Annotated in this window: 51 protein-coding genes and 5 pseudogenes (2 of these 56 cut by a window edge); 25 read left to right on the top strand and 31 right to left on the bottom strand. The window is 66.9% G+C overall.

Annotation, left to right across the window (positions count from 1 at the left end; translation table 11 throughout):
- The 6 genes in view from ACX12F_RS12860 to ACX12F_RS12835 are tightly spaced (at most 48 nt apart) and all read right to left on the bottom strand, a layout consistent with a single transcriptional unit that may run on beyond the window.
- Positions 1-300, bottom strand: partial view of a zinc-binding metallopeptidase family protein gene (locus ACX12F_RS12860; protein ID WP_459369911.1) — the start only. Its footprint begins 741 nt before the window's first position; the window shows 300 of its 1,041 coding nt (coding positions 1-300); its start codon is at positions 298-300; its stop codon lies off the left edge, out of view.
- Between the two features lie 4 nt (positions 301-304).
- Positions 305-1,189, bottom strand: coding sequence for a transglutaminase family protein (locus ACX12F_RS12855; protein WP_459369910.1), 885 nt, complete (start codon positions 1,187-1,189; stop codon positions 305-307).
- Positions 1,186-3,798, bottom strand: coding sequence for a circularly permuted type 2 ATP-grasp protein (locus tag ACX12F_RS12850; RefSeq protein ID WP_459369909.1), 2,613 nt, complete (start codon positions 3,796-3,798; stop codon positions 1,186-1,188). Before ACX12F_RS12850 ends, ACX12F_RS12855 begins: the two co-directional genes overlap by 4 nt.
- Positions 3,798-7,076, bottom strand: a complete 3,279-nt coding sequence (locus ACX12F_RS12845; RefSeq protein WP_459369908.1) for a transglutaminase family protein — start codon at positions 7,074-7,076, stop codon at positions 3,798-3,800. The genes ACX12F_RS12850 and ACX12F_RS12845 overlap by 1 nt, the downstream gene beginning before the upstream one ends.
- Before the next feature lie 48 nt (positions 7,077-7,124).
- Positions 7,125-8,036: a DUF389 domain-containing protein gene (locus ACX12F_RS12840; RefSeq protein ID WP_459369907.1), complete on the bottom strand. Its 912-nt coding sequence runs from the start codon at positions 8,034-8,036 to the stop codon at positions 7,125-7,127.
- 9 nt (positions 8,037-8,045) lie between these two features.
- Entirely contained in the window at positions 8,046-8,522 is a 477-nt protein-coding gene (locus ACX12F_RS12835) for a winged helix-turn-helix transcriptional regulator (protein ID WP_459369906.1), read from the bottom strand.
- 96 nt (positions 8,523-8,618) lie between these two features.
- Between ACX12F_RS12835 and ACX12F_RS12830 the strand changes: the two genes are divergently transcribed.
- Entirely contained in the window at positions 8,619-9,803 is a 1,185-nt protein-coding gene (locus ACX12F_RS12830; RefSeq protein ID WP_459369905.1) for a thiolase family protein, read from the top strand.
- 4 nt (positions 9,804-9,807) lie between these two features.
- Here ACX12F_RS12830 and ACX12F_RS12825 read toward each other — a convergent pair whose 3' ends face one another.
- Positions 9,808-10,251 (bottom strand): nitroreductase family deazaflavin-dependent oxidoreductase, encoded by a 444-nt coding sequence (locus ACX12F_RS12825; RefSeq protein WP_459369904.1) that lies wholly within the window; start codon positions 10,249-10,251, stop codon positions 9,808-9,810.
- A gap of 80 nt (positions 10,252-10,331) precedes the next feature.
- On the opposite strand from ACX12F_RS12825, the gene ACX12F_RS12820 reads away from it, so the two are divergent.
- Positions 10,332-12,866, top strand: coding sequence for a flavin-containing monooxygenase (locus ACX12F_RS12820; RefSeq protein WP_459369903.1), 2,535 nt, complete (start codon positions 10,332-10,334; stop codon positions 12,864-12,866).
- On the opposite strand, the gene aspS is transcribed toward ACX12F_RS12820, so the two are convergent.
- The gene (gene aspS / locus ACX12F_RS12815; RefSeq protein ID WP_459369902.1) at positions 12,859-14,655 is read right to left on the bottom strand and encodes an aspartate--tRNA ligase; all 1,797 of its coding nucleotides are present in this window, start codon (positions 14,653-14,655) and stop codon (positions 12,859-12,861) included. The genes ACX12F_RS12820 and aspS overlap by 8 nt on opposite strands.
- Before the next feature lie 71 nt (positions 14,656-14,726).
- On the opposite strand from aspS, the gene ACX12F_RS12810 reads away from it, so the two are divergent.
- Entirely contained in the window at positions 14,727-15,608 is an 882-nt protein-coding gene (locus tag ACX12F_RS12810; RefSeq protein ID WP_459369901.1) for an oxidoreductase, read from the top strand.
- 2 nt (positions 15,609-15,610) lie between these two features.
- Here ACX12F_RS12810 and ACX12F_RS12805 read toward each other — a convergent pair.
- Positions 15,611-16,258 (bottom strand): annotated as a pseudogene (locus ACX12F_RS12805) (phosphoribosyltransferase); the annotation flags it as partial.
- A gap of 139 nt (positions 16,259-16,397) precedes the next feature.
- Between ACX12F_RS12805 and ACX12F_RS12800 the strand changes: the two are divergent.
- Together ACX12F_RS12800 and ACX12F_RS12795 are read left to right on the top strand one after the other, a co-directional pair.
- A complete protein-coding gene (locus ACX12F_RS12800) occupies positions 16,398-16,856 on the top strand; it encodes an MPT63 family protein (protein ID WP_459370334.1) in 459 nt (152 codons plus the stop codon).
- Between the two features lie 33 nt (positions 16,857-16,889).
- Positions 16,890-17,405, top strand: coding sequence for an SRPBCC family protein (locus ACX12F_RS12795; RefSeq protein WP_459369900.1), 516 nt, complete (start codon positions 16,890-16,892; stop codon positions 17,403-17,405).
- On the opposite strand, the gene ACX12F_RS12790 is transcribed toward ACX12F_RS12795, so the two are convergent.
- Positions 17,393-18,919, bottom strand: coding sequence for a carboxylesterase/lipase family protein (locus tag ACX12F_RS12790; RefSeq protein ID WP_459369899.1), 1,527 nt, complete (start codon positions 18,917-18,919; stop codon positions 17,393-17,395). The two genes, ACX12F_RS12795 and ACX12F_RS12790, sit on opposite strands and share 13 nt — an antisense overlap.
- Positions 18,920-18,951: 32 nt before the next feature.
- Between ACX12F_RS12790 and ypfJ the strand changes: the two genes are divergently transcribed.
- Positions 18,952-19,842: a KPN_02809 family neutral zinc metallopeptidase gene (gene ypfJ / locus ACX12F_RS12785; RefSeq protein WP_459369898.1), complete on the top strand. Its 891-nt coding sequence runs from the start codon at positions 18,952-18,954 to the stop codon at positions 19,840-19,842.
- Here ypfJ and ACX12F_RS12780 read toward each other — a convergent pair.
- A complete protein-coding gene (locus tag ACX12F_RS12780) occupies positions 19,839-21,107 on the bottom strand; it encodes a 13E12 repeat family protein (protein WP_459369897.1) in 1,269 nt (422 codons plus the stop codon). The genes ypfJ and ACX12F_RS12780 overlap by 4 nt on opposite strands.
- 97 nt (positions 21,108-21,204) lie before the next feature.
- Between ACX12F_RS12780 and ACX12F_RS12775 the strand changes: the two genes are divergently transcribed.
- The 4 genes from ACX12F_RS12775 to ACX12F_RS12760 are packed head-to-tail and all read left to right on the top strand — an operon-like array spanning position 21,205 to position 24,818.
- Positions 21,205-21,804 carry a TetR/AcrR family transcriptional regulator gene (locus ACX12F_RS12775; protein ID WP_459369896.1) on the top strand — a complete coding sequence of 200 codons (600 nt, stop codon included), beginning with the start codon at positions 21,205-21,207 and terminating at the stop codon, positions 21,802-21,804.
- Positions 21,801-23,363, top strand: a complete 1,563-nt coding sequence (locus ACX12F_RS12770) for a flavin-containing monooxygenase (RefSeq protein WP_459369895.1) — start codon at positions 21,801-21,803, stop codon at positions 23,361-23,363. The genes ACX12F_RS12775 and ACX12F_RS12770 overlap by 4 nt, the downstream gene beginning before the upstream one ends.
- The gene (locus tag ACX12F_RS12765; RefSeq protein WP_459369894.1) at positions 23,360-24,181 is read left to right on the top strand and encodes a mycofactocin-coupled SDR family oxidoreductase; all 822 of its coding nucleotides are present in this window, start codon (positions 23,360-23,362) and stop codon (positions 24,179-24,181) included. The genes ACX12F_RS12770 and ACX12F_RS12765 overlap by 4 nt, the downstream gene beginning before the upstream one ends.
- Positions 24,182-24,200: 19 nt before the next feature.
- Complete coding sequence (locus ACX12F_RS12760) at positions 24,201-24,818, top strand: TetR/AcrR family transcriptional regulator (protein ID WP_459369893.1); 618 nt, start codon at positions 24,201-24,203, stop codon at positions 24,816-24,818.
- Positions 24,819-24,820: 2 nt separating this feature from the next.
- Here the strand turns inward: ACX12F_RS12760 and ACX12F_RS12755 are convergent, their stop codons facing one another.
- The gene (locus tag ACX12F_RS12755; RefSeq protein WP_459369892.1) at positions 24,821-25,846 is read right to left on the bottom strand and encodes an Rv2578c family radical SAM protein; all 1,026 of its coding nucleotides are present in this window, start codon (positions 25,844-25,846) and stop codon (positions 24,821-24,823) included.
- A gap of 204 nt (positions 25,847-26,050) precedes the next feature.
- A pseudogene (locus ACX12F_RS12750) lies at positions 26,051-26,682 on the bottom strand (iron-containing redox enzyme family protein).
- Positions 26,683-27,540: 858 nt separating this feature from the next.
- Between ACX12F_RS12750 and ACX12F_RS12745 the strand changes: the two are divergent.
- From ACX12F_RS12745 to ACX12F_RS12735, 3 genes are read left to right on the top strand one after another with little or no spacing between them, the layout of a single operon-like run.
- Positions 27,541-27,840 (top strand): protein UsfY, encoded by a 300-nt coding sequence (locus ACX12F_RS12745; protein WP_459369891.1) that lies wholly within the window; start codon positions 27,541-27,543, stop codon positions 27,838-27,840.
- A gap of 51 nt (positions 27,841-27,891) precedes the next feature.
- Entirely contained in the window at positions 27,892-28,098 is a 207-nt protein-coding gene (locus tag ACX12F_RS12740; protein ID WP_459369890.1) for a hypothetical protein, read from the top strand.
- 39 nt (positions 28,099-28,137) lie between these two features.
- Complete coding sequence (locus ACX12F_RS12735; RefSeq protein WP_459369889.1) at positions 28,138-28,920, top strand: DoxX family protein; 783 nt, start codon at positions 28,138-28,140, stop codon at positions 28,918-28,920.
- Positions 28,921-28,986: 66 nt separating this feature from the next.
- On the opposite strand, the gene ACX12F_RS12730 is transcribed toward ACX12F_RS12735, so the two are convergent.
- Both ACX12F_RS12730 and ACX12F_RS12725 read right to left on the bottom strand, forming a co-directional pair.
- Complete coding sequence (locus ACX12F_RS12730; protein ID WP_459369888.1) at positions 28,987-29,142, bottom strand: DUF6131 family protein; 156 nt, start codon at positions 29,140-29,142, stop codon at positions 28,987-28,989.
- 18 nt (positions 29,143-29,160) lie between these two features.
- Complete coding sequence (locus tag ACX12F_RS12725) at positions 29,161-29,379, bottom strand: hypothetical protein (RefSeq protein ID WP_155899225.1); 219 nt, start codon at positions 29,377-29,379, stop codon at positions 29,161-29,163.
- A gap of 390 nt (positions 29,380-29,769) precedes the next feature.
- On the opposite strand from ACX12F_RS12725, the pseudogene ACX12F_RS12720 reads away from it, so the two are divergent.
- A pseudogene (locus ACX12F_RS12720) lies at positions 29,770-30,296 on the top strand (methyltransferase); the annotation flags it as partial.
- Between the two features lie 72 nt (positions 30,297-30,368).
- On the opposite strand, the pseudogene ACX12F_RS12715 reads toward ACX12F_RS12720, so the two are convergent.
- Positions 30,369-30,428, bottom strand: a pseudogene (locus tag ACX12F_RS12715) (hypothetical protein); the annotation flags it as partial.
- A gap of 68 nt (positions 30,429-30,496) precedes the next feature.
- Here ACX12F_RS12715 and ACX12F_RS12710 point away from each other — a divergent pair.
- Positions 30,497-30,697: pseudogene (locus ACX12F_RS12710) on the top strand (Rho termination factor N-terminal domain-containing protein); the annotation flags it as partial.
- 58 nt (positions 30,698-30,755) lie between these two features.
- Here the strand turns inward: ACX12F_RS12710 and ACX12F_RS12705 are convergent.
- Complete coding sequence (locus ACX12F_RS12705) at positions 30,756-31,187, bottom strand: Rv2576c family protein (RefSeq protein ID WP_459369887.1); 432 nt, start codon at positions 31,185-31,187, stop codon at positions 30,756-30,758.
- Positions 31,188-31,230: 43 nt separating this feature from the next.
- Positions 31,231-31,671 (bottom strand): D-aminoacyl-tRNA deacylase, encoded by a 441-nt coding sequence (dtd, locus tag ACX12F_RS12700; protein ID WP_459370333.1) that lies wholly within the window; start codon positions 31,669-31,671, stop codon positions 31,231-31,233.
- A gap of 44 nt (positions 31,672-31,715) precedes the next feature.
- Here dtd and ACX12F_RS12695 point away from each other — a divergent pair, with 44 nt between their 5' ends.
- Both ACX12F_RS12695 and ACX12F_RS12690 read left to right on the top strand, forming a co-directional pair.
- On the top strand, positions 31,716-32,780 hold the full coding sequence (locus ACX12F_RS12695; protein ID WP_459369886.1) for a catalase family peroxidase: 1,065 nt from the start codon (positions 31,716-31,718) through the stop codon (positions 32,778-32,780).
- Positions 32,777-33,295 carry a cytochrome b gene (locus tag ACX12F_RS12690; protein ID WP_459369885.1) on the top strand — a complete coding sequence of 173 codons (519 nt, stop codon included), beginning with the start codon at positions 32,777-32,779 and terminating at the stop codon, positions 33,293-33,295. The genes ACX12F_RS12695 and ACX12F_RS12690 overlap by 4 nt, the downstream gene beginning before the upstream one ends.
- A 137-nt stretch (positions 33,296-33,432) precedes the next feature.
- Here the strand turns inward: ACX12F_RS12690 and hisS are convergent, their stop codons facing one another.
- The gene (gene hisS, locus ACX12F_RS12685) at positions 33,433-34,692 is read right to left on the bottom strand and encodes a histidine--tRNA ligase (protein ID WP_459369884.1); all 1,260 of its coding nucleotides are present in this window, start codon (positions 34,690-34,692) and stop codon (positions 33,433-33,435) included.
- On the bottom strand, positions 34,689-35,396 hold the full coding sequence (locus ACX12F_RS12680; RefSeq protein ID WP_459369883.1) for an MBL fold metallo-hydrolase: 708 nt from the start codon (positions 35,394-35,396) through the stop codon (positions 34,689-34,691). The genes hisS and ACX12F_RS12680 overlap by 4 nt, the downstream gene beginning before the upstream one ends.
- A gap of 33 nt (positions 35,397-35,429) precedes the next feature.
- On the opposite strand from ACX12F_RS12680, the gene ACX12F_RS12675 reads away from it, so the two are divergent.
- The 3 genes from ACX12F_RS12675 (at position 35,430) to zwf (ending at position 38,889) form a co-directional block, all read left to right on the top strand.
- Positions 35,430-36,239 carry a DsbA family protein gene (locus ACX12F_RS12675; RefSeq protein ID WP_459369882.1) on the top strand — a complete coding sequence of 270 codons (810 nt, stop codon included), beginning with the start codon at positions 35,430-35,432 and terminating at the stop codon, positions 36,237-36,239.
- 170 nt (positions 36,240-36,409) lie between these two features.
- Positions 36,410-37,291, top strand: a complete 882-nt coding sequence (locus ACX12F_RS12670; protein ID WP_459369881.1) for a peptidylprolyl isomerase — start codon at positions 36,410-36,412, stop codon at positions 37,289-37,291.
- Between the two features lie 98 nt (positions 37,292-37,389).
- Complete coding sequence (gene zwf / locus ACX12F_RS12665; RefSeq protein WP_459370332.1) at positions 37,390-38,889, top strand: glucose-6-phosphate dehydrogenase; 1,500 nt, start codon at positions 37,390-37,392, stop codon at positions 38,887-38,889.
- A 3-nt stretch (positions 38,890-38,892) separates the two neighbouring features.
- Here zwf and ACX12F_RS12660 read toward each other — a convergent pair whose 3' ends face one another.
- Positions 38,893-39,519 carry a TetR/AcrR family transcriptional regulator gene (locus ACX12F_RS12660; protein WP_459369880.1) on the bottom strand — a complete coding sequence of 209 codons (627 nt, stop codon included), beginning with the start codon at positions 39,517-39,519 and terminating at the stop codon, positions 38,893-38,895.
- 95 nt (positions 39,520-39,614) lie between these two features.
- Here ACX12F_RS12660 and ACX12F_RS12655 point away from each other — a divergent pair, with 95 nt between their 5' ends.
- Genes ACX12F_RS12655 through ACX12F_RS12645 form a run of 3 tightly spaced genes read left to right on the top strand, consistent with a single transcriptional unit; the run spans position 39,615 to position 43,716 of the window.
- Complete coding sequence (locus ACX12F_RS12655; protein WP_459369879.1) at positions 39,615-40,046, top strand: MmpS family transport accessory protein; 432 nt, start codon at positions 39,615-39,617, stop codon at positions 40,044-40,046.
- Positions 40,043-42,892, top strand: coding sequence for an MMPL/RND family transporter (locus ACX12F_RS12650; RefSeq protein ID WP_459369878.1), 2,850 nt, complete (start codon positions 40,043-40,045; stop codon positions 42,890-42,892). Before ACX12F_RS12655 ends, ACX12F_RS12650 begins: the two co-directional genes overlap by 4 nt.
- A complete protein-coding gene (locus ACX12F_RS12645) occupies positions 42,889-43,716 on the top strand; it encodes a thioesterase family protein (RefSeq protein ID WP_459369877.1) in 828 nt (275 codons plus the stop codon). The genes ACX12F_RS12650 and ACX12F_RS12645 overlap by 4 nt, the downstream gene beginning before the upstream one ends.
- Before the next feature lie 39 nt (positions 43,717-43,755).
- Here the strand turns inward: ACX12F_RS12645 and ACX12F_RS12640 are convergent, their stop codons facing one another.
- On the bottom strand, positions 43,756-44,181 hold the full coding sequence (locus ACX12F_RS12640; RefSeq protein ID WP_459369876.1) for a tautomerase family protein: 426 nt from the start codon (positions 44,179-44,181) through the stop codon (positions 43,756-43,758).
- A gap of 29 nt (positions 44,182-44,210) precedes the next feature.
- A complete protein-coding gene (locus ACX12F_RS12635; protein ID WP_459369875.1) occupies positions 44,211-44,912 on the bottom strand; it encodes an SDR family oxidoreductase in 702 nt (233 codons plus the stop codon).
- 93 nt (positions 44,913-45,005) lie between these two features.
- Here ACX12F_RS12635 and ACX12F_RS12630 point away from each other — a divergent pair, with 93 nt between their 5' ends.
- The gene (locus ACX12F_RS12630; protein WP_459369874.1) at positions 45,006-45,476 is read left to right on the top strand and encodes a winged helix-turn-helix transcriptional regulator; all 471 of its coding nucleotides are present in this window, start codon (positions 45,006-45,008) and stop codon (positions 45,474-45,476) included.
- Positions 45,477-45,529: 53 nt separating this feature from the next.
- The gene (locus ACX12F_RS12625) at positions 45,530-46,357 is read left to right on the top strand and encodes a thioesterase family protein (protein WP_459369873.1); all 828 of its coding nucleotides are present in this window, start codon (positions 45,530-45,532) and stop codon (positions 46,355-46,357) included.
- A gap of 6 nt (positions 46,358-46,363) precedes the next feature.
- Here the strand turns inward: ACX12F_RS12625 and ACX12F_RS12620 are convergent, their stop codons facing one another.
- The 8 genes from ACX12F_RS12620 to secD all read right to left on the bottom strand — a co-directional run.
- Positions 46,364-47,242 carry an EspK C-terminal domain-containing protein gene (locus ACX12F_RS12620; protein ID WP_459369872.1) on the bottom strand — a complete coding sequence of 293 codons (879 nt, stop codon included), beginning with the start codon at positions 47,240-47,242 and terminating at the stop codon, positions 46,364-46,366.
- A gap of 1,619 nt (positions 47,243-48,861) precedes the next feature.
- On the bottom strand, positions 48,862-49,827 hold the full coding sequence (locus ACX12F_RS12615; protein WP_459369871.1) for an ESX-1 system-associated protein: 966 nt from the start codon (positions 49,825-49,827) through the stop codon (positions 48,862-48,864).
- 209 nt (positions 49,828-50,036) lie between these two features.
- Positions 50,037-50,786 (bottom strand): hypothetical protein, encoded by a 750-nt coding sequence (locus ACX12F_RS12610; RefSeq protein ID WP_459369870.1) that lies wholly within the window; start codon positions 50,784-50,786, stop codon positions 50,037-50,039.
- A gap of 131 nt (positions 50,787-50,917) precedes the next feature.
- Complete coding sequence (locus ACX12F_RS12605) at positions 50,918-53,260, bottom strand: RelA/SpoT family protein (RefSeq protein ID WP_459369869.1); 2,343 nt, start codon at positions 53,258-53,260, stop codon at positions 50,918-50,920.
- 41 nt (positions 53,261-53,301) lie between these two features.
- Entirely contained in the window at positions 53,302-53,826 is a 525-nt protein-coding gene (locus ACX12F_RS12600; protein WP_459369868.1) for an adenine phosphoribosyltransferase, read from the bottom strand.
- Positions 53,823-55,469 (bottom strand): ABC transporter substrate-binding protein, encoded by a 1,647-nt coding sequence (locus ACX12F_RS12595; protein WP_459369867.1) that lies wholly within the window; start codon positions 55,467-55,469, stop codon positions 53,823-53,825. The genes ACX12F_RS12600 and ACX12F_RS12595 overlap by 4 nt, the downstream gene beginning before the upstream one ends.
- Before the next feature lie 6 nt (positions 55,470-55,475).
- Complete coding sequence (secF, locus tag ACX12F_RS12590) at positions 55,476-56,735, bottom strand: protein translocase subunit SecF (protein WP_459369866.1); 1,260 nt, start codon at positions 56,733-56,735, stop codon at positions 55,476-55,478.
- 7 nt (positions 56,736-56,742) lie between these two features.
- Positions 56,743-57,671, bottom strand: partial view of a protein translocase subunit SecD gene (gene secD / locus ACX12F_RS12585; protein WP_459369865.1) — the final stretch only. 1,009 nt of this gene lie beyond the right edge of the window; the window shows 929 of its 1,938 coding nt (coding positions 1,010-1,938); the start codon falls outside the window, past its right edge; the stop codon is at positions 56,743-56,745.

The following is a 57,671-nucleotide window of genomic DNA, read 5'->3' as shown; positions in this document are numbered from 1 at the left end:
GGCGGCCATGGCTTTGGTGTCGTCGTCAGCAGGCCGGGTCCGCGTCAACTCGCATGATGCGCACAGCTGCGCGACCGGGCTCACCGGCACCAGCCAATTGCATTCGGCCAGGTGCAGATTCGCACACAGTTGGTAGTCCGTCGAGGCGACCGCACCGGCGTGATCGCTGCTCTCCGGGGGAGCGATAACCAGCAGCGCCATACTCTCCGGGGAGAAGCCGAGCGCGCTGCCGCAGCCCAGGCACACCGAGTTCTCGAAGGCCAGCCGCTGACCGCAATTGGGGCAGTTGAAGTCACGCACGCGGTTAACCTCCCGCAATCGGAGCGACGTCTACCGAGACGTCGATGATGCTGCTGTCGGAGTCGGTGTAGATGATGCCGCGCAGCGGCGGGACGTCGGCGTAGTCCCGGCCGAACCCGACCACGATGTAGCGCTCGTCGACCATCTGGTCGTTGGTCGGGTCCAGCCCCAGCCACTGGTTCTGCGGCGTCCACACCGACGCCCAGGCATGCGTGGCGTCGACCCCCACCATCCGTTCCTTCCCCGGCGGCGGGTCGGTGGCCAGATAACCCGAGACATAGCTCGCAGCAAGGCCGTTCGCGCGCAGGCAGGCGATGGCCAGGCGCGCGAAGTCCTGGCACACCCCCTCGCGGGCTACCAGCACCTCCGCGACCTTCGTCGACACCGTCGTCGACCCGGATCGGTAGGTGAAGTCGCTGAAGATGCGCGAGTTGAGGTCGCGCAGCACCTCGATCAGAGGCCGGCCCGCGGCGAAACTCGGTGCGGCATAAGCCCTTACCGCGTCAGTGATCTCCACGGACTGCAGGTCCAGCACGAATTCGGTGGCCAGCGCACCTTCTGGCCCGGTCGGCCGGGCATCCTCCCACGGCGCCACGGCCGCTCCGGCCGCATACCATCCGGCCGGCGGCGGATCGACCTCCACGATGCTGCGTCCGGTCACGACAAGTTCGTGATGTGGTTGTGTCACATGGAAATACGAGCTGATATTGCCGTAGGCGTCCCGGCTCGTGGAGCGGTCGGCAGGTTCGGGATCGATGTTCAACCGATACGACTGGCAGCGCTGTTGACCGCTGTTGCGCGGAGTGAGGAACCCGCGGCCGTAGGAGCTGGTGACGACGTCGGAGTAGCGGTACCGCGTGCGATGGGTGATCTGGTATTCGCGCGTCATGGCATCAGCCGCCGTTCGTCGGGACCCCACAGCGGCTGCATGCCGCTCGGCAGGGCCAGGTGTGCGGCGCGAATCAGCTCGGACAGCTCCCGCAGGTCCGCGTGCAACGTGCCCAGCAGGTCTGCCAGTTGATCACGCCGACCGTCCCCGTCGAGGTGTTCGAGATCGGCGGGGTCCTGTCGGCGCAGCCGGGTCGCGATCTCCTCCATCATTCGTTCGGGCCGCGTGGATCCGGTGGACGACGGCAGCGCCCGCAGGTCCGCGCGCAGCCGCTCGATCTGGAAGGCCAGCGAGCGCGGGTTCTCCTCGTCGAACAGCACCAGCTCGGCGATCGCCACCACGCTGACCTTCCCCAGGGTGCGTCGCCGGTACATCACGGCCGACTCGCACACCACGAGCGCCGACTCGGTCACCGTGCGCTCGGTCTCGGCGCCGCGCGCCGTGGTGAGGGTGGCCCGCAACAGTGCGGTCAGGCCCAGGCCCCGCTCGATACGTTTGCCGATGTCCATCATGGTCCAGCCGACGTCGCGCACCATCGATTCCGCGGCGACGCCGGACAGCGCCAGCATCCCGGCCAGGGTCTGGCTGTGGGCGGTGGCCAGGTACGCCTCCCCCTCGGTCTTCGAGTCCGGCGGCGGCAACGGCTCGCGCCGCCGGCCGCGGTCACCCGGATGCAGCACCGCACGTTCCACCGCGGCCAGCACCATCCACGTGTCGTTCGACATCTGATCGCGGACCGCGCGCGCGGACAGCCCGAGCCGCTCGACCGACTGTGCCAGCGAGCCGGGACGGTGCCGGTCGGCCGTCAGCGCCCACAACGTGGTTGGCGCGATCGCCACCTGTTCGGCATCGTCACCATCGGAGCCCGTATCGCTGCCGGTGATCTCACCCAGCGCCGTGAGGAGCACCGGCACACAGTCCTTACCGGGGACGTCACGGCGGTAGCGGAACTCGTGATAGCGCTCGCGGGTCACCGTGAGCAGTCGCGCGGTGAACTCGGCGCGTTCGGCGTACCGGCCCAGCCAGAACAAATCCGACAGCACGCGCGGCGAACTGACGGCCCGCGTCGGGCTGCCGGTGTTGGCGGGCAGCTCGACGGGCGTCATCGGCACGGCGGTCGACCGGTCCGGGGTACGCACCCAGAGGTCTTTGGCCGCAATGGTTTTCATGCTGTACGCGGCGTTCCCGGAGGCCAGCACGTAGCCGAGACCGCCGATCATCGGCGCGTATCCGCTGCGTTGGGCGACGGTGAAAAGCCGCATGCCGACGCTGCCCGCCGACAGCCCACCGGGCAGTACGTCCATGGGCGCCGAGGAGAACTTCGGCAGCTCCTGGCCCACCCACTGCCATCCGGTGGCCTCGATGCGGGCAGCGAGCTCGGCGTGCTGCGCAACGGACAGCGCCGGGCCGACGATCGCCGGGCCGCCGATCACGGGGCGGATCAGGAGCGTGGAGAGCCTGCGCACCAGGTGCGAGCGCTCGGCGTCGATGCCGCCCCAGAAACATTGGACACCGGCCAGCTCTGGAGTTTCGCCGGTCAGCAGCCGGGCCAGCTCGGGCAGGAACCGCATGATGCCGGGGCTCTCGAGGATCCCGCTGCCCAACGTGTTCACCACTGTGACGGCGCCGCGGCGCAGTGCTTCGACAAGGCCCACCACACCCAGCCGGGAGTCCGGCCGTAGGTCCAGCGGGTCGGCGTAGTCGGCGTCCACGCGGCGCAGCACGACGTCGACGCGTTTGAGGGTGCCGAGTGAGCGCATCCACAGCTTGCCTTCGCGCACCACCAGATCGGCGCTCTCGACCAGCGGAAAGCCCAGCACGCTGGCCAAGTACGCCTGATCGAAGGCCGTCTCGGAGTGGATGCCGGGGCTCAGTACGACGACCACCGGCTCCTGCGCGGCCTCCGGTGCCGCGTCGATCAGCGCCAGGCGCAGGGCCTGTGCCCACGGCGACGCGGGTCGGGGCGCCACCCGCTCGTACAGGTCCGGCACCGCGTGGGCGACGACCCTGCGGTCGGCCAGCGCGTAGCCCGCTCCCGACGGTGCCTGCGTCCAGTCCGCGTTCACCGCGAAACTGCCGTCCGGGTGCCGGCTGACGTCGCAGCCGTGCAGGAACAGCTGGTGCCGGCCCGGCACCGCGATGCCCCGGGCGGCGCGCACATAGCCGGGGTGGGCGTATAGCAGCTGCGCGGGCAGCACACCGGAAGTGATGGACCGACGCTCGCCGTAGAGGTCGGTCAGCACCGCATCAAGGAGCCGGGAGCGTTGCACGACGCCGGATTCCAGAGTGGCCCAGTCGCCCGCGGACAGCAGCAGCGGCAGCGCGTCGAGCTGCCAGGCGTCGACCTCGGCCTCGCTGTCGATGGTCGTGATGCCGTCGTTGTCGACGAGCTCACGTACGACGCCGCGTAGCTGGTCCAGACCGGTGCGACCCCGGTCCCGGACACAGTCGGTCAGTTCCTGCCAGGCCGGGCGGACCGCGCCGGACTCGGAAACCAGTTCGTCGTAGCCGACAGTCGCGACATCGCGGACGTCGAACAGCGGCGCCTGGGCCCGCGCAGCGCGGTACCCGGCCATGGGGTCGTCGAGATTGCGGGCGCGGAGAACCATTACCGCAGAACGGTACGCACCCGGCGCAGATCGAGGATGCCCGACGCTCCGCCGTCGGTGGATTGGCGGGCCTGTTTCTCGCGGAGATCAGCCAGATCGACGGCACCCGGGGTGAATCCCATCGCCTCGAAGCGCCGGCTGCGCCGCGACTCGGCTTCGACGGCGTTGACGGGCGGAGTGTCGTACGCCCGTCCGCCGGGATGCGAGACGTGGTACGTGCAGCCGCCTCGAGAGAATCCCGTGAACCCGTCGATGAGTTCGATCTGCAGCGGCCCGTCGACGGTGATCGTGGGGTGCAGGGCACTCGGTGGTTGCCAAGCCCGATACCGGACACCACCGACCTGGATATCCGGGGTGTCGGTGGCCAGCAGCGGTACCGGATGTCCGTTGACCGTGACGATATGACGATGCCGGTCGGCGCCGATCAACCGGATCTGCAGCCGCTCCACCGACGAGTCGACGTAGCGCGCGGTCCCGGTGCCCGCGGATTCCTCACCCAGGGTGTTCCACGGTTCGATGGCGCCGCGCAGCTCGAGCTCGACGCCGTCGTAATTCACGCTGCCGATGCGGGGGAAGCGGAACTCGGTGAACGGGTCGAGCCAGCTGGTGTCGAACGCGATGCCGTGTGCCCGCAGGTCGGCCGCCACCTCGGCGATGTCTTGAAGAATGAAGTGCGGCAACAGGTATCGGCCGTGCAAGTTCTCGCCGTGCCGGATGAGCGGCGCCCGCAGCGGCTCGTCCCAGAACCAGGCGACCAGCGACCGCACCAGCAGGGACTGCACCATGGCCATCTGGAAATGTGGCGGCATCTCGAAGCCGCGCAGTTCCAGCAGACCGAGACGGCCGCGGGCACTGTCCGGGCTGTAGAGCTTGTCGATGCAGAACTCGGCACGGTGGGTGTTGCCGGTGATGTCGGTGAGCAGGTGCCGAAGGGCGCGGTCGATGACCCAGGCACGGTTTTCGCCGTCATCAGCCACCCGCGCGATCTCCGCGAAGGCGATCTCCAGCTCGTACAGCGCTTCGAGACGCCCCTCGTCGACGCGTGGCGCCTGCGACGTCGTGCCGATGAACCGACCGGAGAACAGATATGACAGGGCGGGGTGCCGCTGCCAGTAGGTCAGCATCGACACCAGGAGATCGGGCCGGCGCAGCAGCGGCGAGTCGGCGGGCGTGATGCCGCCGAGGGTGATGTGGTTGCCGCCGCCTGTGCCGCCATGCGTGCCGTCGACGTCGAAGGCCTCGGTGCCGAGCCGGGCCTGCCGGGCCGCTTCGTACAGCGTCTCCAGTTGCGCTGCCTGCTCGGCGAACGACGCCGTGGGCGCCACGTTGACCTCGATGACGCCGGGGTCGGGGGTGACGGTCATCTGCTGCAGCCGTGGGTCCGACGGTGGTCCGTAGCCTTCGATCACGATGGGCGCGCCGACCTTGGCGGCGGCCTGCTCGATGCGGCCGGTGAGGTCGGCGAAATCACCGAATGTCGTTGTCGGCGGCAGGAATACATACAGCAGGCCCTCGCGCACTTCGGCCACCAGGGCGGTGGGGGGTGCGCCGTCCGCGCTGACGACGGCGGCGGGCCGGGTCGAGCTGTCGCCACTCTCCCCGGCCAACGGGTCGGCATCGGGCACCGGCCGCGGCGGATGCCAGCTGATCGAGTTCAACGGCAACCGCAGGCCTGCTGGTGAATCTCCGGCCGTGAGGACCAGGCGGCCCCGGCGCAGTCGCCAATCCGCGGACTCCCAACCGGTGTCATCGTCGCGGCGGTGCAGCGGCAGCACGAATGCGGCAGGGTCGGTCACCGCCGCATCGAGCCTATCCACCAGGGCTTTTCGCGGTGCTGCACCGTCGTCCGTCAGGTCGTCGGTGACCGGGTCCCCGGCCGGTAGGCGCACGGCGTCGGCCAGTCTCGCGAGCGCGTCCTCGTACGCCGGGCGCACCTGACTGTCCGGCAACCCGAGCCCGGCGGCGATCTCGGTGAGCAGCAGCAGTCCGGCATCTGCCGGCACGGGCGTCGCCTGCTCGCCGGCCCACGGGTCGGCCAGCAGCGTCGGATCGGCCCATAGCGGCGTCCCGTCCGTGCGCCACATCAGCCCGATCTGCCAGCGCGGCAACGGTTCTCCGGGATACCACTTGCCCTGGCTGCGTTGCACCAGGCCGCCCGGAGCCCAGGCGTCCTTGAGCTGTGTGGTGAGGGCCGAGGCCAACAGGCGCTTGCGCGGCCCGTCGGCGGCCGTGGTCCATTCCTCGTCGGTCTGGTTGTCGATCGAGACGAAGGTGGGTTCGCCGCCGACGGTCAGCCGCACGTCGCGCTCGGCCATCCGCTTGTCGATGACGGAGCCGAGGGCTGTGATCGACGCCCACGCCTGTTCGGTGTACGGCCGGGTGACGCGTGGGTCTTCGTGCACCCGCGTCACCACATTGACGAAATCGAGGGTGGCTTCGCAGGGGTCGACGGCGCCGGTGATCGGCGCGGCCGATTCCGGGTGCGGCGTGGCCGACAGCGGGATATGGCCCTCCCCCGCCAGCAGGCCCGAGGTGGCGTCCAGACCGACCCAGCCGGCGCCCGGAATGTATACCTCGGTCCAGGCGTGCAGGTCGGTGAAGTCGGCCGGCGGACCCGACGGCCCGTCCAGCGCCTCGATGTCGGCACTCAACTGCACGAGATAGCCGGATACGAAGCGCGCCGCAAAGCCCATCTGTCGCAGGATCGCTACCAGGAGCCAGGCGGAGTCGCGGCACGAGCCGATGCCGGTGCGCAGCGTGAAATCCGGTGTCTGGACCCCGGGTTCGAGCCGGACACTGTAGGAGACGTCGGCGTTGACCGCCCGGTTGAGCGCGACCAGGAAATCGATGGTGCCCGTCCCCGACGCGACGTCGAAGTTGCGGACCCACGCCGCCGTCAGGTCGCCGGAATCCTCAACCGGACGCAGGTAGGGCTTGAGATCGTCGAGCAGGTTGTCCGGGTAAGCGAACGGGACGGTTTCGGCCCATTCCTCGATGAAGAAGTCGAAGGGGTTGATCACCTTGAGGTCGGCAATCAGTCCGACCGTGATGCTCAGGCGGTTGGCTCGGTTCGGAAACACCAAGCGCCCCACGAAGTTACCGAACGCGTCCTGCTGCCAGTTGATGAAGTGGTCGGCAGGTTCGACCTGCAGCGAGTAGGCCTCAATCGGTGTGCGCGAGTGCGGCGCCGGGCGCAACCGCACCACGTGCGGGTGCACCTTGACCAGTCGGTCGAACGTGTAGCTGGTGCGATGCTCCAGCGCCACTTTGATTGCCATAGCGATCGATCCCACCACAAGAACCGGCAGGTCGCAGAGCGGAGCACGCTAACTGCGGCGCGTCCGGTTGTACCCGGCCAGCACCAGCACGCCTGCCGCTGTGATGCCGATCATGTTGACGGCCAGCTGTCCGGCCGACGCCAGGGCCACGTCCCAGTCCCGGGTGGTGGCCGCGACGACCGACATCCCGGCCGCCGGGACCGTTGTCACCGAGATGAAAACCCCAATCAGCGCAGCCGATTTCGACGTCACCAGCGAGAGCATGCCGGCCGCTCCGGCCAGCAGCGCCGCCACGAACGAGAACGGCCCGACCTGGAAGATGAAGTCGACGTTCTGCAGTTGATGGATGCTGCGTAGCGTCACCCAGCCGAGTGCCTCGAAGCCGAGGGTCGCCACTGCTGTGATGGCCATCGCCACCGGGAATCCGATGACCAGCGCCAGCGCGGCTCGCCGCGCGAGGTAACCCTTGCGCCGCACGACCGCGACCGCCAGCGCGGCCAGCGGCCCGAATTCCGGCCCCACCACCATGGCTCCGACCACCGTGATGGCCGAGTCGGTGACCACGCCCACCGCCGCCAGCAGACAGGCGATGCAGAGGAAGGCCAGGTACGACAGGCTGAGACTGCTCTGTTCGCGCGTGCGCAGCACCAGTTCGTCCCAGACCACCGCGTCTTCACCGTCGCCGTGTATCTCGTCCTCGGCACGGTAGGCCGCGGTGGACAGCACGGTGTCGAGCACTTCCATCGTGATCGCGCCGTCCTGGTCGATGCCCAGGGCCCGCAGCCCGCCGATCAAGCCGTCTGCGGCGTCGCGGGCGATGTCGGCGGTGACCACGTCACCTTGCGGATCGATCGCGGCGCCGCGATGCGCGACCACGTTGGCGATTCCGCGGTGATGCCGGTACAGGTCGAGCACCGACTCGGTGAGCTCCGGTGGCGTGATGACGCGTAGATGCAGCACGGCCGAAGGTTACCGACCGCGGTGCCGGGCCAGCTTCATTCCGAGCTCCTCGGGCGGCACCTCGTGTCCCGCCGCGCACCGGATCTCCACAGTGGCGTCGGCGCCGCACCCCAGGTGCGTGAGCCGCAGTCCGGTGTCGCCCAGGTGCTTGCGGCCCCACTCGAACATCGCCCACACCACCGGCATGAAGTCCGTGCCCGCCTGGGTCAGGACGTATTCGTCGCGGCTGCGCTGGCCGGGCTCCTGGTACGGCCGTTTGGTGAGCAGGCCGGCCTCGACCAGCTCGGCCAGCCGGGCCGAGGTGGCCGCCTTGGTGATGCCGACCCGTCGGGCGAAGTCATCGAATCGTGTTGTGCCGTAATAGGCCTCGCGCAGGAGCAGCATCGCTGATTTGGTGCCGACCAACGACATGGTCTTCTCGATGGCGCACTGGCCGACGGCCGACCATGTGTCGCGATCGGCGAGGACACCCTGGAGCGCTGTCATGCGAATCACTCTACCGCTGGGTTGTTCTTGCCATACCCAGGTGTTAGATCTGAGTATAGGAAGCAGTACTCAGCGTGGAGTTGCAGGAGGATTCTGATGTCCGGATACACAGACCGCGACGCCGTCATCGTGGCGGCGGTACGCACACCGGTCGGCAAGGGCAAAGCGAGCGGCGCGTTGCACGACGTTCTTCCCGTCGATCTGCTCGCCCACAGCCTGCGGTCGGTGGTGGACCGCACGGTCGTCGATCCCGCACTGGTCGACGACGTCATCAGCGGTGCCGTCACGCAAGCCGGCGATCAGGCGGCCAACATCGCCCGCAACGCCGTGCTGGGAGCAGGTTTCCCGGAGAGCGTGCCCGGCACCACCGTCGACCGGCAGTGCGGCAGCTCGCAGCAGGCCATCTCGTTCGCCGCGCAGGGTGTGCTCGCCGGGTCATACGACGCGGTGATCGCCGCGGGCGTCGAGTCGATGTCCCGGGTTCCGATGGGCACGGCCGTGCTGCCCGGCAGCAACCCGTTCGGCGCCGGCATGGCCGAGCGCTATCCCGACGGTCTTGTCCCCCAGGGCATCAGCGCCGAGCTGATCGCCGCGCGATGGAACTTTTCGCGTGCCCAACTGGACGAGTTCTCCGCCGCCAGCCACGAGAAGGCGGCACGAGCCGCCAAGGACGGACTGTTCGACAACGAACTCGTGCCGGTGGCCGGCCTGACCGCCGACGAGATCATCCGGCCCGGCACGTCCATGGAGACGCTGTCCGGACTGAAGCCGGCCTTCTACAGCGACGCCTACGCCGCGCGTTTCCCCCAGATCCGCTGGGAGATCACACCCGGCAACTCGTCACCGCTGTCCGACGGCAGCGCGGCGGTCATGATCACCAGTGGCGCCTTCGCCCGCAGCCACGGCCTCGAGCCGCTGGCCCGCATCCACACCATGACCGCGGTCGGCTCGGATCCGTTGTACATGCTGACCGGCGTCATCCCGGCGACCGAGAAGGTGCTGGCCCGGTCCGGCCTGTCGCTCTCCGACATCGACCTGTTCGAGGTCAACGAGGCGTTCGCGCCGGTCGTGCTGGCCTGGGCGGCCGACACGGGGGCCGATCTCGGGAAGACGAACGTCAACGGCGGCGCCATCGCCATCGGCCACCCGCTCGGCGCCAGCGGTGCACGCATCATGAGCACCCTGGTCAACGCGCTCGAGCAGCGCGGCGGACGCTACGGGCTGCAGGTCATGTGCGAGGGCGGCGGCATGGCGAACGCCACCATCATCGAGCGGCTGTAGCGCCTCAGGCGCGCACGAGCTCGAAGAGCGGGATGACGCGCGACGTCTTCGCCTGGTAGTCGGCGAAGACGGGGGCCACGGCCGTGATGAGCGGATACGTGGCCTCGCGCTCGTCGTCGGGCAGTTCGCGGGCGACGACGGTGTAGGCGTCCAGGCCGGCGTCGGTGCCGATCTCGACGTGCGCGGCCGGGTTGGCGCGCAGGTTGTGCACCCAGTCGGGATGGGTATCGGCGCCGGCCTTCGAGCCGACGATGATGATCTTGCCGTCGACCGGCAGGTACGCCAATGGCGACATCCGCGGTTGCCCCGACTTGGCACCGGTGGTGTGCAACAGCAGCAGATTGCCGCCCTCGAACTGTCCACCCACCTTGCCGCCGTTCGCGCGGAACTCGTCGACGATGGCGGCGTTGAAGGCATGGAAGGACGCGGCGTCCGTGAATTCGGTCATGACTGACGCAACCGCGTAAACCGGCCCAAATGTTCCCGTCCCGGCGCGATACTTGCGTGGTATTGACGGAGGTGCAAATGATGCCAGATATGGACGCCGTCGTGGTCGGAGCCGGGTTCGCCGGCCTGTACCTGATATACAAACTGCGCGAGCACGGCTTCTCGGTGCGCGTCTTCGAGGCCGGCGACGACATCGGCGGTACCTGGTACTGGAATCGGTATCCGGGCGCGCGGGTCGACATCCCGAGCCTGGACTACATGTTCAGCTTCGACCCCGACTGGCACCGGGACTGGCAGTGGTCGGAGAAGTACGCCACCCAGCCGGAGATCCTGCGCTATCTGGGCCACGTCGCCGACAAGTTCGACCTGCGCCGCGACATCACGCTCGGTACCCGTGTCACCAGCGCGCACTGGACCGACGGAACCTGGCGCGTGCGCACCGACCACGGCGACGACGTTACGTGCCGTCACCTGGTGATGGCCACCGGCTGCCTGTCGATACCCAAGGAACCCGATATCGCGGGCATCGAGACCTTCACGGGCGAAACGTTCTACACCAATCGCTGGCCCCACGAGCCCGTCGACTTCACCGGCAAGCGGGTCGGGGTGATCGGCACGGGATCGTCGGGCATCCAATCGATTCCATTGATCGCCGCGCAGGCCGCACAACTGACCGTCTTCCAGCGCACGCCGTGCTTCTCCATCCCGGCGCACAACGGGCCGGTGTCGCAGGAGAAACAGGAGGCACTGGCCGACGAACCGGCCTACCGCGCCGCGGCGCGGGCGTCGTTCGGCGGGGTACCGCAGGAGCGCACGCTGATCCCGACGTTCGCGGTCCCCGAGGCCTACCGCCAGCAGCGGTACGAACGCGCCTGGCAGATCGGCGAACTACTGGAAACGCTCAACATGTTCTCGGACCTGATGAGCAACCCGGCCGCCAACGAGTCATTCGCCGACTTCGTCCGCGACAAGATCCGCGCGGCCGTGCATGATCCGCAGACTGCAGAACTGTTGTGTCCCAATGACTATCCGGTCGGCGCGAAACGCCTGTGCCTCGACACCGACTACTACGCCACGTTCAACCAGCCCCATGTGCGACTGGTCGACCTGCGCACCCAGCCGCTGGTCCGCGTCACCGAAACCGGCGTCGAGACCGTAGGTGAATCCTTCGACTTCGACGCGCTGGTGTTCGCCACGGGCTTCGACGCCATCACCGGCGCGGTGACGGCCATCGACATCGTCGGGCGCGACGGACTCGCACTGAAAGACAAATGGGCACAAGGGCCGTCGACCTACCTCGGCCTCACCACCACCGGGTTCCCGAACCTTTTCCTGATCACCGGACCGGGCAGTCCATCGGTGCTGTCCAACATGGCGGTGTCCATCGAGCAGCACGTCGAATTCGTCGCCGACACCATGGCGTATCTGCGGGCGCACGGTTTCGACACCATCGAACCGACGCCGACCGCCGAAGCCGGCTGGATGCAGCACGTCGCCGACGCGGGCGCCATCACGATGTTCCCGCAAGCGAATTCGTGGTACGTCGGCGCCAATATCCCCGGCAAGCCGCGGGTCTTCATGCCGTACGCCGCGGGCGTCGACTTCTATGGCGCCGCCTGCGCCGACGTCGTCGGCCAGGACTACCTCGGTTTTCAGCTGACCGGCCCACACGGTTCGCAATGCCACGACGGTGTGGTCCGGCGGCTGCAACCCGACGTCCAGATGGTGCTGGACATGATGGCGGCGATGAATCTGCCTCCACTGGAATCGCTTCCGGTCGAGACGGCGCGCGCCGCCATGGTCGAGGCGAATGCCGCCCGCCCGCCGGGTCCGGATGTCGGCGAGGTCATCGACGGCCGCTTCCCCGGTGCCGCAGGCGAACTCGACTACCGCCTGTACCGTCCGGCGACGCCGCGGCCACACCCGGTGCTCGTCTACTTCCACGGCGGCGGCTGGGTACTGGGTGACGCGTCGTCCGACGATCCGCTGTGCCGCGACCTGTGCGTGCGGGCCGACGCCCTGGTCCTCTCGGTGAACTACCGGCACGCCCCGGAACATCCGTTCCCCGCGGCCGTCGAGGACGGCATCGCCGCCCTGCAGTGGGCCGCCGACAACGCCGGCGCGCTCGGCGGACTTCCGGACCGGCTGGCGGTCGCCGGATGGAGCGCGGGTGGCAACATCGCCGCCGGCGTATGCCAGTGGGCCCGCGATCACGGCGGCCCGCACCTCAGTGGGCAACTTCTGCTGACGCCGGCGACCGACGCGCAGCCGTACCCGTCCCATGAGGAGAATGCCGAAGGTTACGGGCTCACCACACCACTCATGCAGTGGTTCGGTGCGCACTACGGCGGCCCTACCGACGATCCGCGCCGGGCCCCGCTGCGCGGCGACCTCGCCGGCCTGCCACCGACGATGGTGGTGACCTGCGAGTTCGACCCGCTCCGAGACGAAGGCAACGCCTACGCCGCCGCGCTGACCGGAGCGGGCGTGCCGACCGAGCACGTGCAAGCCCGTGGCCACACCCACCTGTCGACGACGATGGTCGACATGGTCGTGTCGGGAGAACCCATCCGCGACCAGATGGCCGCGGCGCTGCGGAGGTTCTTGGCTACTTAGCCTCTGCCTCTGCCTTGGGTTCCGATTTGGCCTCGGGCTTGAAGTCGATGCCCGACTCCTTGCGCTGCTGCGCGGTGATCGGCGCCGGAGCGTCGGTCAGCGGGTCGACGCCGCCGCCGGACTTCGGGAACGCGATGACCTCGCGGATCGAATCCATCCCGGCCAGCAGCGCCACGATGCGGTCCCAGCCGAAGGCCAGACCGCCGTGCGGCGGTGCGCCAAAGGCAAAGGCGTCCAACAGGAATCCGAATTTCTCCTGCGCCTCATCGTGGTCGATGCCCATCATCGCGAACACCCGTTCCTGGAGGTCGCGCCGGTGGATGCGGATCGAGCCGCCGCCGATTTCGTTGCCGTTACAGACGATGTCGTAAGCGTCAGACAGTGCGGCGCCGGGCTCGGTGTCGAAGGTCGCCTCCGACTCGGGGGTGGGCGCGGTGAAGGCATGGTGCATGGCTGTCCAGGCACCCGAGCCGACGGTGACGTCGCCCGATGCCGTGGCCGCATCGGCCGACTCGAACATCGGCCAGTCCACCACCCAAGTGAATGCCCAGGCGTCGGGGTCGATCAGGTCGAGTCGCTTGGCGATCTCGATGCGCGTCGCGCCGAGCAACGCACGGGCGCCCTTGGCCGGACCGGCCGCGAAGAAGATGCAGTCCCCCACCTTCGCGCCGACATGCTCGGCCAGACCGGCCCGCTCGGCGTCGGTGAGGTTCTTGGCCACCGGGCCGCCCAGCTCGCCGTCCTCGCCCACGAGCACGTAGGCCAGGCCCTTGTGGCCGCGCTGCTTGGCGAACTCCTGCCAGCCGTCCAGCGTGCGGCGCGGCTGCGACGCACCCCCCGGCATGACGACCGCACCCACGTACGGCGCCTGGAACACCCGGAACGGCGTGTCCTTGAAGTACTCGGTGCACTCGACGAGCTCGACAGCGAAGCGCAGGTCCGGCTTGTCCGAACCGAAGCGGCGCATGGCTTCCTCGTAACTGATGCGCGGCAGCGGCAGCGACACATCGACGCCGATCAGCTGCCACAGCGCGGCCAGTACCTCTTCGGCGACGCCCATCACGTCGTCGGCATTGACGAAGCTCATCTCGAGGTCCAGCTGGGTGAACTCGGGCTGGCGGTCGGCGCGGAAATCCTCGTCGCGGTAGCAGCGCGCGATCTGGTAGTAGCGCTCCATGCCCGCCACCATGAGCAGCTGCTTGAACAGCTGCGGGCTCTGCGGCAGCGCGTAGAACGAGCCCGGCTGCAGGCGGGCGGGCACCAGGAAGTCGCGGGCGCCCTCGGGAGTCGACCGAGTCATGGTCGGCGTCTCGATCTCGATGAAGTCGTGCTTGTCGAGCACCGCGCGGGCCGCTGCGTTGACCTTGGCGCGCAAGCGAATCGCGTTGCCCGGGCCTTCCCGGCGCAGGTCCAGATAGCGGTACTTCAGGCGGGCTTCCTCGCCGGGGGTCTCGTCGAGCTGGAACGGCAGCGGGGCGCTCTCGGACAAGACCGTGAGCGCCACCGCGTTCACCTCGATGTCACCGGTCGCGATGTCCTTGTTGGCGTTGCCTTCCGGCCGGACCTCGACGACGCCGGTCACCTGGACGCAGAACTCGGCGCGCAGCCGATGTGCCTGCTCCAGCACCGCGGCGTCACGGAACACCACCTGGGAGACCCCGGAGGCATCGCGCAGATCAATGAAGATGACGCCGCCGTGGTCGCGCCGGCGCGCCACCCATCCGGCGAGGGTCACCGTCTGGCCGGCGTCGGTGGACCGCAACGAACCGGCGGCGTGGCTGCGCAACACGAAATCTCCTCAAGAAGTCTGGATTCGATCGCTCAGTCTAAAGGGGTGCCTCGACCGGTATTTTGGCGACAGTGAGCTTTGCCCTCGTAGGACCAGGCGCCATCGGATCGACCATCGCCGCACTGTTGTACGCGGCGGGTCGCGAGGTGGTGCTGTGCGGGCGGACCGCACGGCAACAGATCGAGGTCCGGGTCGACGGCGCCGAGCCGATCGTCGTACCGGGCCCGGTACATACCGATCCCCAAATCGTCACCGGTCCGGTCGACGTCGTACTGCTGGCGGTCAAGGACACCCAGTACGCCGACGCCGCTCCGTGGCTGGCTGGCTTGTGCGGTCCGGACACCATCGTCTGCGCACTGCAGAATGGTGTCGAGCAGGCCGACCGCCTGCGGCCCTATTGTCCCGAATCTGCGGTCGTACCTGCGGCGATCTGGATCGCCGCCGAGACCCAGCCCGACGGCTGGGTGCAGGTGCGCACCACGCCGCGGCTGGTCCTGCCCGACGGCCCCGCAGCCACCCGCTTGGCGGCGGCACTCGACGGCATCGGGATCGACGTCGAATTGGACACGGACTTCGTCAGCGCAGCGTGGCGCAAGCTGCTCGTCAATGCCGTGGTGGGTTTCATGGTGTTGCCCGGGCGCCGTTCGGGGATGTTCCGGCGCGACGACGTCGCCGCGCTGGCCCGTCGATACCTGGCCGAATGCCTTGCCGTCGCGCGAGCCGAGGGCGCGACCCTTCCCGACGGTGTGATCGACGAGATCGCCGACATGCTGGCGCAGGCGCCCACCGACATGGCGACCTCGATGTTGATCGACCGCCAAGCAGGCCGTCCACTGGAATGGGACATCCGCAACGGCGTGATTCAGCGCATGGGCGCCATGCACGGCATCGCCACCCCGATCAGCGACATCCTGGTGCCGCTGCTGGCCGCGGCGAGTGACGGCCCGGGTTAACGCAGCAGCCGGCGCACCTCGACGTCGCTGACCTGGCCGAAATCGTGGTATGACTCCCCCACGGCCGCGAAGGGCGTCGGCATGTCGGCGCAGACGATCTCGTCGACCATTCCGGTGAGCGCCCGACACGCCGACTCGGCAGCCACGGGGACCGCGACCACCAGCATCCGCGGGCCGCTCGCGCGCACCACCTCGGCCGCCACCCGCATGCTGGCTCCGGTGGCCATGCCGTCATCGACCAGGATCACCGTTCGCCCGATCACCTCCGGTGGTGGTCGGCCACGGCGGTAGTCGGCTTCACGCCGGCGTAATTCGCGGCCCTCGGCCTCTGCGACCTCGGTCAGCGTCTGCTGCGAAATATGCAGTGGCCCAACTACATCCTGATTGACGACGATGTGACCACCCGCGCCGAGCGCGCCCATGGCGTACTCCTCGTGACCGGGCACGCCCAGCTTGCGAATGATCAGCGCGTCCAGCGGCGCGCCGAGCGCTTCGGCGATTTCCCGCGCGACGGGGACGCCACCGCGGGCCAGACCGAGCACGACGACATCGCGTCTGCCGCGGTAGGCCGCCAGCAGACCGGCCAGCACGCGCCCGGCCTCCGCACGGTTACGAAAGATGCGCCTCGATACCTGGTTTCGCGTAGACATCGGGTCTACCCCGTTCCCGTCGGTCCACTTCCCGATCTTAGTCGCCAGGCCGAGGCCTAAAGGCCATTCACATCGCGCCTGTTCAGTGGTAATCCGTTATTGACATCGCAGGTAAAAACGTCGGGAGGTAGAAGTGAAGATTGCCGCAGCAGCCGTTGCGAGTGTTGCCGTCATCGGCATCGCCAGTACTCCGATCGCATCAGCCGACTATCCGCTCGTCGGCAAGCTCGGAACCACGCTGACGATGACCGACACCGTCGGTCAAGTTCAGCTGAGCTGGAGGGTCAGCGACCTCAAGCCGAGCTCCGATGTCATGCCGGGCTATCCGGTCGCCGGAAAGCTGTGGGAAGCCACGGCCACCGTCCGCGCGCTCAGTGGCCCCGTAACCCCCGGCATCTCACAGTTCAACGCCGTCGCGCCGAACCAGGCCAGCTACCGCGTGCTGTGGATGGTCGCCAGCCCGGTCAACATCAGTGGCGGGACCATCCCGCAGGGCGGGCAATCGACCGGAAAGATTCACTTCGACGTCACCGGCCCCGCACCCACGACGGTGACGATGAACAACGGTATGGAAGACCTGATGGTCTGGACCCCGTGAGTTAGTAGACACCCTGCTCTAGGGTGTCTACTCATGAAGACCTACCAGTGCGAACGCGTCGGCGTGGATTTCATCGACAGCGCACCGTTCCGCTTCGTCAGCAAAGTCAATCTGGCGATCAAGCCGGAGCAGCTGTTCGAGGTCTTCTCGGATGAGACATCCTGGCCGCACTGGGCCACGCTGATCACCAACGTGGAGTGGACCAGCCCGAAGCCGTACGGCGTCGGCACCACCCGCACGGTGTCGATGCGCGGTCACATCGTCGGCGACGAGGAGTTCATCGGCTGGGAACCGTTCTCCTACATGGCTTTCCGATTCAACACCAGCACCTCGAACATGCTCTCGGCCTTCGCTGAGGGCTATACCGTCGAGGAGACCGCAGATGGTTGCCACCTGACGTGGGTGATGGCCATGAAGCCGAACGGTCTCGCCGGTGAGCTGGGCATGCGAGCCGGTCGGCCCGTGATGGCGTGGCTGTTCCAGAGGTTCCTGCACAACCTGCGCCGCTACTGCGACGAGCGATACGGGGACGAGCGCTACGGCGCGTAGAGCCCTTCCCAGACCGCACGTCGCACCTGGTCGGGGTCGTCAATGGTCTCGTCGCGCATCGAGCCGATGACCCGGGTGGCGCGACGCTCGATGTCGTATGCCGGCCAATCCGCCATGCCATCTGAGCGGGTCGCGAAATCCAGCCAGGTGCGTTGCATGCGCCGGCCCACCGACGGCTGCACCTGACGCCCGAGCGGGTGCAGCATCCGGCCCAGATACGAGCCGTAGCTGTGCTGGATGTGCACGATCTCGCTGCCGTGCGTCGCGCCGAGCCCCAGCACTTTCAGCGTCCAGGTGGTGTGGTCGAACCGGTAGACGTGTGTCGGCGCGTGCCGACTGTAGGCGTCCGCGAAGGCCCACGTCGGCGCGCCGAACATGACATCGGAGCCGATGGCGATCAGCGCCCGGCGGCGCGGGTAGCTCGGATATGCCTGCAGCACAGCATCTTTGGAGTCCGGCGCAATACGCGCGAAATAGTCGTCGACCATCGGCACCGTAGTGGGCAGCATCGGCGGCCTGCCCCAGGCGAACATCGACGCCTCGCGGCTGTTGGTGCCGACGATCAACGGCACCTTCGCCACCGCCCCGGCCTGGGCGGCCGACACCGGATGCGCGGGCAGCAGGTCGACGCCGTAGGTCAGTCCGTAGGCCAACTTCGGGCTGCTGGCGGCGCTCTCCCCCTGCAGCTGGCCGGCGGCACGGCGTAGTTGGCGCTGCGGCAGCGCGGCGATTTCTTCGACGCCGACACCCAGGCGGCGCACGAACTCGTGAGCCTGGCGCGCCCGGGTTTCGCGGTCGGCGATGAGCGGCAATGCCGGGCTCTGCGCGATGGCCCGGCCGAACAGTCCGTCGGCGGCGGGACTGGCCAGCAGCGCCAGCACCGACGTAGCGCCGGCGGATTCGCCGAACACGGTGACCTGGTCGGGGTTCCCCCCGAATGCCGCGATGTTGTCGCGCACCCATTTCAGTGCCGCGAGCTGGTCCCGCAGGCACAGGTTGTCGTCGAATCCCGGGCCGAGATCGCCGAGTTCGAAACCACCGAACACCCCGAGGCGGTAGGTGACGTTGACGACCACCACGTTGCCGTTGGCCGCCAGCCGCGAGCCGTTGTACAGCTGCAGCTGGCCGGCCCCGAACACGAACGCACCCCCGGGAATCCACACCATCACCGGTAGCGAACCCGTGACATCGGGTGACCACACCGTCACCGTCAGGCAGGCTTCGTCCCGCATCTTGGGGTCGTCGCGCCCGCCACCGACGAACGACTTGCCTTGCGGCGGGATGGGTCCATGGTCGATGGCGTCGCGAATGCCGGTCCACGGGATCAGCGGCTGCGGAGCGCGGAACCGCAACGGGCCAACGGGCTGCTCGGCGTAGCCGACACCCCGCCAGACGTACACGCTGCCTTCGGTGGTGCCCCGGAGGGCTCCCGCGACGGTGTGAACGATGGTCGAACGGTCAATGGTTTCGGGCTGGACGGCCACACCGGAAATCCTAGTGTGGAAAGCTGGCATCCTGTCGTATTCGAGGCCCGGACGGAGCGGTGATGACCTTCAACGAAGGTATGGAGATCGACACGAGCAACACGTCGACCAGTGGGGGTGGCGGCTTCGGCGGCCGTGGCATCGCGATCGGCGGCGGCATGGGCGGTCTGGTGATCGTGGTGGTCGCCATGTTCCTCGGGGTGGACCCGAGTTCGATTCTCGGCCACCAGAACCAGGCGCCGCAGTCGAGCCAGGGCTCCAGCGCGTACGACCTGAGCAAGTGCAAGACCGGCGCCGACGCCAACAAGTACCTGGAGTGCCGCATCGTGGCGACAGGAAACTCGGTGGACGGGGTGTGGTCGCAGCTGCTCAAGGGCTACCGTCCGCCGAAGATCCGGTTGTTCAGCCAGAGCGTGAACACCGCGTGCGGGCCGGCCACCACCGATGTCGGCCCGTTCTACTGCCCGGGCGACAAGACCGCCTATTTCGACACCACGTTCTTCCAGACCCTCGTCGACCAATTCGGTTCCAGTGGCGGACCTTTGGCACAGGAGTACGTCGTGGCACACGAGTTCGGCCACCATGTGCAGGATTTGCTCGGTGACATCGGCAAGGCACAACGGGGGCCGAAGGGCGCCGAGGGCAACAGCGTACGCACCGAGCTGCAGGCCGATTGCTACGCCGGCGTGTGGGCCCACTACGCCTCGACGGTGAAGCAGAAGAGCACGGGCGTCCCCTTTCTACAGCCGTTGAGCGACAAGGACATTGCCGATGCCTTGTCGGCCGCCTCATCGGTCGGTGACGATCGCATCCAGAAACAGGCCACTGGCCGCGTGAACCCGGAGTCCTGGACACACGGGTCGTCGGCGGAGCGCCAGAAGTGGTTCACCACGGGCTACCAGACCGGCGATCCCAAGCAGTGCGACACCTTCAACGCACAAAACCTGGGTTAGGCCGCGGGTTTGATGCGCGCGATGTAGACGTCGCGGGTGAAGATACGCAACCCCTCCGGCGTCGGTGGCGCCGTTGAGGTGTAGACCGCTCCCGAAGGCGTAGTCAGCGCGATCGTGTGCCGGCCGTACCGGTCGTAACTCGCGGCCGCCTGCCAGCCGGGTTCTTCTTTGACGTAATTGCAGTGCTCACACAGCCCATCCCCATTGTGCGCACTGGTCGGCCCACTCGTGACATGCGGCGTGACGTCGTCGGTGTGCCGAATCCTCGCGTTGCAGTACGGGGTCCGACACACCTGGTCCCGCAACGCGATGAACCGCGCCAAGCCTTTCGGAAACGCCCGCGCCGTCGACTCCATCGCCACCAACTTGCCGGTGCCGGGCTGGGCATACAACCGCCGCAACGCTGCCCCCACCTTCTCATCAGCGGCCGCAGCCAGCACCAGCTCGCGAGCCAGCACCGCCGGAATGGGCCCATAGCCATCCAACTGCGCGGGCTCCTCACCCCCGGTCAGCAGCGTCTGATCCGAGAGCACCAGATTGACCGTCACCGGCACGGGCGACTCGACCGGATTGCGGCCCGTGACCCGCTGCACCACAACGTCCGCCATAACCTGCGCACGGCCGCGCCCCGACCCCGCCGCCACGACCGACGCCGCCTCACGCGCGAGCGTCTGGCGCACCAGCTGACCGTACGCAGCCGGCAGCAGCACCGTCATCGACATCATGCCGTCACGGGCCACCCGAAACCGCACATGCCGCGCAGCCCGCGCCCGCGTCATCTTGTCCACCACCGTCTGCTGATCCAACTCATAGGCGATCCGCGCGGCCTCGGCCGAAACCTGCGTGTTCCCCAACCCCGCCAAGCGGGCCGGATCCGCACACAGCTCGACATCCAGAAGCTGACGATCCAACACCGACAGGCACGCCGCCTCTTTCGTGATCAACTCCGCCCGATGCTCCGACAGCACGCCCGATTCCAGTGCTGCCAGGGTGCACGGCATATCCGCCATCAAGATCCGGGCCATCGCCATCAACCGCTCACCCCGATGCGGGGACTCCTGCCGCGCCAACCCAATCTCCGAGCCCAACGCGGCCCGCGACACCCGCGGCCCACCCGCACGCGCCGCCTCGATCCGCCGCGCCTCCAACAACGCCGCCACACGGACCTGCTCGGCCGCCGCAACCGCCTTCACCCGCTCGAGCTCAGCGATCCGACCCAGCAACACCGCCTCGTCAGCGCCGGGGTCCACCACACATTCGCTCATACGTTCGATAATACTCCCCTTCTCTGACACGACGCCACCCCAAAGTCAGTTCCCCGAATCGATGACCACTTTGAACAAATTTCGTTAACGTGTTCAAATGCCTGCCAAGCCGCCGACGCCCCGCACCATCTCGCCGGCACTGATCGAAGCCACCGCGGAAACGCTGCATCGTTTGGGGCCAAGGCAATTCAGCCTCACCGCGGTTGCCGAGGCCGCCGGCGTCTCACGCGGCACGGTGTACAACGCGCTCGGCGGTCGTGATCACGCCATCAGCGTGGCACTGGACCACCTGGCATCGACGTTCGTCGACGGCATGGCCGCCGAGATCGACAAGCAGTCCACGCTGGCCGACCAAGTGGCCGCCGCCGCCGTCTTGATCTGCGCCCACCGGCAGAGCTCCCCCTCGGCGCCGCAGAAGGGCATCAACGAGGGCATCGTTGTCTTGCTGCTCCGCAACATCGGTGAGGACCTGATGAAGCGCGCCGTCGAACTCTGGAAGCCGCGTGTCAAGGCCGCGCAGCGCGACGGTGAAATCGGCGCCGGAGTGGACCCTGCCCGCGCCGGCGAATGGATCGTCCGGGTGCTGCTGAGCTTCGAACTGCTCCCGCCCATCGGCGTCAACCTCGACAACCCCCGCGCCATCCGGCGCTTCGTCACCGATCACATCATCAGCGGACTCACCGGAGAGACACCATGACGACACCCGACCACGAAGTGGTCATCATCGGCGCAGGGCCCGGCGGTATCGCCTCCGCTTACCTTCTGCAGCAGAAAGGTATTCACGACTTCGTCATCATCGACCGCGGTGACGACTTCGGCGGCACCTGGCGCGACAACCACTACCCCGGGCTCGCCGTCGACATTCCGTCGCTGTGGTATCAACTGTCGTTCGCGCCCAATCCCAACTGGAGCCGGTTCTTCGCGCCCGGGCCCGAGATCTACGCGTACCTCCGCGACACCGCTGACAAGCTTGGGCTACGTCCGCACCTGCGTGGCAATTCCGAGGTGGTCCGGCAGCAATGGGACGACGACGCCGGCCTGTGGCGGCTGTCCATCCGCAACCAGTCGGACGTGACGGCCCGGTTCCTGATCAGCTCGGTCGGCGGCTACGTGAACGCCAAGAACGTGGTCGACATCGACGGCATCGAGGACTTCGAGGGCACCGTCATGCGGCCCAACGCCTGGGACGACGACTACGACGTCCGCGGCAAGCGCGTCGCGGTGATCGGCACAGGCTCCAGCGGGGTGCAGATCGCCGGCGCATTGTCCGGGGTCGCCGCGAACCTCGTTGTGTACCAACGCACCCCGGCCTGGGTACTGCCCAAAGTCGACTTCGACATCCCGCCGTGGCTACGACGTCTGCTCAAGATGCCGGGCTTCGTCGGCGCGGTCAACGTGTTCGGGCGACTCCTGATGGATGCGGCGATGGTCGCGCCGATCATCCACGTCTTCTCCCGGCTGCCCCGCACGGTGCTGACCAAGCTGATGCCCTTGTATGACGGACACAGCCGCAACCTCTACCGCCTGCTGCTGCGCTCCACCGTGAAGGACCCCGCCACCCGCAAGGCGCTACTGCCCCGCTACGGGATCATGGCAAAACGCCCGGTGATCTCGAGTGCTTTCCTACCGGCGCTCAATCACCCCGACACACACCTGATCACCACGCCCATCGAGCGGATCACCCGCGGCGGCGTGCGCACCGTCGACGGCGTGGACCACCCTGCCGACCTGCTGGTCACCGCCACCGGCTACGAGCTCTGGACCGACCCGGAGACGTACCGGCCCGGAACCATATTGGGCGCGGGCGGTTTCGATCTCGCCGAGTACTACCGCGACCATGGTCTGCGAGCCTACGCCGGCACGGCCCACCCCCGGCTGCCCAACCGCTGGGAGATCGTCGGCCCGCTCGGATTCGTCGGCTTCGCGTGGATGGACTACGTCGAAACGGTTGCCGCCCATGCTGTTCGGCTGATCGACGAAGCCAGACGCCGCGCCGACGCGCCTGTCGTAGCAGTGAGCCACGAGGCGTTCCAGCGGTGGAATGCGTTGATGGAACGGCGTGGTCGCACTGCGCACACGTACTACACCCGTGCCGCCGAGCTGAACACCTATTTCGTCAATTCCCAGCACGAAACGCCCTACTACCGACCGCAAACCATCACGGGTTCAAGAATTTTCGCGCGGCGCTCGCCACTCACGGACTACGAATTCACCGCAGTCCAGGCCGCCACGATCAGCGAGGAACTCAGCGCATGACCGATCAACCGCTGTCCGGCAAGGTCGCTTTCGTCACCGGGGCAGCACGCGGGCAGGGCCGTTCGCACTGCGTCCGGCTGGCCCGGGCCGGCGCCGACATCGTCGCGATCGACGCCTGCGCACCGGTCACCGAGGCCAACGGGTATGAGCCCGCGACGCCCGCGGATCTGGCCGAGACGGTGAATCTCGTTGAAGGCGAAGGCCGCAAGATCTACGCCAAGGCGGTCGATGTCCGGGACGCCGAGGGCCAACAGCGGGCGGTCGCCGAAACCGTCGAGCAATTCGGCCGGCTGGACATCGTCGTCGCCAATGCGGGCGTGCTGAACTGGGGGCGACTCTGGGAAATCTCGCAGCAGCAATGGCAGGACACCCTGGACATCAACCTGACCGGCGTGTGGAACACCATCCGAGCCGTGGTGCCGGCGATGATCGCGGCCGGCAACGGCGGCTCGATCATCGCCACCAGCTCGGCTGCCGGCATCAAGGCGGTGCCGGGCTGCGGCCATTACTGCGCCACCAAGTTCGGCGTCGTCGGCATGATCAACGCGCTGGCCGTGGAACTCGGTGAGTTCGGGATCCGGGTGAACTCCATTCACCCGTACGGCACCGACACCCCGATGGGCAACGATGTGTCGATGTACCAGGTCCTGCAGGACCATCCGCAGTACATCCACAGCTTCTCCCCTGGCGCGCTGCCGACGGATTCGCTGATCAAGCCGGACCAGATCTCCGACATCGTCGTGTGGCTGGCGAGCGACGCATCGTCGTTGGTAACGGCCGCGCAAATCCCGGCAGACAAGGGCTATCTCAAGATCTGACCGGGTAACGTCAATCGCCATGGCGAAGGCGACCGCCGGAGTGGCAAACAACGGTGCCGACGCGCGGACACGCGCCAGCGAGTTCATGCGCTCGGCCCTCGACATCCTCGGTGAGACCGGCCGCACGGAGTTCACCGTGCTCGAGGTTGTGGAACGTTCAAGGACGTCGTTGCGCGCCTTCTATCAGCACTTCGCCACCAAAGACGATCTGGTGCTGGCGCTGATCGATGCGATGCTGAACGAGTTCACCACGACATGGCAGGCCGAGGCGGCGGAGCTGGAACCGAGGGCGGCGCTGCGGGCGCTGGTCGACGGCATCTGCGTGCCACCCGCCTCCAGCACCCAGGACAGCATCAATCGTGGGCTGACCTTCTACCACGATCGCCTGGCGGAAACCATGCCCGACGACTATGGCCGCGTGCTGACGCCGTTGCACGCGCTGATCGTCGACATCGTCGAACGCGGCATCGGGGACGACACCTTTCGCCCGGGCCTCGACGTCGAAACCACCGCGGCACTGGTCATGCAGACCATCTTCGGCGCCCTACGGTTACGCGCACTCGGACCCGGCCTCGGGCTCACCCCGATCGGCAGCGACCGCATCTACGCGTTCTGCCTGCGCGCGTTGGAGAAGTAGCGTCAGAACAACGCAGGCTGCACCGCCCCGGCGGGCACTGCCGCCGGGGCGGTACGCACGGTGTCAGGTCTGTGTCCGCTGTTACCGAGGCCGTACCGGGCCACCAGCGGGGCCACCCGGGTGCGCAACCGTTCGCGGTACTCCGGGCCGAGATACGCCCCGCGACCGTACAATTCGCGATACCTGGGCAGGAGCTCCGGATACGACGAGCCCAGCCAGGCCAGGAACCAGCCGCGGGTCGCGCCGCGCAGATGCAACCCGAACGCCGTCACGCCTGTGGCGCCCGCCTCGGCGACCCGCGACAACAAGGCATCGAGCTGGTCGACGGAGTCGGTGAGATACGGCAGTACCGGCGCCACCATCACATGGCAGCCGAGCCCCGCCTGCGCTATCGCCGAGATGAGTTCCAGCCGCGCGGCAGGCGTCGGTGTGCCGGGCTCGACCGACCGGTGCAGATCCGGGTCCAGCATCGCCAATGACACGGCGACACTGACCCCGACCCGACTACCAGCATCGACGATCAGCGGCAGATCGCGACGCAGCAGCGTGCCCTTGGTCAGGATCGAGAACGGCGTCCCGGAATCAGCCAGCGCCGCAATGATTCCGGGCATCAGCGCGTACCGGCCCTCGGCCCGCTGGTAGGGGTCGGTGTTGGTACCCAACGCGACCGCATCCCGCGTCCACGACCGCCGGAAAAGCTCGCGCCGCAACACTTCTGCGACATTGGTCTTCACCACCAGCTCACGGTCGAAGTCGTTTCCAGAATCGAAGTCCAGATACTCGTGGGTGGGCCGCGCGAAGCAGTACCGGCAGGCATGCGAACAGCCGCGGTAGGCGTTGACGGTATAGCGGAACGGCAGATTCGATGCCTCAGGCACCTTGTTCAACGCCGACTTGCAGAGCACCTCGTGGAATGTGATGCCGTCGAATTTCGGCACCCGGACGCTGCGCACCAGCCCCAGGCGTTCCAGGCCGGGCAGGGCACCGTCCACTTCGGCCCGCGCTACCGCCTGCCCGTCCCACCGCATACTTCAATTCGAACAATTGTTCGACTCGATGTCAAGCCTCGTGGCCGCCGCCCTTCCCCGAACTATTCTCGAAGTCCTCACAACCGCCGCTACCTGCACAAATTCCAAACCATGAGGCAGACCGGGTATGTGCGGGCGCCGCCGCCCCGGCTGCCGGTCGCGGTGATGGTGCTACGCAGGGTTGAGTTCAGTCGCCAACCGGCCTCACGGCCAATTCCGCAGTGACGAACATCCCGCGGCCCAACTGGACAGCATTTGGGTGGCGAGCATCCCCGCCACCGCATCGAACGCGCGAATGCCGAACACCACGTCTCGATCCAGTTCGGGCTCGCGGGACAGCAGGTCGGCGACGACCTCCTTACGAACCACCTGCTCATGAACGGCGTCCGCCTCCACATGCTCGCGGTAGAAGTCGATGCACGGCAGCGGAGCACCAAGCCTGTTGAGACCCTTGGCTATTCGTTGCGATGCCGGCGACGACGTCAGCTCGGTCGCGGCGAAGTGGCCGACGGCCGCACCCCGGAGGCGCCGGTGCAGCCCGAACATCGACATCAGGTTCACCGCGGCCAGCGTGGGACCCGTGGCGTTGCCGAGATAGTGCAGTAATTGTCGCTCATGCCCGCGGCACCGAGCAGGTCGGCGAACAACCGCTGATGCATGGTCCGGTAGCCACCACCACCGCCGTACTCGTCGTATTCCACCGCCACGAACGCGGCTTTCGCTCGCCCGGTCAGCCGAGGAATGACCCACGACTGCGGATCGGCTTCCTTGAGGTGATAGAGCGATCGATGGGCGAAATACTCCTGCTTCTGCGGCCAAGTCGCCCGATCCCTCATGTAGACCGACAGACTCGTACGGTCGACGGGCGCGGACTCACAGCGGTCGAGCTCGTCCTGCGCCGACGCATCATGCGGGATATCGCCGACAAGCCGGCGGACAGCGGCGAGAAACCGATCCTCGATGCAGTGACGAACATCGAGCAACGCGGGATTCCATTCCCACTTCTCGTCGGTGTCGGCGAAACCTCGATAATGCAGTTCGTAGCAGACGTAGAGCGCCAACTGCAGATCGATCCCGAACGGGTCGACTTCGCCGAGCGGTAGCTGGATGCGAGTCAGATAGGCCGATGGCAGCCGCTCGCCGAGCAGCTCGATCACCACACCCGACAACGGGCCGCGGGGATCTGGGAGCAAAGGCTGGAGTAATTCATCTGTGCACATGGGAATTTCGCGATACCCGCAGGCGTGCGGCGTTAAACCCGGGTTTGGACCGGCCGGATCCGGGTAGTTGGCGTCGACGTCGAGGTGCTCGATGCCGGATGTTGTGGACTGGCCGGGAATTTCGGCTTCGAGAAAGGGCACCACGACGTGTCGGTGACGTGCGCCGAAGACCAGTTGCGGCCGGCGATCCGCCGTGCGGATCCGGAAACGCTCGTCGTCGCAGACGGTTTCAGCTGCCGGACCCAGATCGGCGAACTCACCGACCATCCCCCGGCGCTGCACACCGTGCAGCTACTCGCAGCGGGGCTGCGGCACGACCGACAACAGGGCCACGACCGCCAACAGAACGGTGACCACGAACCAGTCTGAGACGCCCAATCGGTCCGCGGCACCGGCCCATGGGTGTAGAACCGCGCTCCGCTGGGCAATACACAGGCAATGCACAACGGAGAACCCGCTCCCAGGAGGAATTTGATGAAAGACCCCGTCGACCATGCCCGCACCACCCGGCCGCACGCCAGCGAGTCGCTCAAGGATGGCTCGAACGCCCCCGGCCTGCTGGCCGTCGCCGTCGCCGTTGTCGTCCTGGTGATCAGCCTCTACTTCTTCGCTTCAGGTCAGCCCGGTATGGGTGGCGTCGCCCTGGCGATCGCTGCGATCCTCGCCGCTGTGGGCGGCACCTGGCTCGCCTTACGGCACCGCCGGGTGCGGCGTCGCGAGCTGGGTTACCTCCAGACGCATCCCGGCGCGCCGCAGACACCGCCTACCAGTTGACCAGGCCTGCTCGGGGTTTTCCGGCCTCCCTGCCCGGGTATCCGCACCGCCATGACACCAGAACAATTTCCGGACGCCGTTCCGGATGCCGATGCGGCCGAGCAGTCACGCGACATTCAAGAGCAGCCACTCGACGACGAAGCGGCGGTGAGCGGTCCGGCCGGTCCGCCGATGGACGCGACAGCACACGACTGGCAGGAGCAGATCGAAACCGTCGATATCGACCCGGACGAAGACGATCTCGGCCGAGATGCCTGATGAGGTTTGCGCCAGCGCCGCACGGGAAATCCCTGCCCCATGATCATTCGTAGGATCGCCCGTCCGCTTCTGGCCGCTGCGTTCATCGGACAGGGCTTCGAAACCCTGGTGAACATCGACTCAGGGGCACAAGCCGTACGCCCCGCACTCGACGGCCTGAAGGACATGCCGGATCCCGTGGCCCGCAACGTGCCGTCGAACGCAGTCGCCGTGGCGCGGGCCACCGCGGCCGCTCAGGTCGGCGGTGGGCTGCTGCTTGCGACCGGACGTATTCCGCGCGTCGCCTCGGCGGTGCTCGCGGCGACGGTCATTCCCGCCAACTTGGGTAATCACATGTTCTGGGCCGAGAGCGATCCCGAGGCCAAAGCCGCGAAACGCCGTGGCTTCCTGGCCGACCTGAGCCTGCTCGGCGGTCTGATCCTGGCCGCGGCCGACACCGCCGGCAAACCGTCGCTCGGCTGGCGGGGCCGGCGGGCCGCTCAGCGGGCGGCGGAAGCCCTCTCATCCACCGTGCCTTCGAGGACCGAAGTCGCGCTCGCCCGGATGCCGGAGTTGGGCGAGAAGGTCGGCCACGGCGTCCAGACCGGTTTCGAGCACGGCCGCGAACTCGCCGGTGTCGCGCTCGACAAACTGGAAGACGGCCTCGAGAAAGCTGCCCCGTACGCGGAGACTGCCTACCGAAAAGCTGCCCCTTTTGCCGAGTCTGCCTTCCGGAAAGCCAGCGCACGTGCTTCGGAGTTGGCCGATACCGCACGAGAGCAGGCAACCGAATTGGCCAGTACCGCAGTCACTACCGCAAAGAAGGCGAAGGCCCGCGCGTAGTAGGCGAGAGCCCGGGCCTGCGGGCCCGGGCTCCTGCCCCTCGTACCGGCCGTGGCCGCCCGTGCATCAATACCAATGGCGGCGTCCGGCGACGGCATGGCCGGCGGAGCCGAGCAGCCAGAAGACCGCGCCGACGACGACGAGCACGATGCCCAGGACCCACAGCAGATAGACGTTGAAGACGAAGCCCAGAATGAGCAGGACTACTCCCAAAGCAATCATGATGATCGTTTCCTTATCTCACGCGGTTGCCCGCATCGAACTTGGTTGCGGCAGTCGGCAATCGACGACCTTCGGATTGACCCCGGCGTAGTTCAACGGTCCGGCTACCACGGTCAGCGCGATACGCCCCGCTGAGCCGCAGCTGGTGTCGCCGCCGCGGAAATAGTCGCGTTGCCACGCTGCCAGTACACCGACCAGCAGCCAGACCACCACGATGACGCCCACGCTTCCTCGCAACATGGCTCCTCCTACACAGACCGCTTTGGTCTCAAGGAAACAAGTACCCATGCGCGCGTGGTGGCAAACTAACGCGTAAGAAAGAGACCGCCTGAGGGTCTCGACCGCCTTCGAGCTCGGACGAACCAAGGCCGTCCATCACAGCGTTGGGGCAAGCCGAAGCTGTCCCGTTTAGCATCATCAGCACCAGTGCCTCTCGCGTGGTCGCCAGGCTCCTGCGGGGGCCTGGACAGTCAAAGCCCTTGAGGCTCTTCTGCACTGACTTGACTTGATACGTCGCGCGTTAGCCGGCAGCTGACGGTGCTCCGACATGCCAGTTGCCGGTTCGACACGTTTGCCGCCGGCGCTTCGCGGTTATATCGGAGAGGTTGAATGAGAGAGGAAGCCCGAATGCTGAGCTCCGATATCTCGCGCCCAAGCGCGGAAGTCTATCTGCCGCAATCCGATTCGAGACTGCTGATCGAAACGATGCACAGCTGCCGCCGGCCCGAGGGCATGCGGGTGGCCGACCTGTGCACCGGCAGTGGTGTCGTGGCGATTGCGGCGTCCGATGCCGGGGCAAGCAGCGTGACCGCCTTCGACGCCTCGCCGGCGGCCTTCTCGACTGCCCGCGACAATGCCCGGCTCGCGGGCAGCGTGGTCGACGTCCGCCTGGGGTGCTGGTCGGCTGCCCTCGAACTGGAACCGTTCGACCTCGTGCTGTGCAATCCGCCCTACGTACCCGCGCCCTCCGACGCCGATGCCGTCATTCCGGACGCAGGCGGCCCGCCGATGTCATTCAACGCGGGCCCCGACGGCCGGCTCGTCCTCGGCCCGCTGTGCAAATCAGCCCCCGACCTGCTGCCCGCAGGACAATCCCCTTCGGCCCCGTGATGACTGCCCGCGCCCGCTGGCTGGAGGACGCCGGCCGGTTGCCAGCAGCAGCCGACCTGAGACCGCAGGTCCCGCAACGTGCGATCCAGTATCCGGGACACGTGCATCTGAGACACGCCGATCGAGTCGGCGATCTGCCGCTGTGTCATGGCACCGAAGTAACGCAGGTAGAGCACCTTCTGCTCCCGCGCCGACAGGGCGGCCAGCAGGGACTTCACCGATTCCCGATCCGTGACACGATCGAACCCGGCGTCCAGAGCGGGCACGCAGCGGCGGGCCCAATGCCCGCAGCCGGTCGGCCGAGGGCATCGACACCCAGGCCACCAAGAAACACCTCATGGACATCGCTCGCAGGCTCGACGTCCGAGGCCGGTCGACGATGACCAAGGCCGAACTCGTGGACGCCATCGAGAAGGCCAACCGCCGGGCGAGCCGCAAGTCCTGAGCGACTGCGGTGCGGTGTGGCAAGCAGGCCGGGGTGTACCTGTTCGCGGCTTAGCGAATTACCACTGGCCGAGCTGGCACTGCACGTTGTACGGCGCGGTCTGGTGCGCCGCCGACTGACCGTCGACCGCGATGTCGCACGTCGAGTCCGGGGCCGCCTGGCCGCCGTGCGTGGTGCTGCTGACGGTGAAGATGGCCCACTGCGGGTCAGCCAGCGTGGTGGTGAACACCCAGGGGGCGTCCGGACCGACGGTGACCGTCTCGCGCTTCAGGTAGGCGTAGGCGTCGGCGTTGTAGGCGGCCTTGTTGGCCGGCTGGTTGACCAGGTACAGCAGGTCGAAGGTGGCCGGGCCACCGACCGACAGCGTGTACCGGACTTCGTGACCGGCCGGTTCGGCTGATGCCGCAGGCGCCATCAGCCCCGCGGCCGCCACTGCTGCCGCGCCACAAATCACTCCGAACTTGACTGTCGCTTTACGCATGCCGGTCATATCGACTGACGGTACCGGACTGTTACACCCTGCATCACCCGCATCAACCCGCCTGCAGTTCCAGCAGCACCGTCACCGGCCCGTCGTTGACCAGTTCGACGTGCATGTGGGCCCCGAACCGCCCGGTGGCGACCTCTGCTCCCAGTTTCCGCAGCGCTGCGGCGAACTCGTCGACCAGTGGCTCGGCGACGGGCCCGGGCGCCGCCACGTTCCACGACGGCCGACGCCCCTTGGCGGTGTCGGCGTAGAGCGTGAACTGACTGATCACGAGGATCGGCGCGGCCGCGTCGGCGGCGCTCAGCTCGCCGTCGAGGATGCGCAGCCGCCACAGTTTGTCCGCCATCTTGTGGACGACGGCGACGTCGTCGGTGTGGGTGAGGCCCACCAAGGCCACCAACCCTTGAGGATTCGGGGCGATCTCACCGACGATCTCCCCATCGACCGTCACCCGCGCCGCCGTCACCCGTTGCACCAGTACCCGCACGTTTGCAGATGCTGCCACAGCACTTTGTGGTACCTGTGGTGGTCATGGACGGCCCATCCTGGCGCGGCACTCCCCTGACCCGGCGTTCGATACTGGTTGGAATCGGCGCTGTCGGCGCGTTCCTTGCCGTGGATCTCGGCCTGGTCGCGTACACCAGCCGTGCCGGCACCCTGACCCGACAGACGTTCCTGGACGGCTTCCAACACGTGTTCGGCGCGCACCCCGGATTCCGGAAGAACCACGCCAAGGGCGTCTCGGTGGTCGGTCATTTCATGAGCAACGGCAACGCGGCCACATTGTCGCGCGCCGCGGTGTTCGGGCCCGGCGAGACGCCGGTCGCCGGCCGGTTTTCGCTCGCGGGCGGGAACCCGACCGTTGCCGATACGCCGAGCGCGGCGCGGGGCCTCGGCCTGGCAATCGGCTTCCCGGGCGCCGAGCAGTGGCGCACCGCGATGCTGAACATCCCGGTGTTCCTCGACAACTCACCGCAGGGCTTCTACGACCGCTTGCTGGCGTCCAAGCCGGCCGCCGGCACGGGGAAGCCCGACCCGCAGGTGATGGCCGAGTTTCTCCGTCGGCACCCCGAGACCGCGGCGGCGACGGCGCTGGTCAAGAAGAGCCCGCCCACACCGGGTTTCGCCGACAGCACGTTCTCGGGTCTGCACAAGTTCTATCTGGTGAACCATGCCGGCGTCCGCACCCCCGTCCGCTGGACGTTCGTCCCGCAACAGACGGCCATGCCACCGAAATCCGACAATCCCAACGCGTTGTTCGACGCGCTGATCCTGCAGTTGAAAAAGGCTCCGCTGCAGTGGAATCTGCGGCTGACCGTCGGACGGGACGGCGACCCGACCGACCCGACACTGCCCTGGCCGGCCGACCGGCAGGTCATCGATGCCGGGGTCCTGACCCTCACCGAAGCCCAGACCGATGCCGCCGGCAACGCCCGCGACATCAACTTCGATCCCCTGGTCCTGCCCGACGGCATCGAACCCTCCGACGATCCGCTGCTCAGTGCACGGTCGGCGGTGTACGCCGGCTCCTACCGGGCACGGACCGCCGAGCCGAAAACCACTCCGGCCGTTCAGGTTCAGGAGGCCAAGCCATGACCGACCGCTTCCCCGTCCGCACCCGCGTGTTGCACTGGCTAACTGCGGTGGCGGTCTTCGCCGCACTGCTGATCGGTTTCACGATGACCAACGCGATCGGCTCCCACGCGGCGCTCGTCGGCGTCCACATGACGCTGGGTATCAGCATCCTGCTCATCGTGATCGGCAGGGCGGCAAACAGATTCACCCACAAGGCGCCGAAGTGGCCCGCCACGGTGGGGCCGCTGGAAGGTAGACTGATCGCCGGGTCCGAGCTGGCGATGTACGCCATGCTGTTGACGCAGCCGCTCGTCGGCTGGGCCATGGTGTCGGCGTCGGGCACCCCGGTCCGGGTGTTCGACAGTCTCACGCTCCCGAACATCGTCCCGTTCAACGCCGGCCTCTACGGCGCTCTACGCGAGGCCCATTCGGCGGTGGCCTACCTGCTGGTGGCCGCCATCGCCGCGCACGTCAGCGCCGTGCTGCTGCACACGCTGACACTGCGCGACGGCATGCTCCGCCGGATGACGCACTAGACCCCCTGCCGCGAGCGTGCGGGTCTGCCTGCGACACGCCGACAACTCTGGGCACTATCGTCACCCTCGCCAGCCGCGAAGGTGACGCTATTGCACACCTGACGCGGCGTGTCACGCGCAGACACGCACGCTCGCGGTTAAAGAAGTCGGGCGGCGACCTGGGCGGCGACGTCGGCGATGGGCACGTCGACCTGCTCACCGGTGGACAGATCCTTGACGCCGACGGTGCCGGCCTCGATGTCACGGTCACCGGCCACCAGGGCAATCTTGGCCCCGGAGCGGTCGGCCGCCTTCATCGCACCCTTGAGACCGCGGTCGCCGTAGCACATGTCGGTGCGCACACCCGAGCCACGAAGGGCGGCAACAATTTTCGCCAGCTGCAGTTTGGCCGGCGCACCGAGCGGGACGGCGTACACATCGACCGCCGCGGGCGAGGCCACCGTCTTGCCTTCGGCCTTCAGTGCCAGCACCGTGCGGTCGACACCGAGCCCGAACCCGATGCCCGACAGGTCCTGGCCGCCCAACTGCTTCATCAGGCCGTCATACCGGCCGCCGCCACCGATGCCGGACTGCGCGCCGAGACCGTCGTGCACGAACTCGAACGTGGTCTTGGTGTAATAGTCCAGGCCACGGACCATGCGCGGGTTGATGACGTATGGCACGCCGAGGGCGTCCAGATGCGCGAGCACTGTGTCGAAGTGCTCCTTGGCAGCCTCCGACAGGTGGTCCAGCATCACCGGGGCGTCCGCGGTCATCTCCTTGACGTGCGGCCGCTTGTCGTCGAGCACGCGCAGCGGATTGATGGTGGCGCGGGTGCGCGTTTCTTCGTCGAGATCGAGCTTGAACAGGAAGTCCTGCAACAGCTTCCGGTACTGCGGACGGCAGGTTTCGTCTCCCAGTGAGGTGATCTCGAGGCGGAAACCGTCGAGCCCCAGCGAGCGGAACCCGGCGTCGGCCACCGCGATCACCTCGGCGTCGAGCGCGGGGTCGTCGATGCCGATGGCCTCCACACCCACCTGCTGCAGCTGGCGGTAGCGGCCCGCCTGCGGGCGCTCATAGCGGAAGAACGGTCCGGAGTACCGCAGCTTGGCGGGCAGCGCGCCGCGGTCCAGGCCGTGTTCGATGACGGCCCGCATGACACCGGCGGTGCCCTCGGGCCGCAGTGTGACGGAGCGGTCACCGCGGTCGGCGAAGGTGTACATCTCCTTGGACACCACATCGGTGGACTCGCCCACACCGCGGGCGAACAGGGCGGTGTCCTCGAACACCGGCAACTCGATGTGGCCGTACCCGGCCAGCCGCGCAACATTCAGCAGGCCGTCGCGCACTGCGACGAATTCCGCCGAATCCGGGGGCAGGTAGTCCGGAACGCCCTTGGGCGCCTGAAAATCGCTCAACTTGATAAGCCTTCGAGGAATGGGTTGGTACGCCGTTCGGCGCCGATCGTGGTCTGCGGGCCGTGCCCAGGTAGTACCACGGTGTCGTCGTCGAGCACCAACAGTTTTGTCACGATCGAGTCCAGCAGGTCCCGGCCGCTGCCGCCCGGGAGATCGGTGCGGCCCACCGACTGCTTGAACAAGGTGTCGCCGCTGAATACCAGGTCGGAGGGGCCTTCCTGGGCGAGCGAAGCGACGGGACCGGTAGCCGTGACGCGGAACACCACCGAACCGCGGGTGTGTCCCGGAGTGTGGTCCACGGCCACGGTGATGCCGCCCAGGTCGAGCTTGTCACCGTCCCGATCCAGTTCGACGACCTGCTTGGGCTCGGAGAACAACACCCCGAACGCCAGTTGGGCCAGCTTCCCCACGACGGCTGGACCGAACCCCTTGATCGGATCGGTCAGCATGAACCGGTCCTCGGGATGGATGAACACCGGGCAGCCGTAGGTGTCCGCCACCTTCTGCGCCGACCAGATGTGGTCGATGTGCCCGTGGGTGAGCAGCACCGCCGACGGGGTGAGCCGGTTTTCATCCAGTATTTCGCGGATGCGGCCCATGGCCCGCTGGCCCGGGTCGACGACGATGGCGTCCGACCCGGCGCGCGCCGCGAGGATGTAGCAGTTGCACTGCAACATCCCGGCCGCAAACCCCGTCACCAACACGGCAACCAGTTTCCCACGTGGGAAACTGCCTTCATGACTCAGCCAGGACCGTGGGGACCCCCGCAGCCCGACCAGCCCCAGTACTACGGTGCGCCGCAATACGTTCCGGGCTTTCCGCCGCCGAAGAAATCCCGCACCGGCTGGGTGCTGTTCGCCGTGATCGCCGTCATCGCCCTGGTCGCCGCAGGTGTCGCCGCGGTCATCGTGCTCCGGCACAAGAACGCTCCCGTCGGAGGGGCCGCCGAGACGTCCTCGTCCACCGCCGAGGCGGGTCCGACTTCGCTGCGTTCGATCCGCCTCGCGGCGCCGACCGTCGCGACCAAACCGGGCAGCTCCGAGCCGAAGGCCACACTGACGGTCTACGAGGACTTCCTGTGCCCGTTCTGCGGCCGGTTCGAGCAGGTCTATGGCCCGACCATCGGCAAGCTGATCGCCGACGGCCGGGTCGCCGTGGACTACACCATGGTGTCGATCCTGGGCCGTGGCGACCTGAAGTCGTACTCGGTCCGGGCGGGCGCGGCAGCGTACTGCGTGGCCGACGCCGACACGGCCGCCTTCCAGCGGTTCCACGCCGCGCTGTTCGCCCACCAGCCCAGCGAGACGGCGCGCTCCTACCCGTCCGACGACGAGCTGGTCGCCCAGGCCAACACGGCCGGCGCACCCGATTCGGTGGCCGAGTGCATCACGAGCGGCAAGTACCGCGACATGGTCAACAACGCCGTCAAGAGCGCGGGCATCAACTCCACGCCGACGGTGCTGCTCAACGGCACCGACATCGGCGACGCCGTGCTGCAGAATCCCGATCCGCAGGCGCTGCTGGACCAGCTCAAGACCGTCAACTGACGGCTGGTCACGCGGGTCGCAGCCCCGACATTCAGGGTGACCTGGCACACTCGGTGCCGACCGGTCGCCGCACGACGATCAAGCGGCGAGGAACGAGCCGTGCTGAGGAGTGCGGCCATGGGCTGAAGTCGGGGCACTTGGCCTCGACCGTGACGAGGAGGACTTCGGCGGTGCCGACGAACGAACAACGGCGGGAGACTGCCAAGCGCAAGCTGGAACGGCAGTTGGAGCGCCGGGCCGAGAAGGCCCGCAAGCAACGCATCATGACGATCGCCGCCTCGGTGGTCGCGGTGCTGGCCGTCATCGGCGGCATCGTCGGTGGCGTCATCTACCTCAACAAGGACTCCAAGTCGTCGTCGGCGACAGCCTCGGCGTCCACCGAGAGCTCCACCGCCCCGGCGCAGAACCCGCCCGCCGACGGCAAGCTGCCGCCGTTCGTGGCGCCCGCCGGGCTCGGCGAGAACTGCCAGTACCCGGCGTCGTCGGAGCAGGCCAGCAAGAAGGTCAACCCGCCGCGCACCGGCAAGATCCCGACCACGCCGGCGACGGTGACGGCCAGCATGAGCACCAACCAGGGCAACCTCGGGCTGACGCTGGACAACGCCAAGGCTCCGTGCACCGTGAACAGCTTCGCCAGCCTGGCGCAGCAGGGTTACTTCAACGACACCCCCTGCCACCGGCTCACCAAGGGCGGTCTTGATGTCCTGCAGTGTGGCGACCCGACGGGCTCCGGCATGGGCGGCCCGGGCTACCAGTTCGCCAACGAGTACCCGACCAACCAGTACCAGCCCGACAGCCCCGCGCTGAGCCAGCCGGTCGTCTACCCGCGCGGCACGCTGGCGATGGCCAATGCCGGTCCGAACACCAACGGCAGCCAGTTCTTCCTGGTGTACCAGGACTCGCAGCTACCGCCGGGCTACACCGCGTTCGGCACCATCGACGCCACCGGCCTGGCCACGCTGGACAAGATTGCCCAGAACGGCATCGAGGGCGGCAGCGGCGACGGCAAGCCCGCGCAGCCGGTCACGGTGAAGTACATCCAGCTGGACTGACAGCTACCGCGACGAAGGCCCGGTCACCGATCACGGTGACCGGGCCTTCTTCGTGGTAGCTCCTGCACGGATGCGGCAGCGGTGGAATCATGCGCATCGTGGCGAACACCAAACCGCAGACCATCTCGTACCCGGCGCCCGGCTCTCGGCCGCATCGCCACGACGATGTCGCCGTCGACCCGCACGTCATCGTGCTGTTCGGCGCGACGGGCGACCTCGCCAAACGCAAACTGCTGCCCGGATTGGCATATCTGGACCAGTCCGAGCTGGCACCCGACATCCAGATCGTCGGGACCTCGTTGGAGAACCTGACCATCGATGAGTTTCGCGCGTTGACCAAGGAGGCGATCGACGAATTCGGCAGCCATCGCCTCACCGACGAGCAGTGGGAACGGTTCGCCGCGACGCTCACCTACGTCCCGCAGAGCGCCGGACCGTCGGGGCTGGCCGCCGCTGTCGCTGCCGCGGAGAAGAGGCTCGGCCCGAATGTGCGCCGACTGCACTATCTTTCGGTGCCGCCCAAGGCCGCGCGGGCGGTGATCGCGGTACTCGACGAGGCCGGCCTGGTCGAGCGCTCGCGGGTGGTCATGGAGAAGCCGTTCGGGACCGACCTGGCCAGCGCGGTCGAACTGAACAACTTCGTCCACGAAACCTTCGACGAGGAGCAGGTTTTCCGAATCGACCATTTCCTGGGCAAAGAAGCCGCGCAGAACATCCTGGCGTTCCGGTTCGCCAACGGTCTGTTCGAGCCGATCTGGAACCGCAACTTCATCGACCACATCCAGATCGACATTCCCGAGATGCTGGGGCTGGATGCGCGCGCCAACTTCTACGAGAGCACCGGCGCCTACAAGGACATGGTGGTGACGCACCTGTTCCAGGTGATGGCGTTCGTCGTGATGGAGCCACCGACAGCGCTGGAACCGCGGGCGATCAGCGAGGAGAAGAACAAGGTCTTCCGGTCCATGCTGCCGGTGAAGGTGTCCGACGTGGTGCGCGGGCAGTTCACCGGCTACCGCGAACTCGAGGGTGTGGCAAGGGATTCCGATACCGAGACGTTCATCGCCTTGAAGGTCGGCATCGACAACTGGCGGTGGGCGGGCGTCCCGATCTACCTGCGCACCGGCAAGAAGATGGCCGAAGGCATGCGGATCATCTCGATCGCGTTCAAGGAAGCGCCGCGCACGATGTTCCCGGCGGGCTCGGGCGTCGGCTCGCAGGGGCCTGACCATCTGACCTTCGACCTCGCCGACAATTCGAAGGTCTCGCTGTCGTTCTACGGCAAGCGTCCTGGGCCGGGCATGAAGCTGGAGAAGCTGTCGATGCAGTTCTCGGCGACCGAGGCCGACGGCGCCGATCAGGTGTTGGAAGCCTATGAGCGGCTGATCCTCGATGCCATGCGCGGCGACCACACGCTGTTCACCACCGCCGAGGGCATCGAGTCGCTCTGGGCCAATTCGGCTGCGCTGCTTACCGATCCACCGCCGGCCAAGCCATACCCGCCCGGCACCTGGGGCCCCAACGCCATTCACCAACTGATCGCACCCAACGCCTGGCGGCTGCCGTTCGAGCGGGGTTGGCGGGAGGCGAAGAAGTAGAGGCTATGGGCGCGGCGCCGCGGCCGCCTGTTCGAGCTGCAAGATGGCGGCGTCGACCATGGTCTGGATGATCTCGCAGGTGCTGAAATCGCTCATCCACAGATGCGGGGTGTCGGTGCGGTGCAGCATCGCCACCCCGTGCAGCGCCACCGACAGTGCCGCGGCCACCCGCTGCGCATCGGGACCGGGCTCGGAGTCAGGGTCCATGCCGCCCGCGGCCAGCAGACCGCGGGTCACCGTCTGAAGCGCCTGGCGTGCCGACGGGGTGATCTCGTCGACCTTCACCATCAGCACGTAGCGCAATGGAAAGCGTTGAGCGAAGGCCACATACGCACGACAGCCGAGCAACAGCCGCTCGCGTTGCGTCTTGCCGGCCGGTACCTGCTCGGCGATATCCTCGCGGACCTGGTCCCAGCTCAGTTCCGCGACGGCGGCCAGGACGTCCTCGCGACTGTCGAAATGGGCGTATACCGACATATTGGAGATGCCGGCCTCGCGCGCGATGCTGCGCAACGACACCTCGTTGGTGGACTCTGACGAGTCGACCACCCGGATCGCGGCAGCCAGGATCTCGTCGCGCAGCAGTGCCCCTTGTCCGCGCACATTTCGCTGCCGTGTCGATCCCGCCATGCCTTCACCCTAATCGCCTCCGGCGACGAGGTGTGATGGTCGCCACCGCCCTGTAACTATACATGCGTATACATACGGTCGTATGGTGGCTTCTCATGAACTGGTTGCTCAAGGCCGCGCAGCGCGGCTGGGTGCTGCTGACCGTTGTGGGGGTCGTCACGGTCGGTGGCTTCATCATCGACCGCTTTCACAGCGTGTTCGGCAGCCAGCACTCCGCCGAATCCCGCACGGACAACATCGTTTCCACCATCCCGAAGTACGTCACGTACGAAGTGGACGGACCGTCGGACACCACCGGCATGATCAGCTACGTCGATGAGCGGGCCCAGCCGCAGCAGGAGCGCTTCACCTCACTGCCCTGGTCAAAGACCCTGACCACGACGGTGCCCAGCGTGTTCGCCAACCTCGTGGCCCAGGGCGACAGCAGCCGGCTGAGCTGCCGGATCACCGTCAACGGCGAACTACGCGACCACCAGGCCGCCGACGGCGCGTCGGCCACCACCTTCTGCCTGGTGAAGGCAGCATGAGCGGCCAGCACAGCACCCGGGGCGGCTATCCCCGGCTGATCCGCGTTCTCTCAGTGCCGATCATCCTGATCTGGCTGGCGGCCACCGCGGCCACCAATCTGCTGGTGCCCAAACTCGAAGTCGTCGGCGCACACAACGCCGTATCGCTGTCACCACAGGACGCGCCGTCAGTCATCGCGACGAAGCACATCGGCGTCAAGTTCGGCGAATTCGACTCCGACAGCGTGCTGATGATCATCATCGAATCGGACCAGCCGCTCGGTGATACCGCGCGCCAGTACTACGGCGATCTGGTCCAACAGCTGCAGCGAGACACCACGCACATCGAGCACGTGCAGGACTTCTGGGGCGACCGCATCACCTCCGCGGGCTCCGAGAGCGAGGACCACAAGGCCGCCTATGTGCAGGTCAACCTGCGCGGCGACCAGGGTTCCACCCAAGGCGTCGAATCCGTCGACGCCGTGCGGCACATCGTCGAACGCAGCCATCCACCGGCCGGAGTGAGGGCATTCGTCACCGGCCAGGCCGCCCTGGTGGCCGACACCAACGAAGCAGGCGACAAGAGCATGGTCAAGATGACCGTGGTGACGCTCGTCGTCATCGCGGTGATGCTGCTGGTCGTATACCGCTCCATCGCAACCACATTCATCGCCCTGCTCGTGGTGCTGACCGAGATGAGCATGGCCCGCGGGCTGGTCGCCGTATTGGGCCACATCCACGCCATCAGCCTGTCGACATTCGCGGTCAGCGTGCTGACCGCCCTGGCGATCGCCGCCGGCACCGACTATTGGATATTCCTGGTCGGCCGGTACCACGAGGCCCGCAATGCCGGAGAAGACCGGGTAACCGCCTACTACTCAACGTTTTCCAGCGTCTACCACGTGATCCTCGGGTCCGGTCTCACCATCGCCGGCGCCATGATGTGCCTGCTGTTCACCCGGCTCAACTACTTCAACACCCTGGCGTTGCCGTGCGCCACCGCCATGGTCGTCATCCTGGTGATGGCTCTGACTTTCGCCCCCGCGGTCATGGTCGTCAGCACCCACTTCGGCCTGCTGGACCCCAAGCGCGCCAACAAGACCCGTGGTTGGCGCCGCGTGGGCACCGCCGTCGTCCGCTGGCCCGGGCCCATCCTGGTCGCGGCGACCGCCACCGCGCTGGTCGGGGTTTTGGCCCTGCCCGGGTACCGCACCAACTACGACAACCGCTTCTACGTCCCGAAAGACGTGCCGTCCAACATCGGTTACGCGGCTGCCGGAGAACATTTCACGTCAGCACGGATGAACCCCGACATGCTGATGGTCGAAGCCGATCATGACCTGCGAAACTCGCGAGACATGCTGGTGCTGGATCGCATCGCCAAGAACATCTTCCGGGTGCCGGGTATCGCGCGGGTGCAGAGCATCACCCGGCCGCTCGGGCCGCCTATGGAACACGGGTCGGTGCCGTTCCAGATCAGTGCCCAGGCCGTGTCGACGAACGAGAACCTGCAGTTCCTCAAAGCCCGACTGGGCGACGTACAGACCATGACCGACCACCTCACCTCCATGATCGGCATCATGCGGCACATGCACGACCTCAGCGTCCAGCTGGCCGATGCCACCCACGCCACCCAACTCGCGGCGCAGGACATGTCGGCCACCACCGCCGACTTGCGGGACCAGATCGCCGATTTCGACGACTTCTTCCGCCCCCTGCGGAACTACTTCTATTGGGAGCCGCACTGCTTCGACATCCCGATCTGTCATGCGATGCGCTCGGTGTTCGACGCCACCGACGGCTTCGACCAGCTGGCCGACAACACCAAGGCGCTGTCGGATGCGTCCGGGAAGCTCGATGCGGTGACGCCGCAGATCGCTGCGCAGCTGCCGCCGATGATCAGCCTGGCCAGCGACGTCCGCGATCTCATGCAGACCATGCGCAGCACCTTCGACGGCATGGTCACGCAGATGGAGCGCATGACCGACACCGCGGCCGCCATGGGCCAGACATTCGACGACGCGAAGAACGACGACATGTTCTACCTGCCGCCAGAGGCGTTCAGCAGCCCCGATTTTCAGCGGGGTATGCAGCTGATGCTCTCCCCCGACGGCAAGGCAGCCCGATTCATCGTCACCCACGACGTGGATCCGGCCACCCTCGAAGGTATTTCGCACGTCGACGCCGAGCTGCAGGCCGCCAAGGAGGCGGTCAAGGGCACTCCGCTGGCCGGCGCGAAGTTCTACCTGGGCGGCACGGCCGCCACATATAAGGACATCCAGCAGGGAGCGCACTACGACCTGTTGATCGCGGCCCTGGCCGCCATCATCTTGATCTTCGTGGTGATGCTGCTGATCACTCGGGCCCTCGTCGCCTCGATCGTGATCGTCGGCACCGTGGTGTTGTCCCTCGCCGCGTCCTTCGGTCTATCGGTCCTGATCTGGCAGTACTTCTTGGGTATCGAGTTGCAGTGGTTGGTGATCGCCATGTCGGTGATCGTGCTGCTGGCCGTCGGCTCCGACTACAACCTGCTGGTGGTGTCCCGCTTCAAGGAGGAGATCGGTGCGGGCCTACGCACCGGACTGATCCGCGCGACCGGCGCCACGGGCGGCGTCGTCACCGCCGCCGGCCTGGTGTTCGCGTTCACCATGATCTCGATGATCGCCAGCGACCTGCGATCGGTCGGCCAGATCGGCACGACGATCGGGCTCGGTCTGTTGTTCGACACCTTCGTGGTGCGCTCGCTGATCACCCCGTCGATCGCCGCGCTGCTCGGGCGTTGGTTCTGGTGGCCGCTGAAGGTCCGGACCCGTCCCGCCAGCGCCGCGCAAACCGTAACCACAACACCGGAATTGGAGATGGCATGACCCATCAGCCGTTCACTGACCTGACCACCGTCACGGCCGTCGACTCCGGCGTGTTCACTGCCCACATCGACGACATGTGGACCATCGGACCCAAGGTGCACGGCGGTTGCATGATGGCCCTGTGCGCCGCCGCCGCCCGTCACAGCGTTCCTGACGCCGCCGATCTGGGCCCAGTTGCGTTGAGCGCCAACTACCTCAATGCGCCCGACCCCGGCGAGGTCCAGCTCAGCACCACGATCCGCAAACGCGGACGGCAGGTCAACTTGATCGAGGTGGAGCTGTCCCAACGCGGCCGGGTCGCCGTCACGTGTTCGGTCACGCTGGGACCCGTCGATGCGAAGCCGCCCCGGCATCAGGTGCCGCTGGCCGCCTCCTCGATGCCGGCCGAGCCGCCGGCTGATGCGGTTCCCGTCACCCCGGAGCATCCGATGGGCCAGGTGGTCCACGTCGCGCAGGGCTGCGACCTGCGGATGGACGCCGACACGGCATTCCTGACCGGCGCCGAAGGCGAGCCGGTGACCCGGATGTGGTTGCGTCCCTTCGCTTCCGATGAAGCCGACCCCGATGTGGCCATGCTGTTCGCGCTGATGGCCGGTGACATCACACCGCCGGTCACGATGAATCGCGGACACTTCGGCTGGACGCCGACGGTCCAGCTGACCACCTATCTGCGGCGGCGGCCGGCACCGGGTTGGCTGCGCGTGATGGCCAGCTCCACCGTCATCGGCGACACCTGGTTCGAAGAGGACCACGTCATCCTCGACGCCAATGGCCAGGTGGTCGTACAAAGCCGGCAGATGGCGATGCTGCCGCTGGGGTCCTGAGCCCGGGCGGCAGCATCGCCGTGGTCAATATCGTCGCGGTCAGTACGTGGAGACCGCGTTGTCTGCGACCCAACGCTTTTCAGCGTCGGAGCCCATCGGCGGCGGGATCAGGCCGTTGATCATCCAGAGGTCCTCGCTGGTCTCGTCGACGTGGAACTCCCAGTGCGGGTTGCCGTGGGCTTCCACGTACGGGCTCAGGATCGACTTGATCCAGTGCGCGATCGCGTTGCGGCTCTGCTTGTCTGCGGCATGGCGGGCGATGTGGTCGATGACGACCCTCAGCCCGACGTCGGTCTGTTCACCGCCGACATAGAGATTCTCCGAACGCGTCTCGTTGAAGATCACCACGACGTAGAACCGCGGCAGCCCGGCCTTCTCGTAGCGATCGGTGATGCGCGAGGCCAGCTCACGCTTGTCCTCGGCAGTGAAGAAACCCGGTGTGTGGTGAATGGTCCACAGCGGCATGATGTTTCAGCTCCTCTCGCCGGACCGGCTCACACCGCCATCGCGAAGGTCAGGTTCTCCACGGGACCGGACAACGCCGACTTCACACCCACCGACACGTCATCGGCCAGGACCTCGACCGCGCCGGATTCCAGGCCGTCGATGATGCGGGTGGCGATGTCGGCCGCCGTGGTCTTGGGACCGGGAATGTTCGCGACCATCTCGGTCTCGATCAGCCCGGCGTGCACGCCCACCACCTGAGTGCCTTGTGCGGCAAGCTCGCCGCGCAGCGAGTTGGTCACTGACCAGATTGCCGCCTTGGAGGCACCATAGGCAGCGCTTCCAGCCACCCACGACAGCACCGAATGCATGTTGACCAGTGCGCCGCCGCCATTGGACGCCAAGATCGGCGCGAATGCGCGGGCCACCCGCAGCGGCCCGAAGACGTTGATATCGAACGTCGTCTCGATGTCGTCGAAGCTGCCGGTCAGCAGCGCGCCCGGCAGCAGGATGCCGGCGTTGTTGAAGACGATCTCGGCGTCCGACGCCATGTCGGCAAACGCGGAAACCGAAGCCTCCGAACGCACTTCGAGCTCGACCGGGACCACTTCCGCGCGTTCATCAGTGAACGACGAACGGCCCGTCGAGTACACCTTGCGCGCTCCCCGAGCCAGCAGCTCGTCGACCAGAGCGGCCCCGAGACCGCGTCGACCGCCGGTCACCACGACCACTTTTCCTGCCACTGCCACCATTTCGACCACTCTCCCTTGCTGAATAACGATGTCGTTACTAAGATGGAAGCACGGATATCTGAGTAACGCAAGCGTTATCCAAAAGAGGGTGTGATGGAGTTCGAAGAAAAGCTGCGCGATCGCCAGTGGTCGATCGGCAATGCCTGTTCGGTGGCCAAGCTTCTGGACCTGCTCAGCACCAAGACCGTTTTCCTCGCCGTTCGTGAGAGCCTTTTCGGTACCACACGATTCGAAGATTTCGTCGAACGGATCGGCACGTCGGCACCGGCTGTGTCGCGCGCACTCAAGCAGTTGGAGGCCGCGGAGCTCATGGTCCGGGTGCCGTATCAGGAGCCCGGCAAGCGCGCCCGTGACGAGTACCGACTGACCGAGGCCGGCGAAGACCTGCTGCCGGTGTACCTCGCGATGAGCCAATGGGGTGACAAACACCTACAGATAGGCGGCCGCGGGCCGCTTTGCTTCGTCGACCGCGAATCCGGCAATCGGGTTGGCGTGATCGTCACCGATGATCCAGATGCTGCCACCGTTTCCCCAGGTGACATCGAAATCCGGCTGAACAGGTAGCGGACTTTGCCTGTCCCGGAATCAGCAACCACCATGGCATCGTTGGAGAAGAAATGACCGCGCACCCGTTCACCGACCTCACCACCGTCACCGCGGTGGGCGAGGGCGCCTTCACCGCCACGATCGATCCGGTGTGGACCATCGGCCTGAAGGTGCACGGGGGCTGCATGATGGCGGTGTGTGCCGCGGCCGCGCAGCAGGCCATCGGTGCGGAGTCCGATCTGGCGCCGGTCGCGGTGAGCGCCAACTACCTCAACGCCCCCGATCCCGGCGAGGTGCAGCTGACCACGACGGTGCGCAAGCACGGGCGCCAGGTGGCCCTGGTCGACGTGCAGCTGTCGCAGAGCGGGCGGGCGGCGGTCAGTTGCGCCGTCACCCTCGGCCCGCTCGATGCGAAGCCGCCGCACTACCAGGAATCACTCGGGGTGTCGTACCTGCCGGTGGAGCCGCCCGCGGACGCCGTGCCGGTGACCGGTGGCCATGCGGTTGGCGAAATTGTGCACGTGGCGCAGGGTTGCGAGTTCCTGCTCGATGGTGCGACGCCGTTCCTCTCCGGCGAGGAGGGCGACCCCGTGAATCGAATGTGGTTGCGGCCCTTCGCCGATGACGAAGCGAATCCGGAAACCGCCCTGTTGTTCGCGTTGATGGCGGGCGACATCACTCCCCCGGTCACAATGAATCAGGGGCACTTCGGCTGGACGCCGACCGTCCAGCTCACCACCTACGTGCGGCGCCGGCCGGCGCCGGGCTGGCTGCGGGTGCAGGCCAGCTCGACCGTGGTCGGCGAGACCTGGTTCGAGGAGGACCACGTGATCCTCGACTCGACCGGTCAGGTGGTGGTGCAGAGCCGCCAGCTGGCGATGCTGCCCAAGGGCGTGTAGTCGGGTTTAGGCGCCCAGCTCCACGAGCTGGGCATCGCCCTGGATGGTCGAGAACTGCTGCCACCACACCCAATCGGTGATCGCTGCCCGCAGGTCGGCCACGTAGGGCGCGGTGTACGCCCGGTACAGCGCCGCGGCCTCCTGCAGCCGGCCGTAGGCAGCCAGCTTCTCCAGGTGCGTCGCCCGGTAGGTCTCGCCGGTCGTCTGCATCAGCGGCCTGATCGACTCCATCCAGGCTTTACCGATCGCGGCCGAATCGGGCGGTATCAGTTGAACAGGCTGCGGTGGCAACGCTTCGTGCAGCTGCGCGTCCGGCCATTCGGCCAGCTTCGCCGCCGCTTCGGGAGCGATGACCTCAAGACGAGCGCGGCCCTTCATCAGTCCGTCGGTCGGAATATCCTCAGGCGCAATGATTCTCGTCTGCATACTGCCGGCGAACCGTTGCACTTCCTGCTCGGTGCCGATGACGACCTTCAGCGTCTTCTCGTAGAAGGCGCACCACGCCTGGAGCGCGACGAACGGCTCGCGAACCCAGCGGCCGCGCTGCCCGGCTGGAATGCTCTCGTCGGCGCTCACGAAGATGACCTGCGGCGGCAGGCACATGCCGTCCGGAATGAATGACACCCCATAGGAATTCGCGGCGATGATCTCGCCATCGGATGTCACGCCGACCGCCCACACGAAATTCCACGCCATCGGCGGGATCGACGGTGGAGCGTGCAACGCCGCCGCAATTCGCTCGGCGAACTGGACATCCGCGTCGCCCGCCGACTTGCGCACCAGACCGGCCCGCGCCGCGGCCGCCATCGCATCACGCTCGGCTCGAGCCGGCGTCACGGGGATCGGCGCAGCCGCTGCAGCGTTCTGCTGCTGGTTGGCCGACATCGGCGCGACACCTGGGCCAGTGCCGGCGGCACCTGGGGCCGGTTGAGCGACCGGCGCGGCAGGGGACGGCGTCGGGGCCGGACCCAGCGGGGCGGCTGGTGCCGTGCCAGCCGGTGCACCCGTCGGCGGTGCCGCCGCGGTGCTCGCCGACGCCTGTGACACGGGTGCGGCCCCCGCACCGCTGGTGCCGGTCGCTGCGCCACTGCCTGCGGCTGGTGTGCCTGACGCTGCTGCGCCGGTCTGTGTGGCCGGTTCCGGCGTTGCGAGCGGAGCGGCGTTCGCGGCCAACGGCTGCGCGTTCGGGAGCTGCCCGAACGGGTTCTTCGGGGTATCCGGCGCCTGCTGGCCAGTTGGCTGGCCGGTGCCTTGGCCGGTCCCTTGGCCCGTCGGGGCGGCGCCTGACGACGGGTTTCCCGACGCCGGGCTGGCAGCGGACGAGGGCGAGGGTGCACTGGTTGCCGTTGTCCCCGATGATGATGGACGCGCACCTGGTGATGACATCGCCGGGTTGATACCACTGGCAGGAGGAGGCGGAGGTCCGCCGCCAGGTGCGTCGGGAACCGTTCGACCGCCGAGCGGGGCTGGTTGCGCACCATGCGCAGCATCGTCGACCGATCCGCCGCCCGTATTTGCAGCTGCCGCGTTTGCCCCCGGATTTGCGGACAAGGGTTCTTTGCCATGTCCACCGTCATCAACTGATCCGCCAGGCAAGGCTGGCCCCGAGGCATTCGCCACCGGATGTGCCGGTTCGGGGTCTTTGTTGTGTCCCGCGGTGTCATCCGTGCCGCCGCCAAAGCCCCCACCACCCCCAGATGGGCCGGTAGGCGATCCCGCCGTCGGCGTCGGCGCGGAACCCGGGGCGCCGAGGTTCTGAGCAGCAGGAGGAGGCGGTGGTGGCGGAGGAGGCGGCATCTCACCGTTCGCCCCCGGTGTATTCGACGGGACTCCCAAATCCTGCGCCAAACCCTTTGCACACGCCGCCACCGCGCGAGTGTTTTCGGCGAGACCCGCAGCGGTCAAAGACTGGATTGACTTCATGAAAGTCACGGCGGAGTTAAAGAATGTATTCGCTGCTGGCGCATCCCCAGACTGCGCCGCCACGCAACCGGCGGCAAGCATCTGAAGGGCTGCCTTCGCGAATATTTGGCAGACCTGCTCTGTAGTCTCCGCTGTCTGGTTAACCGCGTTTTTGGTTTGAACCACCGCAGATTCGGCCCGGAACACCTTCCGAGCTGCTGCATACACAGCCTCGCACGCATCACCATACGAACCAAGAACACCTTTTGCCGCAGCCTCCGCAAGCCGACCAGCCTCGCCCTCCCAGTCCGATAGCTGCATCCGCTGGTGGGCATGATGCGGAATCACCTCGCCGTCAAGATGGTCCCCCAGCGACATAAGCCGCACGGCAATGTCGTTTAGTGCGTTCTCGTCAACATCTGGGAATGCAGCACCCTCTACCGTCTTTGGACCGTAATCACCTGGGTGGTACCGCTCAATTGCCATGGTTCATCGCCCCTCCACCGCATTCAATGGGCGCCACAGATGATCTCGATGGAAAACGCCTTTACCTAGGTCGAAATCCAATAGAAGCTCGACGTACGACATGCCATCACCGCTTCTCATCTAACGGCGGATTTACAGGCTCCCGAAAGGATGCCGGGTGCGTATTGACCAGCCAAGTAGATGTACTGATCGCTTGCTTGGTACGTCGACAGTGCCTGTACAAAAGTCCGCCTGTACTGCACGCCTAACAGGATGAAATCCTGGACGATAGGGTTCGAACTCTTCCGCGCCAGGTTCTCCAAAGCATCGGCAGTTGAAGCCATGACTTGTATCACTACGTCGGTCAGCGACTGACGCTCCGGGGGCCAATTGCCTACAGGAACGCTGGGGTCTCCCTTTATCCATTCTTTAAAGCTTGCGTTAGACAGCAGCTGATCGAGCGTGGGAACTAAATCGGGACATATCGTGTCCGGCGAGTCGAACATCCGACGAGGATTAGATATGTCACCAATCGGCGCCGTCGAAGTCGGCGCCGCTGGAGCCACTACAAGCGAGGCACGAGCCGCTGCAGAACCAAAAGAAATTGCTGCGCAGACATTCGTAATAACGTTGCCCGCGGTCGATCCTGCCCGCGCCAAGCCATCGTCCGACGGCGTGTACGTCGGGATGCTGGCAGCGTAGGCGCGCATGAATGCGATCGACTGCTCATATAGTTCACGCATTACTCTGTGGGGCGTCATCTTGGCCAGCGGCACAATTTGGTCGGCAGCCTTACTCCATGCCTTGCCAACAGCCTCATACTGAGCGCGCAATTCCGGCGTCCACGATGACGCAGAAATCGACGGATCCCTCGTCAGCCAGCCATGATTCTCGACATCAGACAGAGTGTTGATGATCGGCCCCCAAGGCGCACACGACGGGTCCTCGGTGATGATCCCGACCGGCCCCTTGTCGTTGGCGCTTGCAACATCCGACGGCGCGGCCGAAGTAGTACCGCCACTGTTGCCGTTATTGCCACCGCTGCCCTTGGTACAAGACACCGCAACCACGGCCGTCACGGCGATCACCGCAACCAACGACACCGCCCCGATGGCCCACTTCGCGGCGCCCCCCTTCTTCGGCGGAACCGGAGCCGGCCACGGCTGCTGCGGCGGGCCCCATTGCCCGCCCGGGCCGGGCTGACCCGGCCAGCCACCCGGCTGCTGCGGCGGGGGCGCACCCCACGTCGGCGGTTGCGTCACAGATCGCCCTCCCTCACAAACTCACAACGCAAAACAGTCAAGACCGAAAATTACACATCAACCGCAGGATTGGCGGCATGGCGGCCAGAGCGCGGTGCGGGAGAAGGCGGTGGCACCGGAGCGGTCGGGCCACTGGCCGGACCCGCAGCGGCGTGCTTCTTGTCGGCCTCACGGTCCTTCTTTTCCTCGGACTTCTCGTCCTGCTTGTCCTCGCGGGCCTTTTCCTCGCCCGGCTTGCGGTCCTCAGGCTTGGCCTGCGCGCCACCAGTTCCACCTGCCCCAGCTGAACCAGCGCCCGCTTCGCCCGGCTTGCCACCGTCTTTACCGGCTTGACCAGCCAGCTGCTGGACCTGCTGTCCGATCTGTTGCGCTGCCTGCATCGCGGTCTGCGGAACAGACCCGAGCGCCTGCATGGCCTGCGCGGGCGCTTGGAAGGCCTGCATCGCCATGCCCATCATCTGGCCGAACTGCCCCATGCCGCCGTCAGCGCCGCCGCCGGCCTGGCCAGCGCCAGGTGCGGGATTGAGGTTCTCACCGGCCTTCTGGATCGTCTGTCCGCCTGCTTCGTCCCCGTTCTGATAGGCGCTCCGAGCCGACGACACTTTCCCTGCAAATGCCTGATCGTTGGCGGTCGCCGCCGCGACCTTCTCGTTCGCACCGTCAACCAAGCCGGGCAGGTATGAGGAAAGCATCAGACTGACTGGATCGGCCTTAGCGGGGATGTTCACCCCCTCTGCCGGCGGCACCGAAGCTGCCGACCACGACATGGTCTCCAGGTCGACCTTCAATTCACCGCTCAACGCGTCCACCCCCACATCTGGACAGTCCCGCATCTGAGATTACCCGTACCGCCAACCCCAGTCCTGCACCAATCTTGCGCAGCGCCGAACACGAGTTTGCTCAAATCACGAGCAGCGGCAGAAAACCAGGGTCAGGCGGCGGACGTCACGCGGTAGACGTCGTACACGCCCTCGACATTGCGCACCACGTTCAGCACGTGTCCGAGGTGCTTCGGGTCGCCCATTTCAAAAGTGAAGCGGCTGATCGCAACTCGATCGTTGGACGTGGTGACCGACGCCGAGAGGATGTTCACCTTCTCGTCGGCGAGCACGCGGGTGACATCAGATAGCAGCCGGTGCCTGTCCAGCGCCTCGACCTGGATGGCCACCAGGAACACCGACGACGGCGACGGCGCCCACTTCACGTCGATGATGCGCTCGGCCTGCTGCTGCAGCGACGCGGCGTTGGTGCAGTCGGTGCGGTGCACGCTGACACCACCGCCACGGGTGACGAAGCCCATGATGTTGTCGCCGGGCACCGGCGTGCAGCACTTGGCCAGCTTGCACAGCACCCCGGGTGCACCCGGAACCGCCACGCCCACATCGTCGTTCGTGCGGCGCCGCACCGGCATGGTGGCCGGCGTCGACCGTTCGGCGATCTCGTCGGCGGCTTCGTCGTCACCACCGAGCGTGGCCACCAACCGCTGCACCACGTGCCGCGCGGAAACGTGCCCCTCACCGACGGCGGTGTACAAGGCCGAGACGTCGGCGTAGCGCAGCTCGCGCGCCAGCGCGGCCATGAGCTCGGCGTTCATCAACCGCTGCAATGGCATTCCGCCGCGGCGCACCTCACGGGCGATGGCGTCCTTGCCGGTCTCCAGCGCCTCTTCGCGGCGCTCCTTGGCGAACCACTGCCGGATCTTGGCCTTCGCGCGCGGCGACACCACGAACGTCTGCCAATCGCGCGAGGGGCCGGCGTTCTGCGCCTTGGAGGTGAAAACCTCGACCACTTCGCCGTTTTCGAGCTTGCGCTCAAGTGCCACCAGTCGCCCGTTGACCCGGGCGCCGATGCAACGGTGCCCGACCTCGGTGTGCACCGCGTAGGCGAAGTCGACGGGCGTGGAACCGGCCGGCAGCGTGATCACGTCGCCCTTCGGCGTGAACACGAAAATCTCCTGGACGGCGAGGTCGTAGCGCAGCGACTCCAGGAACTCGCCCGGGTCGGCGGCTTCCCGCTGCCAGTCGAGCAGTTGGCGCATCCACGCCATGTCGTCGATCTCGGTGGCATGACCGCCCGCCGGTAAACCGTTGCGGCCCTTGGCTTCCTTGTAACGCCAGTGCGCCGCGATGCCGTACTCCGCGGTGCGGTGCATGTCGATGGTGCGAATCTGCACCTCCAGCGGCTTGCCCTCGGGGCCGACGACCGTGGTGTGCAACGACTGGTACACGCCGAACCGCGGCTGCGCGATGTAGTCCTTGAACCGACCGGCCATCGGCTGCCACAGCGAGTGCACGACGCCGACCGCGGCGTAGCAGTCCCGGATCTCGTCGCACAGGATGCGCACGCCCACCAGGTCGTGGATGTCGTCGAAGTCGCGGCCTTTGACGATCATCTTCTGGTAGATGGACCAGTAGTGCTTGGGCCGGCCCTCGACCGTCGCGTTGATCTTCATGGCGAGCAGCGAGCTCGCGATCTCGGCGCGCACCTTGGCCAGATAGGTGTCGCGCGACGGCGCCCGGTCGGCGACGAGCCGCACAATCTCCTCGTACCGCTTGGGGTGAAGGATCGCGAACGACAGGTCCTCGAGCTCCCATTTGACGGTGGCCATACCGAGCCGATGCGCAAGCGGCGCAATGACTTCCAGCGTCTCGCGGGCCTTGCGGGCCTGCTTCTCCGGCGGCAGGAACCGCATGGTGCGCATGTTGTGCAGCCGGTCGGCGACCTTGATCACCAGCACGCGGGGGTCGCGCGCCATGGCGATGATCATCTTGCGGATGGTCTCGGCCTCGGCGGCCGAGCCGAGAACAACCTTGTCGAGTTTGGTGACGCCGTCGACCAAGTGGCCGACCTCGGTGCCGAATTCGGCGGTGAGCGCCTCCAGGGTGTATCCGGTGTCCTCGACGGTGTCGTGCAGCAGCGCGGCGACGAGCGTCGTGGTGTCCATGCCGAGTTCGGCCAGGATGTTGGCGACGGCCAGCGGGTGGGTGATGTACGGGTCGCCGGACTTGCGCAGCTGCGGCGCGTGCCGCTCCTCGGCAATCTCGTAGGCGCGCTGCAGGATCGCCAGGTCGGCCTTCGGGTAGTACTCCCGGTGGACGGCGACCAGCGGCTCGAGGACCGGGTTGACCAGGCTGCGCTGCGCCGTCATCCGGCGCGCAAGCCGGGCACGGACCCGGCGGGACGCGCTGACGGTGCTCTTGGTCGTTTCCAGCGACGCCCCCGGCGGCGGCTCTGGCGGCGCCGACTGGACCTGCGTCACCTTGTCGTCAGCCAACGCCGCGCACCTCCTTCACCTGGTTTGTCGAGGATAGCCCCTCAGACCACGTACAGGCTGGTGACCGGCAGCGGTTCCAACACCGCGCGTCCGCCCAGGCCGTTCAGCTCCAGCACGACCGCGGCCGCGGTCACCGTCGCACCTGCCGCTTGCAGCAGCCGCACCGTCGCAGCAACCGTGCCACCGGTAGCCAGCACGTCGTCTATGACGACAACGCGCCGGCCGGTCAGATCGATCCCGTCAGCGGGAATCTCCAGCGTTGCGGTGCCGTACTCCAGTGCATAGGTCTGGCTGTGCACCGGCGGCGGCAACTTGCCGCCCTTGCGCACCGCGAGGACACCAGTACTCAGCCGCGTCGCAACCGCGGCGCCCAACAGAAACCCGCGGGCATCAATGCCGGCGACCAGGTCCACACCGTCGGCGATCTCGGCGAGTGCGGCCGTCACGGCCGCCAGTCCGCGGCCGTCGGCCAGGAGCGGCGTCAGGTCCTTGAACTGGATGCCGGGCTCCGGGAAATCCGGCACCTCACGGACGAGTTCGGCGAAAAGAGCATTCAGATCGTTCACTTGCTTCCCCAACGGTCCATGTTCCAGCCGGCACCCCACCGCGTGGGATTGGCGCGCACCAATGTCATGTCTTTCGATACCAGCAGCGTCCGCTGCTCGCGGTACAGCGGCAGGGTCGGCACATCACCCCAGAGCACCGTCGCACCCTCACCGAGCAGGCGCGCCTGCTCCTTGGGGTCGGTGGTCACCGCGAGCGCTGCGATGACGCCGTCGACGCGGTCATTGGCGTAGCCCGAGAGATTGTTGCCGTTGCCGCCGCGCAGGTCGTAGGAATCCGCCACCGACGAACCACTGGACCCGCTGCCCGCCGCTCCCCCGCCGCCGGACAGGAGCACGTCGATGTCGTTGGCGCGCAGGCTTTGTATACCCACCGTCGGCGAGGCCACCTCCTGCACGGTGATACCCGCAGCGGCACACGACTTCGTGATCGCGGCGACCACCGAGGCCAGTCGGGCATCCGGGCCGCGATAACCCAGGCGCACGGTCAGCGGCTGGCCGCCCGCCGCAGCCCGTGCCCCGTCGACGTCAGCGGCGGCGAATTGTCCGCTCGCATCAACATTTTCGGCCACGGACAGGGAATCGTCCGAAGCCGTGTTCAGCCGGGCGTTGCTGACGTAAACGCCGACCGCGGCGGCGATGGCGTCCCGCGGCGTACACAGTGCGACGGCGCGCCGCATACCGGGATCAGCCAGCGCCCCTTGGGCCGCGAAGATCAACTGCTGAATGTCATCCGACGCGCTCTCGCTGCGCACGTAACTCGTCGGCACATCGTCCTTGCCGACCACGCCGGCCGCGATATCGACGATCTCGGCCTTGCCCGACTTGATCCGACTCACCAGGTCCGCACCCCGCGGGGTCACCGTGATCTTGCCGATCACCGGCTTGGCGCCCCACCATTTGTCGTTGGCCACCAACGTGATCGAGCCGTCTTTGGCGACGGACGCCAGCTTGTAGGGGCCGGCCGACGGAAACCGCTTGAGGTCCGCGTCGGGTTTCAGGTCCCAGGTGGTGTTCCACGCTGCGGCGATCTTGTCGATGGCCGGTCCGTCGCCGGTCTGCAGCGCCTTCGTCACCCCGCCGTCGCCGAGACCGAGCGAGTCATCCAGCACGTGCGCCGGCAGCAGCGACGTCGCGGCGAACAGTTGCCCGTAGTCCGTGATGTCACGGTCCCGAACAAAAGTGACGCGAGCGCGCTTTTGACCCGGCGTGCAGTCGACGGCGGCCACGTCGACGTACCCGGCGCGGCTGGCCGCGTCGAACGCCGGGAACTGCCCCGACTGCGCGGCCCAGGCCAGCACCATGTCGTCACACGTGACGGGTTTGCCGTCCGAGTACACGGCACTGTCGTTGATCTTGTAGTCGAGCGTCAGCGGAGCACGTCCGACCACCGATACGGTGCCGAAGTCGCGGTCGGCGACCAGCTGCCCGTCGGGCCCCCGGAAGTTGAAACCCGTCTGCACGCGCGAAAAGGCCTGCGGCCCACCCGAAGCCGCGCCGATGACCGACGCGGTGTTGTAGGTGGGCAGTGCGCCGTCGACGATGTAGTCGACGGCGTCGGTCGAACTGCCGCAACCGGACAGAGCGAAACCGGCCACCAACATCACCGCACCGGCCAATGCGGTTCGGCGGAACCGGGCGGGCATGGAGGGCTAGCCCCGGCTGTTTCGCTTACCCGATGGCTTACCGGTGGGCCGCAACGGCTTGGCCCCCGGCGCCGGCTTCTCCGGTGCGTCCACCGCCACTGCACCAACAGCCACTTCCTCGCCACCGGCACTGCCGCGCTCAGTCGACGACTTGCGGCGGTTCAGCACGCGGCGGGTGTGGTTCCTCACCAGGTCGGTGCGCTCACGCATCGACACCAGCAGCGGCGTGGCGAAGAAGATCGACGAGTAGGTACCGACGATGACACCAACCAGCTGAACGAGCGCCAGGTCCTTCAGGGTGCCCACGCCCAGCAGCCACACCGCGACCACCATCAGCGAGATGATCGGCAGCGCCGAGATGAGGCTGGTGTTGATGGACCGCATGAAGGTCTGGTTGACGGCCAGGTTCGCCTGCTCGGCGAACGTCCGTCGCGTGGTGTGCTCGAAGCCGTGGGTGTTCTCCTCGACCTTGTCGAACACGATGACCGTGTCGTAGAGCGAGAAGCCCAGGATGGTCAGCAAGCCGATGACGGTGGCCGGGGTGACCTCGAAGCCGACCAGCGAGTACACGCCGGCGGTGCTGATCAGGTCGAAGGCCAGCGAGGCCAGGGCCGCCGCCGCCATGTATCGCTCGTAGCGGATGGTGATGTAGATCGACACGATGACGATGAACACCACGAGCGCGATCAGCGCCTTCTTGGTGATCTGATCACCCCAGGTGGACGAGACCGCCGAGTCGCTGATCACGTCCTTCGAGGCCTTGCCGTCCTCGCCCTTGGGCTGGAATGCGTCGAACAACGCGTTACGCACCTTGTCGGTGTCCGCCGTCGACAGCGTCGCCGTGCGGATCTGCAGGGTGGCCGAGACGCCGTTACCGACGCGCACCACCGACTCCGGCGCATGGCCGAGCGTCTTGCTGAAGACGTCTTCGACCGCCTGCGGAGTGGCGGTGGTGGAGACGCCGGCCACCGGCATCGCGATCTTGGTGCCGCCCTCGAAGTCGATACCGAAGTTGAAGCCCCGGATGACGATGCTGGCGATCATGATCAGCATGATCGCGCCGCTGATCGCGTACCACATGCGACGCTTGCCGATCACCTCGAAAGCGCCGGTACCGGTGTAGAGCCGGACGAAGAAGCCGTGCTGCGGCAGCGTGCCGGACTGCTCGGCGGCCGTCGTGTCCTCGATCACGTTCGCCGAGTCCTCTTCGGCCGCAGCCGATTCGGTCAGCTCCACATCGGTGCCGTCTGCTGAATGCTTCGACATATCGGTGTTACCCCCGTCCCGTCAGGCTGGCCGCTCGCCGTTCCCGGGCGATCTGCTGTACGGCGCCGAGGCCGTTGTACGCAGGCTTGGCCATCCGCGCCGACTTGGACGCCAGGAAGACCAGCGGCCACGTCACCAGGAACACCACCACGATGTCGAGGATCGTGGTCAGGCCCAGCGTGAACGCGAAGCCCTTGACCTGGCCGACGGCCAGGATGTACAGCACCAGCGCGGCCAGGAAGGTGACCGCGTTGCCCGACACGATGGTCTTGCGGGCGCGGGCCCAACCGCGCGGCACCGCGGAGCGGAAGCTGCGGCCCTCGCGGATCTCGTCCTTGATGCGTTCGAAGAACACGACGAACGAGTCGGCGGTCGTGCCGATACCGATGATCAGACCCGCGATACCGGCCAAGTCCAGCGTGTAGTTGATGTACCTACCCAGGAGCACCAGGATCGCGAACACCATGGCGCCCGAGGCGACCAGCGACAGCGCGGTGAGCAGACCGAGGACCCGGTAGTAGGCCAGCGAGTAGAGCAGCACCAGGCCGAGGCCGATGAGACCCGCCCAGAGGCCGGCGCGCAGCGACGTCAGGCCCAGCGTGGCCGACACCGTCTCGGCTTCGGACGACTCGAACGACAGCGGCAGCGAGCCGTACTTCAGTACATTGGCCAGGTCTTTGGCCGTCGAGGCGTTGAAGTGGCCGGTGATCTGCGTACGTCCGCCCGGGATCGCCTCCTGGATGGCCGGCGCGCTGACCACCTGAGAGTCGAGCACGAAGGCCGTCTGCGTGCCGATGTTGGCGGCGGTGAAGGTGGCCCAGACGTCGGCGGCCTTTTCTTTGAACGTGACGTCGACGACGTACTCGCCCTGCTGCTGGTTCAGACCTGACGAGGCGTCCTTGATCTCGTCACCGCTGATGATCGACTTGTCCAGCA

The sequence above is a fragment of the Mycolicibacterium sp. HS_4_1 genome (genome assembly GCF_054515875.1).
This window is presented reverse-complemented; position numbering and strand designations above follow the sequence as displayed.

Coding starts and splice junctions, on each gene's coding strand:
- ACX12F_RS12855 (WP_459369910.1), bottom strand. CDS start 1,189: ATGACGCGCGAATACCAGATCACCCATCGCACGCGGTACCGCTACTCC.
- ACX12F_RS12850 (WP_459369909.1), bottom strand. CDS start 3,798: ATGGTTCTCCGCGCCCGCAATCTCGACGACCCCATGGCCGGGTACCGC.
- ACX12F_RS12845 (WP_459369908.1), bottom strand. CDS start 7,076: ATGGCAATCAAAGTGGCGCTGGAGCATCGCACCAGCTACACGTTCGAC.
- ACX12F_RS12835 (WP_459369906.1), bottom strand. CDS start 8,522: ATGACAGCGCTCCAGGGTGTCCTCGCCGATCGCGACACATGGTCGGCC.
- ACX12F_RS12830 (WP_459369905.1), top strand. CDS start 8,619: ATGTCCGGATACACAGACCGCGACGCCGTCATCGTGGCGGCGGTACGC.
- ACX12F_RS12825 (WP_459369904.1), bottom strand. CDS start 10,251: ATGACCGAATTCACGGACGCCGCGTCCTTCCATGCCTTCAACGCCGCC.
- ACX12F_RS12820 (WP_459369903.1), top strand. CDS start 10,332: ATGCCAGATATGGACGCCGTCGTGGTCGGAGCCGGGTTCGCCGGCCTG.
- ACX12F_RS12795 (WP_459369900.1), top strand. CDS start 16,890: ATGAAGACCTACCAGTGCGAACGCGTCGGCGTGGATTTCATCGACAGC.
- ACX12F_RS12790 (WP_459369899.1), bottom strand. CDS start 18,919: ATGCCAGCTTTCCACACTAGGATTTCCGGTGTGGCCGTCCAGCCCGAA.
- ypfJ (WP_459369898.1), top strand. CDS start 18,952: ATGACCTTCAACGAAGGTATGGAGATCGACACGAGCAACACGTCGACC.
- ACX12F_RS12780 (WP_459369897.1), bottom strand. CDS start 21,107: ATGAGCGAATGTGTGGTGGACCCCGGCGCTGACGAGGCGGTGTTGCTG.
- ACX12F_RS12775 (WP_459369896.1), top strand. CDS start 21,205: ATGCCTGCCAAGCCGCCGACGCCCCGCACCATCTCGCCGGCACTGATC.
- ACX12F_RS12770 (WP_459369895.1), top strand. CDS start 21,801: ATGACGACACCCGACCACGAAGTGGTCATCATCGGCGCAGGGCCCGGC.
- ACX12F_RS12765 (WP_459369894.1), top strand. CDS start 23,360: ATGACCGATCAACCGCTGTCCGGCAAGGTCGCTTTCGTCACCGGGGCA.
- ACX12F_RS12760 (WP_459369893.1), top strand. CDS start 24,201: ATGGCGAAGGCGACCGCCGGAGTGGCAAACAACGGTGCCGACGCGCGG.
- ACX12F_RS12755 (WP_459369892.1), bottom strand. CDS start 25,846: ATGCGGTGGGACGGGCAGGCGGTAGCGCGGGCCGAAGTGGACGGTGCC.
- ACX12F_RS12745 (WP_459369891.1), top strand. CDS start 27,541: ATGAAAGACCCCGTCGACCATGCCCGCACCACCCGGCCGCACGCCAGC.
- ACX12F_RS12740 (WP_459369890.1), top strand. CDS start 27,892: ATGACACCAGAACAATTTCCGGACGCCGTTCCGGATGCCGATGCGGCC.
- ACX12F_RS12735 (WP_459369889.1), top strand. CDS start 28,138: ATGATCATTCGTAGGATCGCCCGTCCGCTTCTGGCCGCTGCGTTCATC.
- ACX12F_RS12730 (WP_459369888.1), bottom strand. CDS start 29,142: ATGATTGCTTTGGGAGTAGTCCTGCTCATTCTGGGCTTCGTCTTCAAC.
- ACX12F_RS12705 (WP_459369887.1), bottom strand. CDS start 31,187: ATGACCGGCATGCGTAAAGCGACAGTCAAGTTCGGAGTGATTTGTGGC.
- ACX12F_RS12695 (WP_459369886.1), top strand. CDS start 31,716: ATGGACGGCCCATCCTGGCGCGGCACTCCCCTGACCCGGCGTTCGATA.
- ACX12F_RS12690 (WP_459369885.1), top strand. CDS start 32,777: ATGACCGACCGCTTCCCCGTCCGCACCCGCGTGTTGCACTGGCTAACT.
- ACX12F_RS12675 (WP_459369882.1), top strand. CDS start 35,430: ATGACTCAGCCAGGACCGTGGGGACCCCCGCAGCCCGACCAGCCCCAG.
- ACX12F_RS12660 (WP_459369880.1), bottom strand. CDS start 39,519: ATGGCGGGATCGACACGGCAGCGAAATGTGCGCGGACAAGGGGCACTG.
- ACX12F_RS12655 (WP_459369879.1), top strand. CDS start 39,615: ATGAACTGGTTGCTCAAGGCCGCGCAGCGCGGCTGGGTGCTGCTGACC.
- ACX12F_RS12650 (WP_459369878.1), top strand. CDS start 40,043: ATGAGCGGCCAGCACAGCACCCGGGGCGGCTATCCCCGGCTGATCCGC.
- ACX12F_RS12645 (WP_459369877.1), top strand. CDS start 42,889: ATGACCCATCAGCCGTTCACTGACCTGACCACCGTCACGGCCGTCGAC.
- ACX12F_RS12640 (WP_459369876.1), bottom strand. CDS start 44,181: ATGCCGCTGTGGACCATTCACCACACACCGGGTTTCTTCACTGCCGAG.
- ACX12F_RS12635 (WP_459369875.1), bottom strand. CDS start 44,912: ATGGTGGCAGTGGCAGGAAAAGTGGTCGTGGTGACCGGCGGTCGACGC.
- ACX12F_RS12630 (WP_459369874.1), top strand. CDS start 45,006: ATGGAGTTCGAAGAAAAGCTGCGCGATCGCCAGTGGTCGATCGGCAAT.
- ACX12F_RS12625 (WP_459369873.1), top strand. CDS start 45,530: ATGACCGCGCACCCGTTCACCGACCTCACCACCGTCACCGCGGTGGGC.
- ACX12F_RS12620 (WP_459369872.1), bottom strand. CDS start 47,242: ATGTCGGCCAACCAGCAGCAGAACGCTGCAGCGGCTGCGCCGATCCCC.
- ACX12F_RS12595 (WP_459369867.1), bottom strand. CDS start 55,469: ATGCCCGCCCGGTTCCGCCGAACCGCATTGGCCGGTGCGGTGATGTTG.
- secF (WP_459369866.1), bottom strand. CDS start 56,735: ATGTCGAAGCATTCAGCAGACGGCACCGATGTGGAGCTGACCGAATCG.